Below are 57,671 nucleotides of genomic sequence, written 5' to 3'. Positions count from 1 at the left end.
AGACCCGCTTCTCGCCTATTCAAAAGGTCTAATCGCGCGCCGCGAAGCGATCGACCTTTTGGAGTTGAGGGATTACGCAGATCTTCTCGTCGCACTCGGAGATGCCGACCTGCCGATGCCTCCTATGCCTGATGTCGAACAACAGGCTGCGACGTTTGTGCATCTCTGGAACTTGGGATGAGACGCTGCACGCTTATTCTACCGGATGCGGGACCAATCAACAGTCTTTGGGTCGCCGATCGTCTGGATTTGTTCCTAAAGCTCGACATGCGCATCATCATCGTTGACGCCGTTTATGATGAACTGACGAGTGACATGACCTATCTGAAAGATCGGGAGGTAAAGAGCTTCATCGACACCCATAACCCACCCTTCATGATTGAGCCGACGGACATCGATCGTCTCGAACGAGAGAAGCGGCGACGAGGGGAAAAGCTTAAGAAAATTGCTGGCGAGCTCGCCATGATCGACTTCATCTCGTCAGATGATGGTCTCAGCCGCTTTATCAAAACCGCGGAACCTGTCGCGCTTCTCTTTGAAGATGCGGGACTCCGGGACGTCAACAAGCCACCTAATCTACATCTCATTTCCACTGTCGGCATGCTTCGAGGCCTTGAGGCCGTTGGCGTTATTTCCTCTGCAGACGCGGTTATCGATGAAATGCTGCATCCTCGAAAGCCGGGACGCCGGATGAATGACGCAAGGCGCTTTACGGATCTTCCTGAAGGGATAGACGAAACCGCAGCGATTGGAAGCCGATGGACACCCTCCTGAGCGCAGGTAAGGGCGCCTTCAGAGCAGAGTGGTTCCGGATCAGACGGGCTATCATCTCCTGGACCTAAGTCCTCCGTCAGTTCACCGCCTTGGCCCCTGGCGAACGCGTGTCTTGGCTGGCGAGCTTCTTCCAGGCATTGTCCTGGGCCAGCATGGCTCTGAGATAGCGGACATTGTCCTGCGCCTGTGTGGGAGACAGCTCGGCACCGGCGATGCGTTCGGCCTCGTCGAATCGGCCCTGCAAACCGACAGCCAGCGCCAGGTTCTGGCGCACGCCGCTATCGGCGCCTGGCTGGGCCACGGCGCTGCGCAGATAGGTTTCGGCGGTCTTCAGATCCTTGGCAAGCAGATAGGACATGCCGAGATTGGACAGAACGGAGGGCTCGTTCGGCTTGATGTCGAGCGCATCGCGATAGGCCTGACGCGCTTCGGCCGGGCGACCGAGCTGGTCGAGAATAGCCCCTTCCGCCGATTTCAGGCGCCAGTCCGGCCGATCGGGCGTCTGGGCGCGGCCAATGGTGGCGAGCGCTTGCTCCAACTGGCCTGCGGCGGCCTGTGCTTTGCCATAGGCTGCCAGCACCTCCCGGTCGCTCGGGAAGCGGATCGCCATCTGCTGCATCACGGCCAGCGACTGGTCGTTCTTTCCGGTCATGCGCAACAGGTTGGCGTAGTTCAGGCCATTGGCCTTGTCGTTCGGGTTCTTCTCATAGGTCGCACCAAGAGAGCCGGCCGCAGCCTTCAGTTCCGACTCGGTCATGGTCTGGACCGGGCGGGCCGAGGCGCTTGCCGAAGGAATCGAGCCCGTCGTCAGCTCCTTCTTCGGCGTGCCGCAGGCTGTGGCCAGCAGCGCCACGCCGGCGAGAGCCGCATAGGTGCAGAGACGGCGCTGGGCCTCGGCCTTGCGGTCGGCGAGAGACCCGGCGGCCTGCATCAGCACGGAAAGCGGAGAAGGTACGGTCGCCATGGTCTTGGCCCCTGATCGAACGGTGTGCGAAAGGAAGGAGGCGCCGCACGCAGAACGGTCGGAAGACAAAATCGGGGCCTGTTTCGTCGATCATCAATAGTCTGTTAACCCTAACAGAGCGTTAATAGGAGCTGACGGAGAGGCGCGGCAGCGCGAGCGCCTGCCCCGTCAACGCCGGCTGCGTGCCGGAACCCGACACGTCAACGATAGATAGCTTGGACCTTCGACCCCATGGTGCCCTTTTCCCTGATCGACCGCCCTTCCCCCTTCCACGCCGCGGCTGCGCAGAGCCTGCCGGTCTTTGCCGTGACGCCCCAGCAGGTCGAGGCCGGCTCGATCGATCCGGTCGCGCTCGACTGGGCGCGCAAGGCGGGCTTCAAGGCAGAGGCCGGCTCCATGCTTCTGGTGCCGACATCGGATGGCCGGCTCGGAGGCGCGCTGTTCGGGCTTGGCGGAGCCGTTGTCGACGCGCCGTTCCTCATCGGCAAGCTCGCCAAGATGTTGCCGGGCGGCCATTGGCATATCGAAACCGCACCGGTCGATCATGGCCAGCTGGCTTTGGGCTTCGGCCTCGGCGCCTATCGCTTCGAGCGCTATAAGTCGGCAAAGGCGAATGATCCGACGCTGACGCTGCCCCGTGACATCGATGCCAACGAGATCCGCCGCCTCGTCGCCGGCACCTATCTCGTGCGGGACCTGATCAACACGCCCGCCAACGACATGGGACCGGCAGCCCTCGAATCAGCCTTCCGCGCGCTGGCGGCCCATGAGGGGGCAGAGGTGCAGGTGATCGCGGGCGACGCGCTGCTGGAGCGCAATTTCCCGCTGATCCATGCGGTGGGCCGGGCGGCGGCCGAAGCGCCGCGCCTCCTGGAGATGCGTTGGGGCAAGGGCAAGCGGCGGATTACACTGGTGGGCAAGGGCGTGACCTTCGACACCGGCGGGCTCGACATCAAGCCATCGGCCTCCATGGCGCTGATGAAGAAGGATATGGGGGGCGCGGCCCATGTGATGGCACTGGCTGCGATGATCATGAACGCCAAGCTGAAGGTTGAGCTGCGCGTGCTTGTGCCAGTCGTCGAAAACGCGATTTCCGCCTCTGCCTTCCGCCCCGGCGATATTTACCGGAGCCGCAAAGGATTGACCGTCCAGATCGACAATACGGATGCCGAGGGCCGGCTGATTCTGGCCGATGCGCTGGCCTATGCCGACGAGGAACAGGCCGACCTGCTGATCGACATGGCAACGCTGACGGGGGCTGCGCGCGTGGCGCTGGGGCCTGAGATCGCGCCTTTCTATACCGATAGCGAGCCTCTGGCCGAGGCGTTGATGGCCGCCAGCCGGACCACCTTCGATCCCATGTGGCGGATGCCGCTGTTCAAGGGCTATGAAAAAGATGTCAGCGCCCGAATCGCCGATCTGACCAATGCGCCCTCCGGCGGCATGGCAGGCTCGATCACGGCCGCCCTCTTCCTCAAGCGCTTCGTCGACCGGGCAAGCGAATGGGCGCATTTCGATATTTACGGCTGGTCGGCCAAGGACCGGCCGGAAGGGCCGCAAGGCGGAGAGGCGCAGGCCATCCGCGCGCTCTATCATCTGATCGCCAAGGGCAAGGGCTGAAACGCGAAAAGGGCGCCCCGGATCAGGCCGCCCTTGTTTCGAGACGGAGCGCGCGCCGAAGTCGGCGCGCGGGCCAAGCACCTATTCGTTGATCAGGCGCTTCAGCAGCTCGACCTCATGGCTGAGCTTGGAATCGCCTGCGATCAGTTCCTCGATCTTGCGCACGGCATGCAGCACGGTCGTATGGTCGCGCCCGCCAAAGCGGCGGCCGATTTCCGGGAAGGACCGCGGCGTCAGCGCCTTGGCCAGATACATGGCGATCTGGCGCGGCTTGACGATGACGCGGGTGCGGCGGTTGGACACCAGCTCCTGGCGCGAGACATTGTAGTGCTTGGCGACAACACGCTGAATGTCCTCGATGCGCACCCGGCGCGGCTCGCCGGCATTGACGAGATGGCCGAGCAACTCGTCCACGCGTTCGATAGACAGGTTCGGCTCGAAAGAGCGGCGAAACAGCAGCTGGTTGAACGCGCCTTCCAGTTCGCGGCCACTGGCCGTGATGCTGCGCGCGACATGGTTGAGAATTTCGGGCGAAATATCGAGCGACGGATCTTCCTGGCGGGCCGCGTCGAGGCGGCGGGTCAGGATCTCCATGCGCATGTCGAAATCCGGGCCTTCCATCTCGATCGCCACGCCGCCCTGCAGGCGCGAACGCACGCGCGGATCGAGCGATTCGAGTTCCCAAGGCGCGCGGTCGGCCGCGACCACCACCTGCTTGGCGCTGTCGAGAAGCATGTTCAGGAGATGGCAGAACTCATGCTGGATCGACTTGCCCTGCAGGAACTGCATGTCGTCGATGATGAGGAGATCGATATTGCGCAGGGTCTCCTTCAGCGAAAGGGCGTCATTGTCGCGGATGGCGGTGGCAAAGCGCCACATGAAATATTCAGCGGTCAGATAGACCACGCGGGAATGGCGCGAGCCGGCAATCGCCGCATTGGCGATCGCCTGCAGAAGATGCGTCTTGCCCAGGCCGACCGTGGAGTGGATGAAAAGCGGATTGAAGCGCACGGCGCTGGCGCCGGCATCGGCAATCGTACGGGCTGCGGCAAGCGCCACGCGGTTGGACGAGCCTTCGACGAAGCTGTCGAAGGTATAGCGCGTGTCGAGCGGCGAGCCGAAGAGCGGACCCGACGGCGTGCCGGCAGCCATGGACCGGGATGCCGACGACATGGTGGAGGTCAGATGGCTGGCCTGCTGGCCGAGGCTCGCCGGCGCGGAGGCCTGCCGGCGTGATGCCGCAGCACCCGTGGACGGCGCCAGCTCCGGCGCGGCCAAAGGCAGGCCGGGTGCGGATGCGTCGGCATCGAGGCCCGGACGCGTGCCCCGCGTAGCACTGCGCACGAGGATCTCGACCTTGAGAATATCGGAATCGACCTGCTGGAACAGGCTGGTGATCAGATCGAGGTAGCGGTTGTTGATCCAAGACTTCAGGAAGGTGGTCGGAACCGAAAGGCGTACCACGCTCTTGGACATCGAATGCAGCTTCAGGCGGCCGAACCAGCTTGCATAGACCTCAGGTCCGACCTGAGTCTTCAAGAGCGCGCTGACACGGTCGAACAGCGCGCTGTCAATGGTCATGGCTGCTTCGTTCCCCGCTTTGTCGTTCTTATTGGCTCCGGTGTGGAATGCATTCTCTTTGTCGTTGAATGCACTCTGCGAAGTCCGCGAATTACCCAGCATGCTGCCGCCTTCCATGATCATTTCCAGACGCCGCGATGGGTCATGCGGCATCGATGAGTTCAGCGCACGCAGCCTGCCCGTTTAAGACAGGCGCACCCACGCCCCTTTTGTTATCGTTGCTCAGGCCACCACACGCTGCCGGCAAAGCCGGCCGCGCCTGCGGGCCTGTCGGGCGCGCGGTCCAGCCAGCCGAAACGGCCAGGTCCGAACACCCAGGAGCTGGACGGCGGTTCCTCATGCATTCCGCGCCAACCCCTTCATTCTGCGCTGGCGCTCGACCTCAAGGCCGCGCCTGCCGTCCTTCCCGTGGATCGTTCGATCCAAAGCGCCGAGACCGCCGGATCCAGAGGGGTCACCTCCGGGCTCGCAGTGTCGCGACTTCTTAATCAAGCTGCATAAAATTCCCTTAAAGCCACGATCGGCTTTCAAGAATTTTGCAGCTATTTCCGCAGCTTCGGCCCCGCACCAGCTTTGTGTGACATGCCTTGGCAGAAACCCTCGATCTTCCGCCACGCCACGCATTGCCAGGTTCGAGATCTGCCCCCTGCGGGCACCTCTCTTGAAAAGACGACACCGTGCTCAAAGCCCGGAGCCTTTTCCTGCATGTTACAACCCTGGACATGGAAATGCGCCGCGCCGCGCTGGGCGCGCTGCCCCTCCATGCCGATTTTAGTTGAGGCAGCGTATCGCAACGCCGCTCGATGGACAGATGTCGGAGCCTGGCCGAAAAGCCGTTCTCCTTGAACACCCGCTGATCAGCGGCGGATTGCCCCGCTGCTGATGGGTTCATTTAGGCAGGATCGTGACGGGAGATCAATCGGCATTTTTTGGCCGATGGAGAGGACGGACGTTGACTCTACGGCCCCGTTTTGCATGCCGGGACGGGTGCGAAAAAGAATCGCAAGCGAATCAAAGGCTTTGTTTTGTAGCGCATCTCTTAGCTGGCGAAAAACGAAAAAATAAAAAAATCGCTTGACTCACAGCTTATGTGAAAAGGTCGACAGACTCTCGCCACACAAAGCCTAGAAAATGCTTAAATACCTGTTTTTTCTCGCTATTCTCTGTCACTCCCTTGACGTAATCAAAGGGCGCGCTAAGCGCACGAGCTTGACAAAAGGCAGAAAAACAAAAAGCCCGGCACAAGGCCGGGCTTCGAAATTTCGTCGATGATCAGTCGATCAGGCCGACAGGCCCTTTACGCGATGAGCAAGACGCGAAATCTTGCGCGACGCGGTGTTGGCATGCACGACACCCTTGGTGGCAGCACGCATCATCTCGGGCTGAGCGGCGCGCAGCGCTTCCTGCGCGGCAGCCTGGTCGCCCGATGCAATGGCTTCTTCAACCTTGCGGATGAAGGAACGAACGCGCGAACGGCGCGCCTTGTTGATCTCGGTGCGGCGAGCGATCTTGCGGGTCGCCTTCTTCGCCGAAGTTGTATTGGCCATTCTGGTGTCTCTCTTTCAAGAATTCTCGCGAAAGCCTCCCCCTGGCCCAACAAGGCCGACTGCGGTGTCGTCGGTGCAGGATGGAGACAGCAACGGAAAGCCTTGAAGCGACTTTCCCAACCGTGGGCGGGCATATAACGGGAAAGCGCGAGCCAGTCAACGCAGATTCTCCACCGAAATCCGCATGCGGAGGCAAGTGAACGCCGCATTTCGTCCGCTCTGGCGCGCCCGCGCAAGCCCGGCGCCGCCCGCGCTTCAAGCGGAAGGCCTGCTTAAGCCTGCGGCAGGCCTTCAGCGCTGGCACACCGGGCAGAAGAAGGTGGAGCGCCCGCCCTGGACCATGCGCGCCACCGTGCCGCCGCAGCCCGGGCGCGGGCAGTGCTGGCCCTCGCGATCATAGACGGAGAATCGGTGCTGGAAATAGCCGAGCGTGCCGTCGGTGCGGATATGGTCGCGCAGCGAGGAGCCGCCTGCCTCGATGGCCTCGGCAATCACCTGATGGATCGCCGTGTTCAGCGCCACGAGCTTGGCGCCCGGCCGGCCGTCGGCGCGCACGAGCTGGCCCGAGGCCAATGCTGGCTGAATGCCGGCCCGCCAGAGCGCCTCGCAGACATAGATATTGCCGAGCCCTGCGATGACCCGTTGATCGAGCAGCGCGGCCTTTACCGGTTGGGCCTTGCCCTTGAAGCGGGCGGCGAGATAGGCGGGGCTCAGGCCGTTGCCTGTCGGCTCCTCCCCCATGGTGCGAAAGAAGGGATGGCTGTCGAGGCCGGTGAGTTCGGCCAGATCCATGAAGCCGAAGCGGCGGGGGTCATTATAGACCACCTGGGCCATTTGGCCGTCGCGCTCCAGATGCAGCACGACATGATCGTGCCGCGCATCCTTTCCGCGCGGTATGTAGAAGAGCCCCGGCGTCTGCCCCTCTTCCTCGGCCGCGCCCGCAGGCTGCGCCTCTTCCACCCGAAACGAACCGGACATGCCGAGATGGGCGAGGATCGCCTGCCCGTCCTCCAGGGCGATGATGAGATATTTTGCCCGGCGCTTGAGGCTGACGATGCGCCGGCCCTCCACCCTCTCAGCAAAATCGGGCGGCAGGGGAAAGCGCAGATCCGGCCGGCGCAGCTCCGCGCGGCGGATCAGGGCGCCCTCCATCGCAGGCGCCAGCCCGCGCCTCACCGTCTCGACCTCGGGCAATTCCGGCATCACTCGTCCTTCTTCAAAGACCGCGGCCTTGCGTCGCGGCAATCGTCAACTATCTGGCCCGGCAAAAGGCCGCAAACAGGCGCCAAACAGCGGCATTGGCTGGAGAGCGCCGAGACGCCATCTCCGTGGTTGAAGCCTTGTCGGCTTGGGCTGCATCCCAAAAGGGCATGAAGCAGGCTTGAAGAACGCACCGGAAAAGACCTAAGTGCCGCTCATGTGCCTGACATAGCGTGCCCAAGGGGCTTTCGCTATGTTGCGTGCGACCGACAGGCCGCCGGGCCGGCGGCAAGACGATGAACGAGGTGATGCATGACACGTGAGCGCGTTTCGGCCGAAGGCGGCATGGAGACCTCCTATGGCTTTCGCCAGGTGGGCGAGAGCGAGAAGCAGACGCTCGTCAACGACGTGTTCCACCGCGTCGCCAAGCGCTACGACATCATGAACGACGTGATGTCGCTGGGTCTTCACCGCGCCTGGAAGGACGCGATGATCGCCGCGCTCAATCCCGCCAAGCGCGAGGACTATCGCGTGCTGGACGTAGCAGGCGGCACCGGCGATATCGCCATGCGCATCGTCGAAGCCTCCGGCCGCAGGGCCCATGCTACCGTGCTCGACATCAACGGCTCCATGCTGTCAGTGGGTGCGGAACGCGCCCGCAAGGCCGGGCTTGCAGACCATCTCGATTTCGTCGAGGCCAATGCCGAAGAGCTGCCCTTTGAGCCGAACTCCTTCGACGCCTATACGATCGCCTTCGGCATTCGCAACGTGCCGCATATCGATGTCGCGCTCAAGGAAGCCCATCGCGTGCTCAAGCGCGGCGGCCGGCTGATGGTACTGGAATTTTCCGCCGTCGATCAGCCCTTCCTCGAAAAGATCTATGACACCTGGTCGTTCAACGCCATTCCGCGCTTCGGAAAGATGGTGACCGGGGACGCCGAGCCCTACCAATATCTGGTGGAATCGATCCGCAAATTCCCCAACCAGCGCGACTTCGCCACCATGATCGAAAAGGTCGGCTTTTCGCGCGTTGGCTTCACCAATTATACCGGTGGCATTGCCGCGCTGCATTCGGCCTGGAAGATCTGATGGCGATTTTCCGCGCCACAGGCGCTGACCGCATGACGCATACCGACGAGAATCAGGCTGTTATGGCCGGACAGGGATCGCGCCCATGAGCACGCCCGCCACCTATGCCCGCCTGATGCGCATTGGCTGGGTGCTCCTGCGGGAAGGCGTCATCAGCGCCATTCCCAGCGAGAATCTGCCGCCCGCCGCCCGGCTTGCCCAGTCGGCAGCCAAGCTCTTCGAGCGCCGCCATGCGCAGAACGAAGAGCGCAGCCAGCGCCTGTCGCGCGCGGTCGAGCGGCTCGGCCCATCCTATGTCAAGATCGGCCAGTTCCTGGCGACACGGCCGGACGTGGTGGGCGCAGAGCTCGCCGCCGATCTCGCCTTCCTGCAGGACCGCATGGCCACATTTTCGCCGGCGGAAGCCCATCATGCCGTCGAGGCTTCGCTCGGCCGGCCGGTGGCCGAGCTGTTCGCACTCTTCGACGAGCCGATTGCCGCCGCCTCCATGGCCCAGGTGCATCCCGGCCTGGTCAGGCGCGGCGAGGCGCTGAGCAAAGTCGCCATCAAGGTCATCCGTCCCGGCATCCGCCAGCGCTTCTCGCGCGATCTCGAGGCCATGTATCTTGTGGCCCGGATGCAGGAACGCTTCCTGCCGCATATGCGCCGGCTGCGCCCGGTCGAGGTGACCAAGACGCTGGAACAGACCACCAAGGTGGAAATGGACCTGCGCCTGGAAGCGGCAGCACTCTCGGAGATCGCCGAGAACACCAAGAACGATCCCGGCTTCCGTGTCCCGGCCGTGGACTGGGAGCGCACAGGGCGCGATGTCGTCACCATGGAATGGATCGAAGGCACGCGCATGGCCGATGTGCCGGCGCTGAGAGCTGCGGGCCACGACCTCGACCAGCTCGCCAACACGCTGATCCAGTCCTTCCTGCGCCATACGCTGCGCGACGGCTTCTTCCATGCAGACATGCACCAGGGCAATCTCCTGGTGGAGGCGGATGGGACCATCGTCGCCGTCGATTTCGGCATTGTCGGCCGGCTTGGCAAGAAGGAGCGCCGCTTCCTCGCCGAAATCCTCTACGGCTTCATCACCCGCGACTATATGCGCGTGGCCGACGTGCATTTCGAGGCGGGCTATGTGCCCGCCCATCACGACATGGCGAGCTTCGCCCAGGCGATCCGGGCGATCGGCGAGCCGATCCATGGCCAACCGGCGGAAACCATTTCGATGGCCAAGCTGCTGACCCTGCTCTTCGAGGTGACCGAACTCTTCGACATGGAGACGAGGCCGGAGCTGGTCATGCTGCAAAAGACCATGGTCGTGGTCGAGGGCGTGGCACGCACGCTCAATCCGCGCTTCAACATGTGGAAAGCGGCCGAACCCGTGGTCGGCGACTGGATCCGCACCAATCTCGGACCGAAGCGGATCGTGGCGGACCTGCGCGAGGGGCTGCATGCGGCGCTGCGCGTGGCCGAGGCCGCGCCCGATATCGCGCTGAAGACCGAGCGTCTTTCCCGCGACATCACATTGATGGCGGAGAAGGGGCTGCGCTTCGATCCGGAAACCGCCGAAGCCATTGGCCGCGCCGAAGCCCGCCATGCCCGCTCCGGCCGCGTGGCGCTCTGGGTCATTGCGCTTACGCTGATCGTGATTGCCTGGGAATTGCTTTAGACGGCAAGACGAAGACGGTGGTCGTCCGCATCACTGCGGATGGGGCCCTCTCTCAATTGACCGGTCTTACCCACTCGAGGAGCGCATCCGGCATTCTCTCTTCACTGTCGGCGCCATCGGTTTCGCGGATCTTGCGAAAGCCCTGCCGCGCGTAAAAGCGCATTGCGCTTTGATTGTTCAGAAACACCCAGAGCTGGAGATGATCCTGGCCGGCGCCGGCCGCATCGAGCAGCCGTGCGCCCAATCCGCGGCCGACATGGGCGGGCAGCAGATAGAGATGCTCGATCCAGCCTGGCTTCACGGCACAAAAGCCCAGGATGTTTCCTTGCGCCTCCGCCACCCAGACCGCGCATTCGGCAAAGACGACATCGCGAAAAAATGCCACGTCCTCGTCAGGACTATGGAGGTCCGGTAGAGAGGGAAGGAAAGCCTCGCGGGACTGGCGAAAGACGGCGGCGACTCTCGGCGCCTCGCAGGACTGCGCCAGGCGGAGGGTGACCGGCATGCATGGGCCCTTTGGTTCTGAAAGCGCACGCTAGGCGCCTCCTGGGGCTGCTTTTTAACAACCTTACGAAGAATTCATCCTATCGCCCTGCCTTCGCCGTTAACAAGAGCCCATATGCGAACAGACTGCGGCCGTCTTGGTCGTTGAAGTCCCAAGAGGATGCGCAAATACATGGCAGAGGCCTATCCCAAGATCGTCGAAAACCGGCCGGAGCCGCCTATGCAAGCGGAGGCAGCCCCTCAGGGTGTTAGGCGCGCGCCCAAGCGGCGTCGGCGCTCGCGGCTGATCGTCGGTCTGGTGGCCCTGGCGCTGATCGGGACAGCCGGCGCCTATGGCGTCACGCATTATCGGGCGGCAGGCGAAACGGAAGCCGTGGTCACCCAGGCCGTCACTCGCGGCGATATCGAAAACAGCGTGACGGCCACCGGCCTTCTGACACCGATCCGCGATGTCGATGTCGGTGCGCAGGTCTCCGGCCAGTTGAAATCGGTCAAGGTCGAAATCGGCGATCAGGTCAAAGAGGGCGACCTCGTCGCCGAGATCGATTCCGCCTCGATCGAGACGCAGATCGAGATCGCCGAAGCCGAGATTGCGAATCTGGAAGCGCAGATGGTCGATAAGCGGGCGCAGGTGGTTCTGGCCAACAGCACGCTGGCCCGGCAGCAGACGCTGGTGGCCGGCAATACGGCGGCGCGTTCGGCACTTGACGAGGCCGTGGCGGCGCTGGCCACGGCTGAGGCCAATGTCGCAGCCCTTGATGCGCAGATCCGCAAGCAGCAGGCCTCGCTGAAGGATGCCCGCATCAGCCTCGGCCATACCAAGATCTTCGCGCCGCTTACCGGCACCGTGGTCGATATCGCCGCCAAGGAAGGCCAGACGCTGAACGCCAACCAGTCAACCCCGACCATCGCCACGGTTGCCGATCTCTCGACCATGACCGTGGAGGCCGAGGTCTCCGAGGCCGATATCGGCAAGCTTTCGCCTGGGATGGATGCCTATTTCACCCTGCTCGGCCAGCCGGGCAAGCGCTTTCCCGGCAAGCTGCGCCAGATCAAGCCGACGCCGCAAACCGAGAACAATGTCATTCTCTATTATGCGCTCTTCGACGTGCCCAATCCCGAGGGCCAACTGATGATGAACATGACGGCGCAGGTCTTCTTCGTTCGCGACCATGTCGAAAACGTCCTGACCGTGCCGATCGCGGCGCTGAAAGGACGGGCGGAGGGTCATGACGCCAAGGTGACCGTGGTCAAGCCCGATGGCGGACGCGAGACCCGCGATGTCACCGTCGGTGTGCGCAATCGCGTGGCTGCCGAAATCAAGAGCGGGCTTCAGGACGGCGAGATCGTGGTGGTCGGCAGCGGTGCCAAGGATGCGGCCAGCGGCGCCAATCGCGGCAACAACAGGCGCAACATGCCGCCACCGCCTTTCTGACGGCGGAGATTTTTGATGACTCCACTCATATCGCTCAAATCCATCCGCAAGACCTTCACTTCGGGTGAGGTGCCTGTCCACGCGCTGAAAGATGTCTCGCTCGATATCGAGGCCGGCGATTTCGTCGCCATTATCGGCCAGTCCGGCTCCGGCAAGTCGACGCTGATGACCATTCTCGGCTGCCTCGACCGGCCGACGTCGGGCCAGTATCTGCTCGATGGCGAGGACGTGTCCGATTTTTCCCCGGACGAGCTGGCAGAGCGGCGCCGGCGGATGTTCGGCTTCGTCTTCCAGTCCTACAATCTCGTGCCGACGGCGAGCGCGGAAGAAAATGTCGAGATCCCTGCCATCTATGCTGGCCTGCCGGCCGAAGCCCGACGCGAACGTGCCGGCGCGCTTCTGGAGCGGCTCGGGCTGGGCGACCGGCTGGATCATCTGCCCAACCAGCTTTCCGGCGGCCAGCAGCAGCGCGTCTCGATTGCCCGCGCGCTGATGAATGGTGGCCAGATCATCCTGGCCGACGAGCCGACCGGCGCGCTGGACTCTCGGAGCGGACGCGATGTTCTGGCCACGCTCCGGCAGATGCATGCCGAAGGCCACACCGTGATCATCATCACCCACGCGCCTGAACTGGCCGAATCGGCCGACCGCGTGATCGAGATCCGCGATGGGCAGATCGTTGCCGACCGGCGGCTGCGTCCCCTGCCCCGCGCCAATCCCAAAGGGCCAGAAGCCATCGGTGCCGAGGCCGCCTCCGCGGTCGTCGCGGATGTGTTCGAAGCCGTGCGCATGTCGATGCGGGCGCTGCGCGCCAATCTCTTCCGCACCGTGTTGACGCTGCTCGGCATCGTCATCGGCGTGTCCTCGGTCGTCGCCATGCTGGCGATCGGCAACGGCGCGCAGCAATCGGTCTTGAGCCGCATTGCCGCCATGGGCTCCGATCTCCTGATCGTCAGGCCGAACATGGCCAATTTCCGTGGCGGCGATGGCGGCAGCATCGTCTCGCTCGTCCCGTCGGATGCCGATGCGATTCTGGAGCTGCCGAACGTCGCCTTCGCGGTCCCGGAAATGTCGAGTACGTTGACCGTGCGCGCCGGCAATCGCGATACGCAGACTACGGTCAACGGCACCGTGCCGCAATTTCCCGCGGCCAAATCCTGGGAAGTCGGCGCCGGCAGCTTCCTCAATACAGAGGATATGACAAGCTATGCGCCAGTGGCGGTCATCGGCCAGACAGTAGCCGACACGCTGTTTCCCGACGGGGGCACGGCACTCGGCCAGTATATCCTGATCAAGAACATCCCCTTTCAGGTCATCGGCGTGATGGCCAAGAAGGGCGCGACAGCCGGCGGGCAGGATCAGGACGACACCGTTCTGGTGCCGCTCTCCACCGGTAATCTGCGCCTGTTCGGAGCGCGCAACGTCCGCTCCATCACCGTGCAGGTGAAGGACGACAGTGCCATCAACGTGACCCAAGACCAGATCCAGGCGCTGCTCGACGACAGGCACAAGCGGCAGGACACGCAGATCACCAATATGGCGGCGATCCGCGAAACCTTCACCGAGACCTCCAATGTGCTGAAGATTTTCCTCGGCTCGATTGCGGCCATCTCGCTTGTGGTCGGTGGCATCGGGGTGATGAACATCATGCTGGTCAGCGTGACGGAGCGCACCCGCGAAATCGGCATCCGCATGGCCACCGGCGCCCGCGCGCGCGATATCCTCACCCAGTTCATCGTCGAGGCCCTGGTGGTCTCGGCGCTCGGCGGTCTGATCGGCATCGCGCTCGGCCTGTCGATCGGCGGCGTGGCCCAGCTCTTCGGCGTGCCCGTCAGCTTTGCGCCTGGACCGGTAATTCTGGCTTTTGGCAGTGCTTTCCTGACCGGCCTGGTGTTCGGCTATCTGCCGGCCCGCAATGCCTCTCGCCTGCAGCCGGCCGTCGCGCTTGCCTCGGTGTAAGAATCACCAAGCCGGCCTGACGCGTGGATCGACGACAACGAGATGCGCCCGGTCGTCGCGCCGGCTCTTTCCATGTCTGCCATCCACACGCCTAAGGTGGAAAGATTTTGCGTGGGAAGGGGATTTCGATCCGCAGCGTTTTGCAGTAGAGACGCGCGGGACAATCGATGCCCGCAGCGCAAGCATCGGAAGAGATCTGTCGTCTTACGCTCCGTCATTCCAAAACATGTCGCGATCCTTCCGTGTCGTGTTCATGGGCAAGATCTTTGTTTTGACATTGGAGGTCATTGCAAGGTCTTTGAACGACAGAACCCGGCCGAACAGGCCCTGTGACGTCTTCATGATCCGGGGGCATTCTCGTGCCGTTGCCTGTCTTAACAACGCATAAGGCGAGGCTACAGGGCCTTGGATCAGCAAGAGGATAGAGGGGCCGGAGTTCGGACTATAAAATGCAGCGGCTCGGGAACAAAAACGCGGCCGCCGCATTAGAAAATGTTTGGCAGCGCTTTGGAACATGACTGACCTGTGTCTTCTCTTTCGACCGAAGCCGGCCAAAGCCGGCGCTTCCTCCTGCGCGCCCGCACGGCCGAAGCACACGACGCACTCGACCGGATGATCGGCCCCTTCGACAGCCTCGAGTCCTATCGGCGTTATCTTGCGGGCATTGGCGGCTTTCGCCTGCCGCTGGAAGCAAAGCTGCGCCAAGCCGTCTGGCCGTTGGCCTTGGAGGGGCTGCGTCCGCAGGATTTCGGCCTGCTGATCCGGCAGGACCAGGACGATCTTGGCATGACATCGCAGGAAGAGCCCGGCACGGAAGAGACGCAGCACTTCGAGGGTGCGACCTCCGCCGCCGCGCTGTTCGGCACGCTCTATGTTCTCGAGGGCTCCAATCTCGGCGCCCGGCTTCTTTACAAGCGTGCGCAGGCCTTGGGCCTTGGGCCTGATCATGGCGCGCGCCATCTGGCAGCCCAGGCCGAGCGAAACGATCGCTGGTCGCGCTTCCTCCAAGCGCTCGAAGCCGCCGACGCCATTGAAATCGACGAGATCGCTCTGGCCTCGCGCGCGGCTTTCGCCGCCGCGCAGACAGCTTTCAGGCGGGCGTTCCATGGCGCATGATACTGTCGATCTGACCAATTGCGACCGTGAGCCCATCCATCTGCTTGGCAGCGTCCAGCCCCATGGCTGCCTGCTGGCGCTCGATGCCCGTGCCGGCAAGATCCTGCGCCATTCGCTCAATCTTGCCGCCGTGATCGGCATCGAGACGTCCGTCAACGGCATGATGCTTGAAGACGTGCTCGGCTATGATGCGGCGCATACGCTGCGCAATGTCGTGGCTGCCTTGCGCGAAGGCGCACGGCCGGCCCTGCTTCAGGGTTTGCAAACCAGCCGCGGCAGCTTCGACGTCGCCGTTCATCTCTACAAGTCGATCGTCACCATCGAGCTTGAGCCCGAATCGGCCGGCCAGCCGTTGCAGATGGCGCGTATGCTGATCGGCCGCATCAGCGACATCATGGAGACCGACATTCTGATTCGCCAGGCGGCGCGCCTGGTGCGCGGCATGCTCGGCTATGACCGGGTCATGGTCTATCGCTTCGAGGAGGACGGAGCCGGCCGCGTGGCCGCCGAAGCCAGACGTGGCGATCTCGAAAGCTTCCTCGGTCAGTATTTCCCTGCCGGCGATATTCCGCGCCAAGCGCGTGAACTTTACGTCCGAAACACGATCCGTATCATCGGCGATGTCGATGCGATCCGCGTGCCGATCGAGCCCATGATCGACATGTCCGGCGAGCCTCTGGACCTGTCCTATGTGCATCTGCGCAGCGTCTCGCCCGTTCATTGCGAGTATCTGCGCAATATGGGTGTTTCGGCCTCCATGTCGATTTCGATCCTGATCGACGGCAAGCTCTGGGGCCTGATCGCCTGCCATCATTACCAGCCGCGCGTGCTCGGCATGGCGCATCGTGTTGCAGCGGAAATGTTCGGCGAATTCTTTTCGCTGCATCTTCAATCGCTGAAGCAGAAGGAAAAGCTGGAAACCGCCAGCCATGCCCGCGCCTCGCTCGACCGCTTCCTGCGCATTGCCTCGCACCATGGCGACGTCGGCGCGCTGTTGAAGGAAAGTCTGGCGGATTTCGCGACATTGATGCCCTGCGACGGCGTTGGCCTTTGGCTCAACGGCACCTGGACGATCGCCGGTTCCGCGCCGCCGGCCTCCGCCATGCCCAACATCGTCAGGCTGATGGGCACGGTTGCCGAAGGCCGCGTCTGGGCAACCCACTCTCTGGCACAGCGTCTGCCCGAGGCGGAAGCCTACAGCGCCCAGGCCGCCGGTGTGCTGGCCGTTCCGCTGACGCAGATACCGCGCGACTATCTGTTCTTCTTCCGAAAGGAATTTCTCCAGACGCTGGACTGGGCCGGCGATCCGACCAAGACCTATGAGGTCGGACCGCTGGGCGACCGGCTGACCCCGCGCAAGAGCTTTGCCATCTGGAAGGAGACCGTCCACCTGCAGGCGCGCGCCTGGAACGAGGCTGAGCGTGAGATTGCCGAGGTCACGCGCTCGGCCCTCGTCGAGATCGGTCTGCGCCACAGCGAGCTGATGGCCGAGGAGCGCAGCCGCGCCGATGTGCGCCAGCGCATGCTCAACGAAGAGCTGAACCACCGCGTCAAGAACATTCTCGCCTTGATCAAATCGCTGGTCAGCCAGCCCGTGGGCAAGGATCGCGGCATCGAGGACTATGTCCAGTCGCTGAAAGGTCGGATCCAGGCGCTCTCTTTTGCCCATGACCAGGTGGTGCGCGGCGATGGCGGCGGCGTGCTTTCGGATCTGCTGGATGCGGAACTGACGCCCTACCGGCAGAATCCCGAGTCGATCACCATGAGTGGGCCACGCGTCCTTCTCGACTCCAGGGCCTTTTCGGTCATGGCGCTGGTGCTGCATGAACTGTCGACCAATGCCGCCAAATATGGGGCGCTGTCAAAGGCCGGCGGAAAGCTGACGATCACCTGGGAAGAGAGCGTGGAAGGCGACTGCGTGATGCACTGGCGCGAAAGCGGCGGTCCGCTCGTCTCTCCGCCCACGCGTATCGGTTTCGGCACGGCGCTGATCGATCGCAGCCTGCCTTATGATCTCGGCGGCCAGAGCAGCGTGACCTATGCGCGCAGCGGCGTAGAGGCGATGTTCCGTGTTCCCGCGCGCCACGTCGTCATCACGCCGGCCGATCCCGCCGGCAGCCACCTCGACGCCGATCCGTCGCGCATGACCACCCAGCTGGATCCCGGCACGCGCGTGCTTTTGGTGGAAGACCAGATGCTGATTGCCATGGATGTCGAAGCCATGCTGGCCGATGCGGGCGTCGATCACGTGGTGACCGCGGCCTCCGCCCTGGATGCGCTGACCAAACTCGAGACCTTCCGCCCCGATGTCGCAATTCTCGACGTCAATCTCGGCGCGGGTACTTCGATCGAAGTGGCGGAGATGCTGCTCAAGACGGCCACCCCCTTCCTTTTCGCCACGGGATACGGCAATAGCACGATGATCCCTGGCGCCTTTGCGGGCGTTCCGGTCGTACGCAAGCCCTATGACAGCATATCGCTCACCCGGGCGATCGCCGCCGCCATCGGAGCTGCCAAGCCGGAGAATTGATCCCGGATCCGGGCGGAGGACACGGCATGGACGAGCGATCGCAGGCGCAGGATGACACGTCGCTGCGCGGCCTTGCAGGCCGGCGGGTGCTCCTCATCATTGCCGGCGGGATTGCCGCCTATAAGAGCCTCGATCTGATCCGTCGCCTGCGCGCAGCCGGCGCAGCAGTCCGGCCGATCATGACCGAAGGGGCCCAAGCCTTCATCACCCCGCTGGCTGTCGGCGCGCTGGCGGCGGACAAGGTCTTCGTCGATCTCTTCTCCCGAGAGGACGAGCAGGATGTCGGTCATATCCGGCTGGCGCGCGACTGCGACCTCGTTCTCGTCGCGCCTGCCACGGCAGACCTCATGGCCAAGATGGCCCATGGCCTGGCAGACGATCTGGCTTCCACCGTGCTCTTGGCGACCAACCGGCCGGTGCTGATTGCTCCGGCCATGAACCCGGTCATGTGGGCAAAGGCGCCGACCCGACGTAATCTTGCCCTTCTTCGCGACGACGGCGTGCATGTGGTGGGCCCCGCCATTGGCGAGATGGCCGAGAGCGGCGAGCGTGGCGAAGGGCGGATGAGCGAGCCGGCCGATATCGCCCTCGCCGCCGCGCGCCTGATCGAGCCGCCACTGGCCGCGGGGCCGGCAGAAAAGGCGTCCACGCAGGTGGATAAGCCGCTTGCCGGCCGGCGCGCGGTCGTGACTTCCGGGCCGACGCATGAGCCGATCGACCCCGTGCGCTATATCGCCAACCGCTCGTCCGGCCGCCAGGGCCACGCGATCGCCGCAGCTCTTGCCGGCCTCGGCGCCGAGGTGACCCTCGTCAGCGGGCCGGTGGCAATCCCAGACCCGGCCAATGTGCGGGTTCGTCATGTCGAAACCGCGCGGGAGATGCTCGATGCCGTCATGACCAGCCTGCCGGCCGATATCGCCGTGATGGTGGCGGCCGTGGCGGACTGGCGGGTGGAGAGCCTGTCGGATCAGAAAATCAAGAAGGCGCCGGGTGACGCCGCGCCCGCGCTGATCCTGACCGAAAATCCGGATATTCTGAAAACCATCGGCCACCATGCAGAGAGGCCAGCCGTCGTCGTCGGCTTTGCCGCCGAAACCCAGTCCGTGCTCGCCAACGGCCGGGACAAGCTCGAGCGCAAGGGTGCCGATCTGATCGTCGCCAATGATGTGAGCCCGCGGACCGGCATCATGGGCGGGGAGCACAATCAGGTGACGCTGATTTCCCGCGATGGCGTCGAGCACTGGCCCGACATGGACAAGGCCACCGTGGCCGAACGGCTTGCCCGCGTGATTGCCGAGCGTCTGATTTCAAAGAGCTGATCAGAGCGGAATAGCGAAACGGTGCGGCGGCAGGCGTCCGCTCCATCGGCACGCTGACCCGTCAGCGGGTCGGAAAGGCGGGCTGCGCCGGTGGTCGTCCCAGCCGACCGGCGTCGCGCGCCGACAGGGCCTTGTGCAAATGAACCATCAGCCCCGCGGCAAAGAGCGGCGTCAGCAGGTTGAGGATCGGCACGGCGAGAAAGGCCGCGACCAGCATCCCGGCCAGGAAGACGGTGCCGCTATGACGCGCCCGGAAAAGCCGTGCCTCATGGGGCTGCCGATAGCGCATGGCGGCGAATTCGAAATATTCGCGCCCTAGAAGATAGCCGTTGACCAGGAAGAAGGCGACGAGATTCACGCCCGGCAGGAGCAGAAGCAGCAGCGCGATGAGATTGCCGAGCACGACGATACCGAAGAATTTGATCGTCCCCGCGATCGCCTCGCCTAAAGGAAGCGGCTGACCCACCGGATCGTCAGGATAAGCACGCCGCTCGATGTCTTCGGCAATATCGTCCAAGAAGAAGCCCGCGACCAGCGCCGTCGATGGCGCGATCAGGAGCGCAAGCGCCAAGGCCAGCCCAAGTCCAGCCAGAATGGCCGCCACAAACACCACCCAGCCTTCCCAGCCTGCGAGATCAGGAAGCCACTGAGTTAAATAGGGCATTGCGTAAGTCATGAATAACTCGCGCAAGACGAACCATAATGCGGCCAGAATGAGAAGAGTTAGCCCGATAACCTTCCAGAAAACTGACCTCGTTTGCGACGCAAACAAATTGATTAAAGAACGACGTGCCGATTCAATAACCATTCTGCTCTTCCATTGGCCCGAAGACGACACAATACGAAACATACGCCTTTAAAATTAAATCGCAGTGTGCGACAGACAAGGCCAGATCAGGCGAAAACTTCAACACTTCGAGTCTTTCCTTATTTAGGGAAATCAAACTATACCGGTGCCAGGAGACGAAATCGTGACGAAATACTCGGCCCTGAGCTCCAAGTTGAGCCTGGTCAAGCGCGGGCATCATGGCGGTGCGGCCCTCTCCTACGAAGGAGAGGCCGGAGACATTCCCGCAGAAGAGGTCATGGGACATTCCCTCTGCGGCCTTGCGGTGCTTTTGCAGTCCGGGCTGCTCTGCCCCGTCAATCTTACCGAAGCGATCTATGCACGTATCGCGCAAAACGATCACACCGGCATCTTCGTCACGCTCAGTCGCGAGCGCGCCTTGAAAGAGGCAGCTGCCGCACGCGCGCGTTTGTCGACCGGCCGCTCCCAAGGCCTCCTCGATGGCATCCCGATCGCCTGGAAGGATCTGTTCGACATGCGCGGCATGGTCACGACCGCCGGCTCGACGATCATGCTCAGCCAGCGCCCGGCCCAGGCCGATGCGGATACCGTTTCCAGCCTTGCGGAAGCCGGCATGATTTCGATCGGCCGAACGAATATGAGCGAGTTTGCTTTTTCCGGCCTCGGCATCAATCCGCATTACGGCACGCCGGTCAATCCCTGCTCCACCGATGTGCCGCGCATTCCCGGCGGCTCCTCTTCAGGTTCGGCGGCGGCGGTGGCTGCGGGTCTGGTGCCGGTGGCCATGGGCAGCGATACGGGCGGATCGATCCGCATTCCCGCCGCGTTCAACGGCCTGGTGGGCTATAAGGCGACGCGCGGACGCTATTCCATGCGCGGGGTGTTTCCGCTGGCCATCAGCCTGGATGCACTGGGGCCCCTGACGCGCAGCGTGCGCGATGCGCTGGTGGTGGATGCAGGCCTGCGGGGCGCCGTGGATGGGATGACATTGCGCGAACCGCCGTCGAAGGTGCGGCTCGTGGTGCCGGTCAATATCGTTTTCGACAATGCGGAACCCGGCGTGGTCGCAGCCTTCGAAGCAGCCATCGCCCGCATCGAGGCTTCTGGCATCGAGGTCGAGCGGCGGGATTTCCCCTGCTTCGCCACAATTTTCGAGCTGATGGGCCGCCATGGCGCCTTGGCCGCCGCCCAGGCCTTCGTGCTGCACCGGGAACGCCTGACTGGGCCGAATGTCGTGGAGATGGACCAGCGAATGGTCTCGCGTGCCCGCCAGGGCGAGCGCATCGGCCTCAGCGACTACATGGCCATGCAGGCTGCACGCGAACAGCTGATCGTGGACTTCAACAACCTGCTCAAGCCGGGAGAGATGCTGGCTCACCCGACCGTCGCGCATGTCGCGCCGCCTATGGCGCCGCTCCTGCTCGATGACGAGCTCTTCCATCACACCAATGCGATGACCCTGCGCAACACGCTGATCGGCAATTTCCTGGAAATGTGCTGCATCTCCATTCCCTGCGGCAAGGGTGCGGGCGGCATGCCCGTCGGCTTCCAGCTGGCCGCACCGCGCAACCAGGACGACCAGCTTCTGTCGGTCGCCATGGCGCTGGAAGAGGATATTCGCGGCGCCGCCTGAAGCGGGCCGCTTGAACGTATCGTCCATGAGATCAAAGACAGCATCGTGCGCTTTGTAGAACGCACGATGCTGGACGTGTTCAGGCGCGATAGACTTCCTTGCCGCCAACATAGGTGGCGACCATGTCGAGATCGGCGGTCAAAAGCACGAAGTCGGCATCGAGCCCCGGCAGGAGCCGACCCTTGCGCGCCGAAATGCCCATGACATCCGCCGGATAGCTTGAGGCCATCCGCAGCGCTTCCTCCAGCGATATGCCAACTGTTTCATAAAGGAACAGGACGGAGGAGAGCATATCGATATCCGCGCCGGCCAGCGTGCCGTTCTCAAGCGTTAGCCGGCCATCCTTGCGGAAGATCTCCCGTCCGTTGAGCAGGAAGCCGGACAGTTCGGAGCCGATGGTCGACATGGCGTCGGTGACGAGAAAGATGCGCCCCGGCCCCATCTTCGCCCTGAGCGCAATGCCGATGGAGGCGGCATCGACATGGAAGCCATCGGCAATCACGCTGGCCGAGAGCTGGCCGTTCGACAGCGCCGCGCCGACCATGCCGGGCTGGCGATGGCCAAGCGGGCTCATGGCGTTGAAGAGGTGGGTCACGGTGGTGGCGCCGGCTTCGGCATAGCTGAGCGCGGTGGCGTAATCCGCATCCGTATGGCCGAGACTGACGACGATGCCGGCCTCGCGCATACGCCGGACCTGTTCGGGCGTGACGCTTTCAGGCGCGATCGTCACCATCAGATGATCCACCAGATGGGCACAGCCGAGCATGGCGTCGAGATCGGGCTCCTCCATCGGCCGGATCAGGCTGGCATCATGCACGCCCTTGCGCACGACCGACAGATGCGGACCTTCCAGATGCAGGCCGAGGAAACCGGGGACATGGGCAAGCCGGGCCTGATGGCCGGCTTCGATGGCGCGGGCGCGCACCTCCAGGCCATCCGTGATCAGCGTGGCGAGCAGCGCCGTCGTGCCGTAGCGTGCATGTGCGGCGCAGATCCGCTCGATTGCCTCGACGTCGGGCACGTCGTTGAACAGCACGCCCCCGCCGCCATTGACCTGCAGGTCGATAAAGCCGGGCACGAGCAGCTGGCCGCTCGCGTCGATGCGTGTCGCTTCGGCGGGCACTTCCTCGTCCATGACCACGCCCAGGATCTGGCCGCGGTCGACGAGAAGCCTGCCCTCGTCATGCCAGGACTGCCCGTCGAAGATGCGGGCGCCCGTGATCGCATAAAGGTCGCTCATCGTGTTTCCGTCACTTTCTTCAGCGCCACCGGCTGATCGGGGTTGAAGCCGCAGGCTCGGGACCAGGATTCCACGAAGCCATAGAAGGGAACAACCAGCGCCAGCGCATCGGTCAGCGGATGGCCGGTCTCCACGAAAGGCAGCTTCGTCGCCGCTGCCGCTTTATGCGAGGTGGCAAAGGCGCGCGCACCCTTGGCCTGCAGCCCGTCGAGAATTTCGTTGACCGAGCTCTCTGCCGCATCGCGCGCCACCAGGCCGATGACAGGGAAAGCGCGCTCCACCAGCGCCACCGGACCATGCAGCACCTCGGCGGAGGAATAGGCTTCGGCATGCAGGTTCGAGGTCTCCTTGAACTTCAGCGCCGCTTCATTGGCAATGGCAAGCGCCGGGCCGCGCCCAAGCATGTAAAGCGAGCCGGCATCCTTCAGCGGGCCGGCAAGCCGGCTCCAGTCGAGCGTCACGGCATCGGCAAGATGCCCCGGCAATGCGGCAAGCGCCCGCTCCAGGGCCTCGTCCTTGGTCCAGGCGGCCAGAACCGCGAGACCCGCGACAATGGAATTGACATAGGACTTGGTGGCGGCCACGGCCAGTTCCGGTCCGGCGGCAATATTGATGGCGTGATCCATCGCGTCGGCCATGGGAGACGGCAGGGTGTTGGTGAGGGCAATGCCGAGCGCGCCGCCATCGCGCGCCGCCTCGGCCAAGGCGACGATATCGGGGCTCTTGCCCGATTGCGAAATAGCGATCGCCGCACCGCCGGTCAGCTTCAACCGCGCGCCATAGATGGAGGCGAGCGACGGGCCGATCGAGGCCACCGGCCGCCCGGCCGTCAGCTCGATCGCATATTTCAAAAACAGCGCCGCATGATCGGAAGAGCCGCGCGCGACGGTGACGACGAAGGCGGGGTCACGTTCGCGCAGGGCTTCGCCAGCCTTGGCGGCAGCCTGGCCCGACGTGTCGAGAAAGCGCTGAACTGCCTCGGGGATCTCGTTGATTTCGCGGCGCATATGGGTCTGGGTCATGGATCTGTCCTTGTCGGAGCGGGTAAGATGGTCAAGGCGGCAAGCGGGTAGAAAAGCAAAGCGGGCGTGACATGTGGCGCATGCAGGCGCGTCATGGCGCCTCCGGCAGCGTCAGCTCCGCCACGAAATCATAGGCATCGCCGCGATAGATGGAGCGGGTGAACTCCACGACACGGCCGGAGGCGAGATAGGCGACGCGCTCGATCACCAGACTGGCGGAGCCCGGCGCAACCTTCAAAAGCGCGGCATCGGCATCCTTGAGGCCTTGGGCGAACATGCGCTGCACGGCGCGCACCGGCCTGGCGCCGATGCGCGTCAGCTCGGCATAGAGCGAGCCGGAGACCTGCATCGGGTCCGGCAGGATTTCGGCGGCGATGCTCGCCCATTCGACCGCCAGCGGCACCTCATCGGCAATGCGCAGGCGAGCCAGACGGGCCACCAGCACATCCGCCTTCAGGCCCAGAACCATCATCTCATCCGGCGAGGGGTGAAAAAGCCCGCGCTCCAGCCACTCGGCCCGGCTGGGCAGGCCGCGCCGCGCCATATCCTCGGTGAACGAGGTCAGGCGCGAGACCGGCTTGCCGACAGGCGTCTTCAGCTGCGCGACGAAGGTGCCGGAGCCGTGGCGGCGCTCGAACAGGCCTTGGCGCACCAGTTCGTCCAGTGCCTTGCGCAGGGTCACCCGGCTGATGCCGGCGGCCTCGGCAAGATCGCGCTCGGGCGGCAGGGCATCGCCCGGAGACAGAGGGCCTGCTGTCACGGCCTGTTCCAGAACCTGCCGCAGGCGGCGATAGAGCGGCCCTGGCCCGGCCGCAGCCAGTGCCTCGCGCGTCAGGATCGTTTCGAAGCGCGCGCCCATGTCGCCTATGCCTCCCTCTGCCCCGCGGCAGTCAGCCGCGCGGCGCAAAGCGCGACGGCGCCGGTGAGCGCATCGGCCAGCGGCGCGACGAGGCGCGCCCGATGACGCGCGGCGAGATGCGGGGCATAAAGGGAGGAAAGCCCGCCCAGAAGGCAAATCGGCGCAGATCCTTTACCGGCTGCCGCATCCAGCGCCGCATCGATGGCCGTCGCAGCGGCTTTGACGAGATCGGCAGCCACGGCATCACCCTCGGCAAGCGCTTCGAAGACACGGGGCGCGAAGCGGCCGTAATCGCTGGGCTGGGCTGCCCGCGCGAAGGAGACGATGGCGCCGGGATCGCCCGAGAATTCGGCGAGCACGGCGGCGCTCAGCGCGGAGCCGGGCCGCACGCCGTCGAAGGCGAGCAGGCATTGCTGCAGAAGGGCATGGCCGAGCCACGCGCCGCTTCCCTGGTCTCCGACCTGAAAGCCCCATCCGCCCAAGGTTCGCACCCGGCCGCCGTCACGCGTGAAATAGACCGTGCCGGTGCCGAGAATGGCCATGGTGCCATCCGCATCGCCAAGCGCGCCCTGAAGGGCGATCAACCCGTCGGAGACGATGTCGGTGCGGGCGAATGGCAGGGCGGCAGCGATCTGCGCCGCGACATCGCCGACATTGGATCCTGCCAGACCGAGCAAAGCTGGCATGCTTGAAACCATAGCTGGATCGATACCGGCCTCCCGGCAGGCATTTTCCGTGGCGGCAAGAATATGACGGCGTGCCGTGGCAGGATCGCTGAGAATATTGGCGGCCCCGCTCAGACCTCTGCCGACGATCTGCCCGCTGGCCGTGGCCACGGCCGCGCGACAGCTCGTACCGCCGCCATCCACAGCCAGAATCCACTCAGACATCTCGCCTCCAATACAATACCAATAAAAACCATTGGCCACGAAATGCGGGACGAAGCAGGAGTCTCGAGGCCTGAGATTTGCTATAATCCCGAATATGCTGGAGATCTATGCATAAATTGGACTGTTTTTGGTATTGTATTTCTTCTGCCCTGTTGCGTCATTCCACGCTCACGAAATTGTGCGCTGCGGCCCCGTTTCGCGGGCTGCCGGTTTAGACATACAAACCTGTTTGTATATTCAGCGCGCGACGTGGCTTGGCAGGAGCTGCGGCGCCGCTTTGACGCGATGCCAAGGAGCTTTTCATGCCAACGACGCGGTCCCTCCGCCTCACCACCGCCCTCACGCTCGCCGCGCTTGCTTTGGCTGCCTGCCAGCAGGAACAGAAGCAGGAACAGGCCGCGCCCGCCATGCCGCCGGCACAGGTGGCCGTTGTCACCGCCAAGTCGGAAAGCCTGCCGATCATCAACGAGCTGCCCGGCCGGATCGCCGCGACGCGGATCGCCGAGGTGCGCCCGCGCGTCTCCGGCATCCTCATCGAGCGCGTGTTCGAACAGGGCTCGACCGTCAAGCAGGGCGACGTGCTCTACCGCATCGATCCTGCACCGTTCCAGGTGCAGGTGGAAAGCGCGCAGGCAACGCTGGAGCGGGCCCATGCCGCCCAGCTCCAGGCGCGCCAGACCGCCGAGCGTCAGGAACAGCTGCGCCGCTCCAATGTCTCCAGCCAGCAAGCCTTTGACGAAGCGCAGGCTCTCCTTGCCCAGGCGCAGGCGGATGTGCGCGTGGCCGAAGCAGGCCTTGCGACCGCGCGGCTCAACCTCGAATATGCCAGCGTCACCGCGCCGATCAGCGGCCGGATCGGCCGCGCGCTGATCACCGAAGGCGCGCTCGTCAGCGCGTCCGGCTCGGAAAACCTGGCGACGATTCAGCAGCTCGACCCCGTCTATGCCGACTTCACCCAATCGGCAACCGACCTGATCCGCCTGCGCCGCGCCTTGAAGGACGGGCAGATGATGACGGCGGACAATGAGGCCGAAGTGCAGCTCGTGCTGGATGACGGAACGCTCTATCCGCAGAAGGGCAAGCTGCTCTTCACCGAGGCGGCCGTCGACGAAACGACGGGCCAGGTGACGCTGCGCGGCGAATTTCCCAATCCCAATGGCGATCTGCTGCCGGGCATGTATGTGCGCGTGCAGATCCAGCAGGGTGTCGATCGCAATGCAATCGCCATTCCCCAGCAGGCCGTGCAGCGCGATGCCGGCGGCCGCGCCCAGGTCTTCGTCGTCAATGGCGACAAGAAGGTGGAAATGCGCACCATTGGCCTCGGCCGCACGCTCGGTGCGCGCTGGGTGGTCAATGACGGGCTGAAGGCGGGCGACCGCGTCATCGTCGAAGGCGTGCAGAAGATCGGCCCCGGTGCCGCCGTGGAGCCCAGCGAATGGAACCCAAATGCTGCGGCTGAGGGCGGCTCGACCGTGCCCCAGCAGGGCGATGGCGGCAATGCGCAGGGCGACGGTAAAGCGCCCGCCAGCCAGCCGGGCGGCAAGGCTGCCCCGGCCGCACAAGGCGCCCCAACAGAGGGGGGCCCAGCACCGGATCAGCAGACGCCGGCGGGCCAGCCGTCTGCTGCTGCACCCGCCGCCAAGGAGGCGGCGCCCGCGCGCGATGCCGGCAAGGGCCAGGACACGGGCGGCAATGCGGCCGGCCAAACCGGCAACAGCCAGAATTAAGGGATCAGCCCGATGCCCAGCTTCTTTATCGACAGGCCGATCTTCGCCTGGGTCGTGGCCATCTTCATCATGGTCGGCGGCGCCCTCTCCATTCCGCAACTGCCGATCTCGCAATATCCGCAGGTCGCCCCGCCGCAGATCACGATCAGCGCCACCTATCCCGGCGCCTCCTCCTCCGACACCTATCAGAGCGTCACCCGGCTGATCGAGGATGAGCTGAACGGCGTCGAGGGGATGCTCTATTTCGAGTCGACCTCGAACGCCTCTGGCTCGGCGGAGATCACCGTCACCTTCGAGCCCGGCACCGACCCGGGCCAAGCAGCCGTGGACGTGCAGAACCGCGTGCGCCGGGTGGAGGCGCGCCTTCCCGCCACCGTCACCCAGCAGGGCGTGCAGGTGGAAGAAGCGGGCTCCGGCTTCCTGCTCATCATCTCGCTCACCTCGACGGATGGCTCGCTCGACGCCATTGGCCTTGGCGACTATCTCAACCGAAATGTTTTGAGCGAGATCCAGCGCGTACCAGGCGTCGGCCGTGCCCAGCTGTTTGCCAGCCAACGTGCCATGCGCGTCTGGCTCGATCCGGACAAGATGGTCGGCTTGAAGCTGACTTCCGACGACGTCAACGCCGCCATTAGGGCGCAGAACGCCCAGGTTGCCGCCGGCTCGATCGGCGCCCAGCCCAATCCGATTACCCAGCAGATTGCAGCGCCTGTCCTGGTCAAGGGCCAGCTGACCACGCCGGAGGAATTTGCCGCCATCGTGCTGCGCGCCAATTCGGATGGCTCGCTGGTCAGGCTGCGCGATGTCGCGCGTGTCGAGGTCGGCGCGGAAAGCTATGGCTTCTCCACCCGGCTGAACGGCCAGCCCTCGGCCGCCATCGGCGTCCAGCTGTCGCCGACGGGCAATGCGCTGGCGACCTCGGAAGCGATCAAGGCGCGCATGGACGAGCTCGCCACCTTCTTCCCCGCAGGCGTCGAATATTCGATCCCCTACGACACCTCGCCCTTCGTGCAGGTGTCGATCGAGAAGGTGCTGCATACGCTTCTGGAAGCGGTGGGTCTCGTCTTCCTCGTGATGTTCCTGTTCCTGCAGAACATCCGCTGCACGCTGATCCCGACCATCGTCGTGCCCGTTGCCTTGCTCGGCACCTGCGCGGTGATGTTGGCCATGGGCTTTTCCATCAATGTGCTGACCATGTTCGGCATGGTGCTCGCCATCGGCATTCTCGTCGACGACGCGATCATCGTCGTGGAAAATGTCGAGCGCATCATGTCGGAGGAAGGGCTGACGCCGAAGGAGGCGACGCGCAAGGCCATGCGCCAGATCACCGGTGCGGTCATCGGCATCACGCTGGTGCTGGCCTCGGTCTTCATTCCCATGGCCTTCTTCCCCGGCGCCGTCGGCGTCATCTACCGGCAGTTCTCGCTGACCATGGTGGTGTCGATCCTGTTTTCGGCGCTGCTTGCCTTGTCGCTGACGCCGGCGCTCTGCGCCAGCTTCCTCAAGCAGGTGCAGAAGGGCCATCACCACGAAAAGCGCGGCTTCTTCGGCTGGTTCAACCGCAGCTTCGACCGCGCCTCCCATGGCTATTCCGGCTGGGTCGCCTGGCTGATCCGCCGCACCGGGCGCTTCATGGCGATCTATCTCGTCGTGCTGATCGCGCTCGGCTATATGTTCATCCGCCTGCCCTCCTCCTTCCTGCCGGACGAGGACCAGGGCTTCGTCATCGTGCTGATGCAGCTGCCCTCCGAAGCGACGGGGCACCGCACCGACGAGGTGATAGAACAGGCGGAGGGCATTTTCGGCAAGGAAGAAGGTGTCAGCCGAATCGTCGCGATCAATGGCTTCTCCTTCTTCGGCGCCGGCCAGAATGCCGGCCTCGCCTTCGTGACCCTGAAGGACTGGAGCGAAAGAGGGCCGGAATCGGCCGCCCAGGCCATTGCCGGACGCGCGACCATGGCCATGTCGCAAATCAAGGATGCGATCAGCTTTGCTTTGTCGCCGCCGCCGATCCAGGGGCTCGGCACCACAGGCGGCTTCTCCTTCCGCCTGCAGGACCGCGCCGGTCTCGGCACGACTGCGCTCGCCCAGGCACGCGACCAGCTGCTCGGCCTTGCCGCCCAGAGCCCAATTCTCGCGGGCGTTCGCGTGGAAGGCATGCCCGACGCCGCCCAGGCGGTCATCACCATCGACCGGGAGAAGGCCAATACCTTCGGCGTGACCTTCGCCGACATCAATGCGACGATCTCGACCAATCTCGGCTCGACCTATGTCAACGACTTCCCGAATGCCGGACGCATGCAGCGCGTGACCGTGCAGGCGGATCAGAACCAGCGCATGCAGACGGCGGATCTCCTGAACCTCAACGTCCGCAATTCCAATGGCGGCATGGTGCCGATCTCCTCCTTCGCCAGCGTCGACTGGACCAAGGCGCCGACCCAGACGGTGGGTTACAACGGCTATCCCTCCGTGCGCATCAGCGGCGATACGAAGCCGGGCTATTCCTCCGGCGACGCGATTGCCGAGATGCAGCGGCTGATGGGGCAGTTGCCGCGCGGCTTCGGCTATGAATGGACCGGCCAGTCGCTGCAGGAAATCCAGTCCGGCAGCCAGGCGCCTCTGCTGATCGCGCTCTCCTGCCTGCTGGTCTTCCTCTGCCTCGCAGCACTCTATGAAAGCTGGTCTATCCCCGTCTCGGTCATGCTGGTGGTGCCGCTCGGCGTCATCGGCGCCGTGCTCGCCGTGACCCTGCGCGACATGGCGAACGACGTCTACTTCAAGGTAGGCCTGATCACGATCATCGGTCTCTCGGCCAAGAATGCGATCCTGATCATCGAATTCGCCAAGGAGCAGATGGAGGCCGGCAAGTCGCTGGCGGATGCCACGATCGAAGCCGCGCATCTGCGCTTCCGGCCGATCCTGATGACCTCGCTTGCCTTCACGCTGGGCGTGCTGCCGCTGGTGATCGCCTCGGGCGCAAGTTCCGGCAGCCAGCGCGCCATCGGCACCGGGGTCATGGGCGGCATGATCTCGGCCACGATCCTGGCGATCTTCTTCGTGCCGGTGTTCTTCGTCTTCGTCATGAAGATCTTCGGCCGGCGGCGCAAGGAAAGCACGGCCACTCCGCCCGCCTCGACGCCGGCGGCGGCCGAGTAAGCGCCATGCGCCGCACCAAGGCCGAAGCCGAAGAGACCCGGTCGCGGATCATCGCGGCGGCTGAGAGGGTCTTTTACGAAAAGGGCGTGTCCACCTCCTCGCTGGAGGAGGTGGCGAGGGCGGCCGGCGTCACCCGTGGCGCTATCTATTGGCACTTCGCCAGCAAGAGCGATCTGTTCCTGGCCTTGTCCGATGCCGTGCCCATGCCCCAGGAGGACATGGTGCGCGAGGATTGCGACTGTTCGGGCCGCGATGTCTTGGGCGGGCTCGAAGAGATCGTCGGCACATGGATCGGCCTCATGGCGAAGGACGAACAACGCCAGCGCGTCCTGACCATCCTCTTGCGCTGCGACTATTCCGGCGAACTGGCGCCCGTCCTGGAGAAGCAGCGCGAAATCACCGAGGACCATGATGCGCTGTTCGCAGGCTTCTTTCGCCGGGCGGAAACGCAGGGCACGCTTTCGGCCTCATGGACGCCGGAATCGGCGACCCGCACCTTGCACTGGATGGTGCAGGGGCTGGTCACCGATTGGCTGCTCTTCGGCCGGCATTTCGATCTCGAAACGGAAGGCCGTGCCGCCCTTGCACGGCTGTTCGACAGCTTTCGCAAACCCGCCGCCGCTCTGGTCGGCAGCTGAAGCCAAGGCCTCGATGCCTCAGCGAAACACCACGGTCTTGTGGCCGTTCAGCATGACGCGCGCCTCCAGATGCAGCTTGACCGCGCGGGCCAGCACGCGTGACTCGATATCGCGGCCGGTGGCAACGAAATCCTCCGCGTTCAGATCATGGGTGACGCGCTCGGTCTCCTGCTCGATGATCGGCCCCTCGTCGAGATCGCCGGTCACGTAATGCGCCGTGGCGCCGATCAGCTTTACCCCGCGCTCATGCGCCTGGTGATAGGGCTTGGCGCCCTTGAAACTCGGCAGGAAGGAATGGTGGATGTTGATCGCCCGCCCGTAAAGGCGCTTCGACAGACCATCGGAAAAGACCTGCATATAGCGCGCGAGGATCACCAGCTCCGCCCCGGTTTCCTGGATCAGCGCCAGAAGCCGCGCCTCCTGCTCCGCCTTGGTCTCCTTCGTCACCGGCCAATGATGATAGGGAATGCCTTCGAGTTCGGCCGTGCGGGCGCTGTCGGCATGGTTGGAGACGATGGCCACCACGTCGGCCTGCAGCCAGCCGGCGCGGATCTGATAGAGCAGATGCAGCAGCGCATGGTCGAAGCGCGAAACCAGGATGAGGATCCGCGGTTTGCGATCGCCATCCGTCAGGCTCACCTTCAGGCCGAAGCGTTCGACCGGTGCCTTCAGACAGCGCTCCAGATCCTCACGGCCAATGCCGGACGGAAGCTGAACGGCGATCCGCATGAAGAAGCGGTTGGTCTGGCGGTCCCAGAACTGCGCGCTCTCGGCGATGTTGGCGCCGATGGCCGCAAGCTCGGTGGTCACCGCCGCGACGATGCCTGGCCGATCTTCGCAGGACAAAGTGAGGATCGCACGATGCTGGGGCTGCGCCGCAGCGTCAAGCGCCCTTGTTCCAGCCGCCAGATGACCGGCTTGATCCTCTTGCCTCAGCATCCCATCCTCCTGCGATCCCTCGCGCATGTCGCGCTCTCCGCGGCTGGGGCCTCCTCCGGCCCGCACGCTGCCGCCTGTCGCACAAGGGCTAGCAGCGGGCTGCCGGCGCAGGCAAGCAGCGGCGCGCGTCCGGCGCCTGCATTCTCTCAGGCTGACAGAGAGAGGGCAAAAGGGGCAGGTTAGGGCCGGCCTCTTGCAAGAATTCTCGCGAGAGATTGCAAGATCCATGCAAGATCTGAGCGATGCCCAATCAGGCCGCCGTCGAGGTAAACTTGCCCATCAGATAGGGACCGGAGAGAACGGGGGGATATTTTGCCGTCTCACCCTCCGCAAGGCAGGCGTCGAGAACGGTGATCTCGGCCATCCAGTTCGGCTGGTGGAAGAAGGCCAGCGATTGGCGCCGGTCGAGACCGCCTTCCTGCGCCGGGGGATTGACGACACGGTGCAGGGTCGAGACCCAGCGATCGTTGGTCCAGCGCGCCATGAGGTCGCCGATATTGATGACGAAGGCGCCTGGAACCGGCGGCACCGGGGTCCATTGACCATCGGGCGTGATGATTTCGAGCCCGCGCGATCCTTCCTGCGGCAAGAGGATGGTCAGGCTGCCATAATCGGTATGGGCGCCGGCGCGCAGCTGCCCGGGTTTCGGCGGAACATGCTGCTCGGGATAGTTCAGCGCCCGGAGCGCCGAGATCGGCGCGTCGATAAATGCATCGAAATAGTTCTCCGGCAGATGCAGCGCCACGGCAAAGAGCCGCATGATCCGCGCCGCGAGATCTTCCATCGCTCGATAATAGGTCTGCCAGGCCTCGACGAACCCATGCGGCGCATCTGGCCAGATCGTTGCGGCATAACAGAAGGACAAGGCGGTCTCGTCATGCATGCCGTCCGGCACGCGCAAGGGGCCGCCATTGAAACTTTCTTTCAGGTCTGGCGGGCTGTCGATATCGCGCGAGCGGGCAAGTGCCTCGAGCTCCGGCCCGAGATAGCCATAGGGATAGCCCTTATAAGGAGCCCGCGCCTTCTGCTTCTCCTCAGCCGGCAGATCGAAAAAGCGCCGCGCCGCCTGCCACACCGCATCGATCACCGTCTGGTCGACCCCGTGATTGCGGATCGCCAGAAAACCGGTTTCCCGGCAGATGCGGTCGACCTCGGCGCCGAGCGCCTTGCGCGCCTCGCCATCCGACTGTTCGAACCGGCCGAGATCGAAAACGGGAAAGGTAAAGGCTGCCATCACGGTATCTCCAGTTGTCGCGCATGCCATTCCGTGAGCCGGCCATGGGCCACTCGATGCATTGCGTCTGTTGTTACCCGACCCCTTTAACGCCATGCCTTGGGCGGCATGGTCATGGGGCCTTATTCTTGAAGCGTATCGGACGAGGCGGCTCAGTGCGCCTCGTCCCAGTTCTGGGCGGCCCGGGCCTCCACCTTGAGCGGAACGCGGAGGTTCAGGGCCGGCAAGGCCGCATCCTCCATGATCGAGGTGATCACCGGAATGGCGCGCGTGACATCCTCGTCCTCGACTTCGAAGATCAGCTCGTCATGCACCTGCAGCAGCATGCGCACGCGCGCCTCCAGCCCCGCCTCGACCAAGGCCGGCTCCATGCGCACCATCGCCCGGCGGATGATGTCGGCGGCCGAACCCTGGATCGGCGCATTGATCGCCGCGCGCTCGTTGAAGGCGCGCATCGACGGATTGGACGAGCGGATCTCGGGATAATGCGCCCGGCGGCCGAAGATGGTTTCGACATAGCCGTTCTCGCGGGCAAAGGCCTTGGTCGCCTCCATATAATCTCGAATGCCGGGGAAGCGCTCGAAATAGCGCTTGATGTAATCGCCTGCTTCGCTTCGCTCGATCGACAGCTGGTTGGCGAGGCCGAAGGCGGAGATGCCGTAGATGATGCCGAAATTGATCGCCTTGGCGCGGCGGCGGATCTCGCTCGGCATGCCGTCCACCGGCACGCCGAACATTTCCGACGCGGTCATCGCGTGAATGTCGATCCCGTCGGCGAAGGCCTGGCGCAGCTGCGGGATCTCGGCGACATGGGCGAGCACGCGCAGCTCGATCTGGCTGTAATCGGCCGAGATCAGCTTGTGGCCCGGCGTGGCGATGAAGGCCGTGCGGATCTTGCGGCCTTCGGCCGTGCGGATCGGAATGTTCTGCAGGTTCGGCTCGGAGGAGGAGAGCCGGCCCGTGGTGGTGGCAGCCATCGCGAAGGAGGTGTGTACCCGATGGGTCTCAGGATGCACGAAGCTTGGCAGCGCATCCGTATAGGTTGATTTCAGCTTGGTCAGCTGGCGCCAGTCGACGATCTTGCGCGGCAGCTCATGACCGGCCGCCGCCAGATCTTCCAGCACCTGGGCCGAGGTCGACCATTGGCCGGTGCGCGTCTTCGAGGCGCCGGGAAGCCCCATGCGGCCGAAGAGAATATCGCCGAGCTGCTTGGGGCTTCCGATATTGAAGCTTTCGCCGGCCAGCGCATAGATCTCGTGCTCGAAAGCGGCGGCCTTCTGCGCCAGCTCGCCTGACAGCCGCGACAGGATCTGGCGGTCGATCGAGATGCCGCGCGCCTCCATATCGGCCAGCACCGGCACCAGCGGCCGCTCCAGCCGCTCATAGACCGTGTTCAGCCGCTTGGCCGCCAGGCGTGCCTTCAGCACGAACCAGAGCCTGAGCGTGACGTCGGCATCCTCGGCCGCGTAGGCCGTGGCACGGTCAATCGGCACATGGTCGAAGGTGACCATGGATTTGCCGCTGCCGGCGACATCCTTATAGGCAATCGGCTGGTGATTGAGCCAGCGCTCGGACAGCACATCCATGCCATGATTGCCGGCGCCGGCATCGGTGACATAGGACATCAGCATAGTGTCATCGAAGCCGCGCAGGGTCACACCATGGCGCTTCATGACGAGATAGTCGTATTTCAGGTTCTGAGCGACCTTCAGCACCGTCTCGTCTTCGAGCAGGGTCTTCAGCGCTCCCAGCGCCTGACCCACCGGGATCTGGCCCTCGACCATGCCGCCGCCCAGAAGATCGCCCAGACCCTGCTTATGCAAGAGCGGCACATAGGCGGCGCGGATCGCCAGGCCTGAAGGGTCGGCGGCGAGATCGGCATAGGCCAGCGAGAAGCCGACGAGATCGGCGCGCATGGCGTCGAGCGAATTGGTCTCGGTGTCGAAGGCGACCACGCCGCTGTCGCGCGCAGCCGCGATGAAGGCTTCGAGCGCGGGCAGATCGCGCAGTGTCAGATAGGCCTCGCAGTCGATCTTGGCGGCGCCGAAAGCATTGGCGCGCTCGTCTGCCAGCCGCTCCGGCGTCAGCGCCGTTTCGACAGGCGAAGGCGGCTTGGCCGCGAAGACGGCGGCGGCATCCTCGGCGCTTTCGCCCGAAGCTGCGTTGGCCGGCGTGCCGCCTGCCCCGCCTTGCCCGGAGAGCTCGCCCTTGTCGAGGTCGGGCCCATGAGCGGCCGCGCCCCATTCCACCGGCACGCTCGCGGCCTCAACGGCCTCGGCATCGGTGTCCGTGGCGGCGGCGACGCGGCGCGTCAGCGTGGTGAATTCCATCGCCTTGAGGAAGGCGATCAGCTTCGGCCCGTCCTGCGGCTCGAGATGCAGCTCCTCCAGTGCCATCGGCACCGGCACGTCGTTCTTCAGCCGCACCAGCTCGCGCGAAAGGCGGGCAAGCTCCGCATTGCCGACGATGTTCTCGCGGCGCTTGGCCTGCTTGATCTCGCCGGCGCGCGACAGCAGCGTGTCGAGATCGCCGTAATCGGCGAGCAGCTGCGCCGCCGTTTTCGGCCCGATGCCAGGAATGCCCGGCACATTGTCGGTCGAATCGCCCGTCAGCGCCTGGAGATCCACCATCTTTTCCGGCGGCACGCCCCATTTCTCGATGACTTCGGCAATGCCGATCTGCTTGTCCTTCATGCTGTCATACATCGACACGCAAGATGTCACGAGCTGCATCAGGTCCTTGTCGGAGGAAACGATGGTGACATCGCCGCCGGCCTCTTCGGCCAGCCTGGCATAGGTGGCGATCAGGTCGTCCGCCTCGAAGCCTTCCATCTCGATGCAGGGCAGGTTGAAGGCGCGGGTCGCATGGCGGATCAGCCCGAATTGCGGCACCAGCTCTTCGGGCGGCGCGGTGCGATTGGCCTTGTACTGGTCATAAAGCGCATTGCGGAAGGTCTTGGAGGAATAGTCGAAGATCACCGCGAAATGCGTCGGCGTCACGCCAACGGAGGTATCGCGGGCATCGGTCAAAAGCTTCCACAGCATGTTGCAGAAGCCGGAGACCGCATTGACCGGCAGGCCATCGGATTTCCGGGTCAAGGGCGGGATGGCGTGGAAGGCGCGGAAGATGAAGCCCGAACCGTCGACGAGGAAGAGGTGATCGCCTTTTTTCATAGGCGCAAGGGATAGCGCGATGGCGGCCAAAGGTCCATTGCGAGGCTCTCTCCGCCCCCTTATAATTGCGCTGAACGGAGGCCCATGCCAGCCCGAGGCGCCATGCCGCGCCTGGGATTTGCAAGCCTGTCCGCATCTCCAGACGCTTGGTGTAAACGGCCCGCATGACCAAAATCGACATTCTCGGCAGGTATCTTGTCGCTGCCGGCCTCGCCTGCCTCGTCGGCCTCGTCTCGATTTGGCTGGGCGATCCGCCAAGCCTGGTCTTTCACAAGATGCTGTTTACGCCCGTCTTCCTCTTGGCGAGCCACGGCTTGCGAAGCCTTTTTCCAGAGGCCAATGACGGCAAACGCGGCTTGATCGCCACGATCGAGCTTCAGCTGCTCACGGCCGGGCTGCTGGCAGCCTTCGTGCTGTTCATCGGGCCTTTCGAGCGCACGGACGCCAGCAAGCTGTTTGAGCTTTTCGCGCTGTTCACGCTGGTTCTGGCCAGTGTCAATCTGGTGCTTGGCCATATCAAGCGAGACGACAAGCCCTAGCGGCCTTGGGAGGCTCGGGCCTTGTCTTTTCCAGCCCGGCCAAGCGGCCGGTGCAAGCCGGCAGGGCGGCCTGCGCACATCACGGAAAGCTTACGAATTTGTAATCGAGTTCCGGCCGCCAAATCCTTGAATTGCCACAATTCCACGCGCAAATCCTCCTCGTGGACGGCAGCCGAAACGCCGTCCCGATCCTGATCAGCGGCTCCGTCCCCCGCCGCGATCCGGGTCCGAGGCGCCCTTTAGGCCTATCCCCTCTCCGGGCCCCGGCCGCCTCATCCTAAAACCGCCATGGCGCCGCCTCTGCCATGGCGGTTTCCGTTTGTCCGGATATCGCCTCATCCGGCGGCGCGAGTATTTTCCAGATCGCGAAAATTCCAGGCTTTTGATCCACGAGCATTTAACACATAATCGATAGCCTGTTTTTCAGGGCGGCGATGACGTGCGGCGCTCGAATGATCGCCTGCCGTCGATCGGGATCTGGCTGGCCTTTGCGGCCTTGGGCTTGAACCTTCTCGACATCAAACGCCATGCGGATGGAGGGCAAAGCCATGGCTGGATGTCCAGCGTTTCGCCTCCGCCGAAAGCCCGAGGGCACTGCCCCATGCCGCTGATGCCATGACCTTCAAGCGCTCACATTCCGCAACCTATCTGGCCGGTCTCCTGGCGCGCAATCTTGCCCGCGCGCTGCAGGAGCGCGCCCGGGCTCTCGGCTTCGCGCCCGGACAGTTTCCGGTGCTGCTGGAACTTTGGAGCGAGGAAGGGCTGACGCAGAAGCAGCTCGTCGATCGTCTCGATGTCGAGCAGGCGACGCTGGCCAACACGCTCTCGCGCATGGAGCGCGACGGGCTGGTGGAGCGCCGGCCTCATCCCAGCGACCGCCGCGCCCAGCTGATCTATCTGACCGAACGCGCACGGGCGATGGAGGACCAGGCCAAGCAGGCGGCCGAGGAGGCCGACGCCGCCGAACTCGCCGGCCTGCGCCGCTTCGAGCGCGAGCTGATGATCGAATACATGCGCCAAGCCATCGAACGCGCCCCGCAGAAATAGTAGACCCGTAGAAATAGACGGGCATGGCGGGAAAGCGGTTTCCTCGCCGGGCCGAGATGTGTACTCCAAGGGCATGGCTGCCTTCCGACAACGCCAGAGGCTTGGGACAGGCGGCCGGCGCCATTTGCCGCCCTGCCGGCCGCATGCCAGCGGCCCCTGCGGTGGCCGCTGAAGGAGACACGCATGGCAGACCTGACCCCCGCCCTGAAACTGGCCGATGACGGACTGGCAAATAGCCTGGACCGGCTTTTCGAGCTTTTGCGCATCCCCTCCATTTCCACCGATCCCGCCTACAAGGCCGACTGCCGCCGCGCCGGAGATTGGCTGGTGGCAGAGCTGACCTCCCTTGGCTTTGATGCGCGGCTCGATGACACGCCCGGCCACCCAATGGTGCTGGCCAAGGATCATTCGGCCGGCGCGTCCACCCCGCATGTGCTGTTTTATGGCCATTACGATGTCCAGCCGGTCGATCCGCTGGAACTGTGGGAGGCGCCGCCTTTCGAACCGGCGCTGAAGGAAATCGCACCGGGCAAGACGGTGATCACCGGCCGTGGTACCTCTGACGACAAGGGCCAGCTGATGACCTTCGTGGAGGCCTGCCGCGCCTTGAAGGCGGCCCATGGCCAGCTGCCCTGCCGCGTCACGATCCTCTTCGAAGGCGAAGAGGAATCCGGCTCGCCCTCGCTCAAGCCCTATCTCGAAGCCCATGCGGGAGACCTCAAAGCAGACTATGCACTGGTCTGTGACACCAGCATGTGGAACCCCGAGACGCCGGCGATCGCAGCCGCGTTGCGCGGCTTGGTGGGCGAGGAAGTGATGATCGAAGCGGCAGACCGGGATCTTCATTCCGGCATGTTCGGCGGCGCGGCTGCCAACCCCATCCGCGTGCTGTCGACGATTCTGGCCGGCCTGCATGACGAAACCGGCCGCGTTACCCTGCCCGGTTTCTATGACGGCGTCGAAGAAACGCCGAGCCAGATCAAGGCCTCCTGGGAAACGCTTGGCGAAACCTCGGAGAAATTTCTGGGCGAGGTCGGCCTTTCCGTTCCCTCGGGCGAAAAGGGCCGCTCGGTTCTGGAGCTGGTCTGGGCCCGCCCCACGGCCGAAATCAATGGAATCACTGGCGGCTATACGGGTGATGGCTTCAAGACCGTCATCGCGGCCAAGGCCAGTGCCAAGGTTTCCTTCCGCCTGGTCGGAAGCCAGGATCCGCAGGCGATCCGCAAGGCCTTCCGTGCCTATGTGGAGGCCAGCCTGCCGGCCGATTGCAAGGCGCATTTCCATGAACACGGCGCCTCGCCGGCGATCCAGCTGCCCTATGATTCGGCACTTCTGCAATCCGCCAAGGCGGCGCTTTCGGACGAATGGCCGAAGCCAGCCGTGATCATCGGCATGGGCGGGTCGATCCCGATCGTCGGCGACTTCCAGCGCATGCTCGGCATGGACTCGCTGCTCGTCGGTTTCGGCCTGTCGGACGATCGCATCCACTCGCCCAACGAGAAGTATGCGCTGACCTCGTTCCACAAGGGCATCCGCTCCTGGATCCGCATTCTCGACGCGATCGGCCAGCAGTCCTGACGTTTGATCCCTGCGTTTGCCGGCCAACCCGCAAGCGCTCTCGTTGAACGCGAGATATCGCCGACCGTCGCGCCATGCCGGTCGGCTGTTTCCTCTGGCCACTGAAGCGGGCGCATCGAGCCCGCCCGCTCACCGTCTTTCGCATCGTGACAGCGTCTTCACGGCTGTTTTGATGCGCGCGGCCTTGACCCGATGTCTTGCACAGGGCCATCATCGCGCCATGAGCTTGATCCCGCGCAGAGATTCCCTGCGGACCGCCGCTGTCCGCCTCAAGCCCGCCCCCCATGCTGCCTGTGTCAGCGGCAGGCCGCTGACGCCTCCTCCGGTCAGCCTCAAGCGGAGGTGGAGGGTGTCACGCCCCTGCCAGACGGACCGGGAAAGCTGGGCCAGCGCCGGCGCGTTGCTGCCAGCCTCTGATGCGCGCAAGCCCGCATGAAAACGCTCCAGTCCTTCTTCTGGCCTGCCATCGGCCTCCTGGCGATCGGCTTTTCGCTTTACGGACTGGTCCATGAGCTGCGCGATCTCTCGGCGGCGGAGTTCATGGCCAGCATCGAGGCGGTGACGCTGCGCAGCTGGATCCTGGCCGGCGCTTCAACGCTGGTGGCCTATGCGGCGCTCGCAGCCTACGATCATCTGGCGCTGGAGCATCTGGGTCGGCGCATCGCGCTTTCCTTCATCACCATCTGCTCCTTTACGGCCTATGCGCTGTCGCACACCATCGGCGCGTCGGTCTTCTCCGGCGCGGTGGTGCGTTATCGCGCTTATGGCTCCAAGGGCTTGAGCGCGGGCGAGACAGGCATTCTCGTCGCCTTCTGCTCGATGACCTTCGCGCTCGGCACGCTGATGCTCTCGGCCATTGTGCTTCTGATCGAGCCGGAGATCACGCTGCGCTTCGCCAGCTTCCTGCCCGAGGGCCTGTCGATCACCACCGCCTTCCTGATCCTGGGCGGCATCGCGCTCTATCTCGCCGGCAGCTTGATCGGCTTTCGGCCGATCCAGACGCGCTGGCTGAAGCTACAATACCCAAAGCCCTCGCTTGCGCTGCGCCAGCTGCTCATCGCCCCAGTAGAGCTGATCGGCGCAGCGGCGATCATCTATTTCGCCCTGCCGGTGGACAACAATCCAGGCTATCTGGTGATTCTCGGCGTCTTCCTCGCCTCGTTTTCAGCAGCCTTGCTCTCGCATGCGCCCGGCGGGATCGGCGTTCTCGAGCTTCTGTTCATCAGCGCGCTGCCGGAGCTGAACCCAGCCGATGTTCTGGCCGCACTGGCGATCTTCCGGCTTTTCTATCTCATCATTCCCTTCCTGCTCGCGCTCGTCGTCGTCGTCATTTTCGAACGCCAGCAATTTCTCGCGCGCCGCCGCCAAGGCCTCTGACCGAAGCACGAAGCGTTCGTTCCAGTGTTAAAATTTTCTGACGGAAGAGGTGGAACGAAGAGCCTCGCCGGCCATTCTTTTTCCTGCCAGGGCCGATCAACGGCTGCGTCACACAAGGAGAACGACAATGGCAAATCAGGGTGGAAGCCACGAACAGCACGTCAATGCCGGCAAGCAGAGCCACAAGAATTCGGGCAGCAAGCAGGCCGCGGCCATGGACGACATGTCCTCGTCCAAGTCCGCTTCTTCCAAGTCCGAGTCTGGCAAATCGGCTGCCGCCAAGTCGTCTTCCGGCAAGCAGGGCGGCTCGCATGAGCAGCACGTCAACGCCGGCAAGCAGAGCCACAAGAATTCGCACTAAAGGCCTGTTGCGCAGACCTGCATAGCGGCGCTGCGAGCACGACGGCATAACGGCGAATGCTGAAGCGAAAGAGCGAATTCGACAGGATCGCAGTACGCTTCGGTCATAACCGATACCACCCCAGAACCTTCCTCGGCGGCCAAACCGTCAGGGAAAGTTTCGGGGCGGAGCAAGGGCGCATCCGGTCCGTCGCTGGTCCGGATGCGCTCTTTTTCATGGTAGAGACCCTTCATCGCTCCACGCCTAGATCGGCTGCGCCGAATTGCGGCCTTGCCTTCACCCGTCCCGGCTTTTACATCTCGCGGGCTTCTTTTGACGGACAGGCGAAAGGCTTTCTCGATGGCGAAAATCACCCGCGTCGCAGTGCAGATGGATCATGTCTCGACGATCAACATCGCGGGCGACTCGACCTTCGCCATGAGCCTGGAGGCGCAGGCACGCGGCTACCAGCTATTCCATTACACGCCGGACAAGCTGTCGCTGCGCGATGGCAAAGTTTATGCGACCGTCCAGCCGATGGTGCTGCGCGATGTCAAGGGCGATCACTTCACCCTCGGCGAGGCCGAGCGGCTGGATCTGTCGACCATGGATGTGGTGCTGCTGCGCCAGGATCCGCCCTTCGACATGGCTTACATCACCTCCACCCACCTGCTGGAGCGCATCCATCCGAAGACGCTGGTGGTTAACGATCCGGCCTGGGTGCGCAATTCGCCGGAAAAGATCTTCGTCACCGAATTTGCCGACCTCATGCCGACGACGCTGATCACCCGTAATCCGGCCGAAATCGCCCGCTTCCGCCAGGAGATGGGCGACATCATCCTCAAGCCGCTCTATGGCAATGGCGGCGCCGGCGTCTTCCATTCCACCCGCGACGACCGCAACATGACCTCGCTGCTTGAAATGTTCTCGCAGATGTTCCGCGAGCCTTTCATTGCCCAGCAATATCTGCCTGATGTGCGCAAGGGCGACAAGCGCATCCTGCTGGTGGATGGCGAGGCTGTGGGCGCGATCAACCGCGTGCCGGCAGAGCATGACAGCCGCTCCAACATGCATGTCGGCGGCCGGGCGGAGGCGACCGAACTGACCGCCCGCGAGCGCGAGATCTGCGCCCGCATCGGCCCGTCGCTGCGCGAGCGTGGCTTCCTGCTCGTCGGCATCGATGTCATCGGCGACTATATGACCGAGATCAACGTGACCTCGCCCACCGGCATTCGCGAGGTCAAGAAATTCGGTGGCGCCGATATCGCCAGCCTGCTCTGGGACGCGATCGAGCGCCGCCGGGTCTAGAGCATCGGACCGAAAAGTGGGAATCGGTTTTCGGAAAATCTGATGCGAAAACAAAAAAACTAGAGCGTCGGACTGCGTATGATTTTCAGTCCGATGCTCTGGCGCATCGGCCCCATCAGGTCGACAACACCGAGACGATGCTTGCGGGCACATGTCAAACTCGCGCATGCCGGATGACGTGCCATCATAGCCTGCCCGGCGTGATGCGAAATCCTTGAACCGCTTCTGTTCTCCCCACCACAACCCGTCACAACCAAGGAGAAGACCCAAGGCTGCGTCTGTTCGATTTCCGTTCTTGTTTCAAGACCGTCTTTATGAAAGACTTCTGTTATATCCCCGGTGATCCGATCACGGCCATGGCTTCATGCGGCGTGTTCGACGTGGCTTGGGATGAGAAGCAGGGTCGAGATCCTGACGGAGCGGATCATGGTAGCACGCGTGCGGACATTGGCCTTTCAGGGCATCGAGGGCCTGCCTGTCGATGTGCAGGTGATGGTGGCGCCTGGGCGCGTCGGCATGCAGATCGTTGGCCTTCCGGATAAGGCGGTGGCCGAAAGTCGGGAGCGCGTGCAATCCGCGCTGCATGCTTCAGGCCTCGCCCTGCCGGCCAAGAAGATCACGGTCAACCTTGCCCCCGCCGACCTGCCGAAGGAAGGCAGCCATTTCGACCTGGCGATTGCGCTCGGCCTGATGGCGGCGCTGGGTGCCATTCCGGGCGATGCGCTGGAGCCCTATATCGTGATCGGCGAGCTCAATCTCGATGGCACGATTGCCGATGTATCCGGCGCGCTGCCGGCTGCGATTGCGGCCAATGCCATGGACAAGGGCCTGATTTGCCCGGCGGGGTCCGGCCCTGAAGCGGCCTGGGCGGGAGAAGGCATCGACATTCTGGCGCCGCGCAGCCTGATCGCCCTCGCCAACCATTTTCGCGGTACGCAGACGATGGCACGCCCTGCCCCGGCTGTGCGTAAGTCGGCGGGCCCCCTGCCGGATCTTGCCGAGATCAGAGGGCAGGAAAGTGCCAAGCGGGCGCTGGAGGTCGCGGCGGCTGGCGGGCACAATCTGCTCATGGTCGGGCCGCCCGGCTCCGGCAAGTCGATGCTGGCCGCCCGCCTGCCCTCGATCCTGCCGCCGCTCACCCCTGCCGAGCTTTTGGATGTGTCGATGATCCATTCGGTGGCCGGGCAATTGGCCGAAGGCAAGCTGACCGACCGCCGCCCCTTCCGCGCGCCTCATCATTCCGCCACCATGGCTGCGCTTGTCGGCGGGGGCCTGCGCGCCAAGCCGGGCGAGGCGTCGCTTGCCCATCACGGCATTCTCTTTCTCGATGAACTGCCGGAATTCTCGCCGACCGTGCTCGATGCCCTGCGACAGCCGCTGGAAACGGCCGAATGCGTGATCGCGCGCGCCAATCACCGCGTCACCTATCCCGCCGCCATCCAGCTGATCGCCGCTATGAACCCTTGCCGCTGCGGCATGGCCGGCGAGCCGGGGCATCAATGCGCACGCGGGCCCCGCTGCGCGGCCGATTATCAGGCCCGGCTTTCCGGCCCTTTCCTTGACCGGATCGATATGCGCATCGATGTGCCGGCGGTCTCCGCCGCCGATCTGATCCGCCCCGCCGCGGCCGAATCAAGCGCCACGGTCGCCGCCCGCGTGGCGGCAGCCCGCGCGCGACAGGCCGAGCGCGCCGCCCATTTCGGCTTTTCCCCTGCGCTCAGCAATGCCCGGCTTTCCACCACCCTGGTCGAGACCATCGCCGAGCCCGATGCGCCGGGGCTGGCGCTCCTGCGCGATGCCGCAGAGAGGATGAAATTCTCCGCACGCGGCTATCACCGGATCCTGAAGCTCGCGCGCACGCTTGCCGATCTCGATGGCCGCGCCACCGTCGGCCGCCTGCATCTGGCCGAAGCGATTTCCTACCGTCTGCCGGGCGAGCGGATGACGGCGGCGGCCTGATGATGGGCCTGCTTCAAGGGAAAGGCTGCGCAACCGGAGCGGTTTGCCACGCGTGACATCAGCGTCCGAGACGCGTCATCGCGTTTTGCAGACCGCTTCGAGCCTGTAACCATCAGGGTCGATCACGAAAGCAGCATAATAGCTGGGACCATAATGCGGGCGCAGTCCCGGCGCGCCATTGTCCTGACCGCCGGCAGCCAGCGCCGATGCATGAAAGGCGTCGACAGCCTTGCGGTCCGGCGCGGCGAAGGCCAGATGAAAGCCGGCACCTGGCGGATGCGCATCGTCGCTCTGCTTCAGTGCGAGCCGGTCACCCCCACCGGCCAAACCATAACCGACAGCCTGCCCTTCCTCACCCGGACGCAGATCCGACCAGACCCGCACATAGCCCAGCGGCACCAGCACAGCATCGTAGAAGGCGCTCGCGCGAGACACGTCGCGAACGCCAAGCGAGACATGATGCAGCATCGTCAGCTTCCTTGCTCAGGCTATCTCGATAAGCCGGCCCAGATGGATCAAAGCACGAGGCTCGAAAAAGGATGGCTTAGCCGCCCAGTCCATCGAACAGCGCCGTCGACAGATAACGCTCGGCGAAGGAGGGAATGATCACGACGATGGTCTTGCCGGCATTCTCCGGCCGCTGACCCACCTTGATGGCGGCGGACAACGCCGCGCCGGAGGAGATGCCGACAGGCACGCCTTCGAGCCGCGCCACGTGGCGGGCCGTCTCGATGGCATCCTGGCTCGCGATGGTGAGGACCTCGTCATAGATGCCGGTATCGAGAATGGCCGGCGCAAAGCCAGCGCCGATGCCCTGGATCTTGTGCGGGCCGGGCGTGCCGCCCGATAGGACAGGCGATTCGGCAGGCTCGACGGCGACGACGCGGATAGACGGCTTGCGGGCTTTCAACACCTGACCGCTGCCGGTGATCGTGCCGCCGGTGCCGATGCCCGAGACCAGAATATCGACCGCGCCCTCCGTGTCGTTCCAGATCTCCTCGGCCGTGGTGCGCCGGTGGATCTCGGGATTGGCGGGGTTTTCGAACTGCTGCGGGATGATCGCATCGGGAATGCTCGCCACCAGCTCCTCGGCCTTGGCAATCGCCCCCTTCATGCCCTTGGGCCCTTCGGTCAGCACCAGCTCGGCGCCAAGCAGCGCCAGCATCTTGCGCCGCTCGACCGACATGGTCTCGGGCATGGTGAGGATCAGGCGATAGCCCTTGGCGGCGGCGACGAAGGCAAGCGCAATGCCGGTATTGCCCGAGGTCGGCTCGATCAGCGTGGTGCGATCCGGCGCGATGCGCCCATCCGCTTCCAAGGCCTCGATCATGGCAACGCCAATCCGGTCCTTGACCGAAGCGATCGGATTGAAGAATTCGAGCTTGGCGAGCAGCGTCGCCCCGACATCATGCGCCTTCGCCAGCTTGTCGAGCCGCACCAAGGGCGTGTCGCCGATCGTCTCGGTGATCGAATTGTAGATGCGCCCGCGACCGGGTTTACGGTCCTGGGCCTGCTGGCGGGTGATGTCGGACATGATCGTCTTCCTGTGATGTATCTGATCGTAACCCTACGCCCTGGCTCCGATCCAGGCCAGTCGACAGCTGCCCATGCGTTGGCCGTCAGGAGAAAAATCGATCGATTGCAGGAGTTTGCGCGCAAGCGCATTTCTCGGTTCAGACGGCCGCTGCTCACCGCGCCGCGATGTAAGCGGCCGTTCCGGCAAGGATCCCGGCGGCGGAGCGGTTCAGCCGCTGCAGGGCGCGCGGCTTTTTCAGAAGCAGCCGGGCGCGCGAGGCGAGCAGGATATAAGGCAAGAGGACCACGAGCAGAACGGCGGCGGTGATCGCGACCAGGGTCAGATAATCGCTCAAGGTCACGTCGCGCAGCGAAATCAGGGTCGGCGCCAGCGCGACATAGAACAGCATGGTCTTGGGATTGCCGAGCGTCACCAGCAGGCCGGAGAGGAAGGACAGGCCCACATGCGGCACGCGCTCGGCTTCGATCGTCTGGCTGATCAGACCGACGGTCCAGAGCTTCCAGGCGATATAGAGCAGATAGAGCACGCCGAGGAATTTGATGATCAGGAAGGGCGTGGCGAAGTCCTGCGCGACATAAGCAAGGCCGAGCACGACGGCCGTCAGATAGGTGAGATCGCCGAGGATCAGGCCGAGACCCATGAAGAAGGTTGGGCGGAAGCCGGAACCGAGCGCGCGCGCCACGATGGCGGTGATGCCGGGGCCGGGAATAACGGCGGCGATGAACAGCGCGCCGGCATAGGCAATCAGACTGGTCAGGCTCATCGGATCATCCCCCCTTGCCCTTCATCAGGGGCCTTTCATTAGACCTCGATGGCATTGGCTTCAAGCGCGGCTTGCGCCTCAGACCCCGGTCGAGCCGAAGCCGCCCTTGCCGCGCGCGGTCTCGCCGGCCTGCGCCCGCTCTTCCAGCTGCGCCTGCGGCGACGGTGCGATCACCATCTGGGCGATGCGCATGCCGCGCTCGATGGTGAAGGGCTCCGCTCCGAGATTGATCAGGATCACCTTGACCTCGCCGCGATAATCGCTGTCGACCGTGCCGGGCGTATTGAGGCAGGTGATGCCATGGCGCGCGGCCAGGCCCGAGCGCGGTCGCACCTGGCCCTCGAAGCCTAAGGGGATCTCGAAGACAAAGCCGGTCGGCACCAAAGCGCGGGCCATGGGCTCAAGCACAAGAGGCGCATCCGCTTCCACCGCCGCGCGCAGGTCGAAACCGGCGGCACCCGCCGTCTCATAGGCCGGAAGGGGAAGCCCAGCCGCATGCGGCAGCCGCACAAGCCCGATCGTCTGCACCTCGCCCATGCCGTCACCATCCTTCTCACGCGTCTCAATCAGCCTCGTCAATTGCATATCGGCCGCCAAATCGCTAGATACGCGCCAACTCAAAGGATTTTCACATCATGGCTGAAACGCTTGCCGAGGCGGTTTCCCGCCGCCGCACCTTCGCGATCATCGCGCACCCGGACGCCGGGAAGACCACGCTCACCGAAAAGCTGCTGCTCTTCGGTGGTGCCATCCAGCTCGCCGGCGAGGTGAAAGCGAAGAAGGACCGGATCCAGACCCGTTCCGACTGGATGAAGATCGAGCGCGAGCGCGGCATCTCCGTCGTCACCTCGGTGATGACCTTCGAATATGACGGCAATGTCTTCAACATTCTCGACACGCCCGGCCACGAGGACTTTGCCGACGACACCTATCGCACGCTGACGGCGGTGGATGCGGCCGTCATGGTGATCGACGCCGCCAAGGGCATCGAGCCGCGCACGCTGAAGCTGTTCGAGGTCTGCCGCATGCGCGACATTCCGATCATCACCTTCATCAACAAGATGGACCGCGAAAGCCGCGATCCCTTCGAGATCCTCGACGAGGTGGAAGAGAAGCTGGCGCTGGACACGGCCCCGGTCACTTGGCCGATCGGCCGCTCAAAGACCTTTTGCGGCTCCTACAATCTGGCTGACAACACGGTGCGCGGCTCGGACACCGAGATCGTCGGCACCAAGGTCAATGGCCCCCAGGCAGTGGCCAGCCGCCTGCCGGAAAACGAGCGCGACGACTTCGTCAACGAGGTGGAGCTGGCGCGCGAGGCCTGCCGACCCTTCGACCGCCAGAGCTTCCTCGAAGGGCATATGACGCCGGTGTTCTTCGGCTCGGCACTCAGGAATTTCGGCGTGCGCGACCTGATCAATGCGCTCGGCGATTTCGCCCCGCCGCCGCGCGACCAGGTGGCCGATGTGCGCACCGTGCATGCGGCCGAGGAGAAGATGACGGCCTTTGTCTTCAAGATCCAGGCCAATATGGACCCCAACCACCGCGACCGCATTGCCTTTGCCCGCATTTGCTCCGGCAAGCTGGAACGCGGCATGAAGGCCCGTCTTGCCCGCACCGGCAAGCAGCTGGGCCTCACCGCGCCGCAATTCTTCTTCGCCTCGCAACGGCAACTGGCCGATACGGCTTTTGCTGGCGACGTGGTCGGCATTCCCAACCATGGAACGCTCAGGATCGGCGACACGCTGACCGAAGGCGAAGCGCTGGTGTTCCAGGGCGTGCCGAACTTCTCGCCCGAGATCCTGCGCCGCGTGCGGTTGGAGGATGCGATGAAGGCGAAGAAGCTGAAGGAAGCGCTGCAGCAGATGGCCGAGGAAGGCGTGGTCCAGCTCTTCTCGCCCGAAGACGGCTCGCCGGCGATCGTCGGCGTGGTCGGTGCGCTGCAGCTCGACGTCTTGAAGGAGCGGCTCTCGGCCGAATATGGCCTGCCGGTCTCCTTCGAAATCTCGCGCTTCTCCGTCTGCCGCTGGATTTCGGCCGACAAGCCTGAGGATCTCGACAAATTCGTCACCGCCCGCCGCGGCGACATCGCCCGCGATCTCGACGGCGACCCGGTCTTCCTGGCGCAGGACAGCTTCTCGCTGCGCTATGAGTCCGAACGCTATCCGGCGATCAAAATGGCCGCCATCAAGGAATATCACGTCGCCAAGGCGGCGTGATATCGCGCTTGCCGTACGCCTTTCAGGCTTGAGAAGCCGGCACCAGATCCTTGAGGAAATCGTCGCACCAGCGCGTCACATCGTGCTCCAGTAGGAAGTCCATCATGCCGCGCCAACGGGCACGGCGTTCTTCCCTGGGCATGGCAAGGCCGCGGGCGATCGCATTGGCCGTGCCTTCGATGTCGTAGGGATTGACGAGCAGCGCGCCGGAAAGCTCGCGCGCGGCGCCAGCAAAGCGTGAGAGCACCAGCACGCCGGGATCCTCCGGATCCTGCGCGGCCACATATTCCTTGGCCACCAAGTTCATGCCATCGCGCAAGGGCGTGACCAGGCCGATCTTGGCCATGCGATAGAGGCCGGCAAGAATCGGGCGTGAGATCGAGCGATTGATATAGCGGATCGGCACCCAGTCGACCTGGCCGAGCGCGCCATTGACGCGGCCGGCCTGCTCGGCCACCGTGCGCTGCATCGCCTCATATTCCGGCACTTCCGAGCGCGATTTCGGGGTGATCTGCAGATAGGTGACCTTGCCCTGCTGCTCGGGATTGTCTTGGACGAAGCGCTCGAAGGCATCGATGCGCTGGGTGATGCCCTTGGAATAATCCAGCCGATCGACGCCGATGATCAGGTCGCGCCCCTCGATGCTCTCACGTGCCTTCTTCACCATGGAATGGCTGGCCGATTTCTGCGCGAATTTGGCGAAGGCCGCAGTCTCGATGCCGATGCCATAGGCCGCGCCCTTGAAGCGGCGGCCATGGGAAGAAAAGACGCCATCGCCCAGGGCCTCGCCGATGCCTTCGCGCTTCAGCCCGCCGGCGAAATTCTCCAGGTCATGATCGGTCTGGAAGCCGATCACATCATAATGGGAGAGGCCGCGCATGATCTCCTCATGCACCGGCATGGCGAAGAGCACGTCGGCCGGCGGCCAGGGGATGTGCAGGAAGAAGCCGATACGGTTCCTGAACCCCATCTGGCGCAGTTCGGCGGCCAGCGGGATGAGGTGATAATCATGCACCCAAATGATGTCGTCCTCTTCCAGCATCGGCGCCAGGCGCTGGGCGAAGAAGCGGTTGACGCGGAAATAGCCGGCCATTTCCTTGCGGCCATATTCCGCGAGATCGAGCCGATAATGGCAGATCGGCCAGAGCACGCGGTTGGCAAAGCCGTGATAATATTCCTCGACATCGGTCTTGGTCAGGTCGGTCAGCGCATAGGTGATCTTGCCGCGCTCTTTCAGGTCCAGCGGGCCCGGCTCCTCCTCGCCGCTCGAATTGCCAGACCAGCCCATCCAGATGCCACCGCGCTCTTCCAGCGCGGCCTGGAGCGCCACGGCAAGCCCGCCGGCAGGGGCCGCACCCGAGCGCTCGGGAATGGAAACACGATTGGAAACGATGACGAGACGGCTCATACGGGATGATCCTTTCTTCGGGAGCGCCTTGCGCAAGCAAACCCGGGCAAAGGGCACTCCAGTCTGTTCTCAAGACCCTGCCGGGGGCGGCAGGATCAGGCGATGATCGTCGGGGCTTGAGAACCAAAACCGTCCGATGGTCTCAAGCCAGCCTGGCCGAACCGCCAATCACGCATCGGCCAGCGTGCGCAGGGCGTTGCGCAGAAGCGTAACGGAGGCGATGCAGCTATCCGCCGTGGTGTCGGCAACCGGCTGACCCACACGAATGGCCCTGCCGCCAAGCGACTTGGCCACACGAAACATTGCCTCGTCGGTGATGTCGTCGCCGATCGCCAGCGGCTTGCGCCCGGAAAAAGGCGGCGTTTTCAGGAAGGTGGAGACGGCATGGCCCTTGCTGGCGCTGGCAGGACGCAGCTCCACCACCATCTTGCCGCGCTGAAGCGTCCAGTCACCGCCGATTGTGCGGGCGGCCTCGTCCATCAGCCTTTCCACGGCCTGATGATGTTCCGGCGCCTGGCGATAGTGGGCGGCCACGGCGGCGCCCTTGTCCTCGATCAGCACGCCTCGCAGCCCGGACGCCTCGGTCTTCAGCCGACCCTTCAGTGCCTCCAGCGCCGGCGTGGTTTCGGCGCGCTGCAGGCGGCCATCCGCCAAGCGCAGCTCGGCGCCATGCAGGCCGGCTATGGGCAGAGTGAGGCCGGGAAAGAGCGCGCTGGCAAAATCGAGCGAGCGGCCGGTGACAAGCGCCAGTGCCCCGCCAAGCCGGCGAGAGGCCTTGGCAAGAAGATCGGGCAGATCCGGCGGCACGACGATCGCCTCCGGCGTCTCAGCCAGGTCGAGCAGCGTGCCGTCAATATCGAGAAACAGCGCCCAGGCCTCAGGCCGGGCGATCAGGTCGGCGAAAAGCGGCGGGTCCTTGACCATGTCGGACCCGGTCGTATCGCGGAAGGGAATGTCGTCATCGGGCAGCATGCGCCCTTATCTAGGCCGCAGCCGCCCGAAGAAAACCCCTTGATGACACGCCTAGCACATCCTGCGCGGCGCTCTCAGGGCCAATGCGTCAGTCGGCCGGCTGACCGACGATGCGCAAGCCGTCCGCGCCGACCTCGACCGAGAGGCCGACATAGCCTGGAATGGCCGGATGGCTGGTCTCGAAAGGATGGTCATGCGTTGCGGTGATGACGACGACATCGCTGCCGGCACGCTCGCCCGCCAGAACCCCGGCCGGAACATCTTCGAAGACGAGGCAGTCGGCGGGAGCGACACCCAGCCGTTCTGCCCCGAGCCTGTAGCAATCCGGGGCCGGCTTGCCTTGGGTGACATCCTCGGCCGTCACCAGCGTGAGGGGCGGCGTGACACCGGCAGCCTTGAGACGGGCAAAGGCCAGCGCGCGCGGCGAGGAGGTGACGATTGCCCAGCGGTCGGCAGGCAGGCCCTTGAGAAAATCGATGGCGCCGGGGATCGGCACCACACCTTGCGTATCCTCGATCTCTTCCTGCGTGATCCGTGCAGCCTCAGCGGCGGGATCGACGCCAGGCAGGTTCAGCTCGGAGATCGTGTCGATGCCGCGCTTGCCGTGCATGGTCGGCAGGAACGCCTGGACATCCAGCCCATTGCGCTCGGCAAAGCGGCTCCAGACACGCTCGGCGGCGGCAATGGAATTGATCAGCGTACCATCCATGTCGAACAGAAAGGCGCGATAGCTGCGCGCGGCGAGCGGGCGCGAGGGGGCATCGGTCACGGGGATCAGACTCCTGGGGCTTGTTGGGCGGGGTCGAAAGAGGCGGGCGACGGCGCATTGCCTTGATTCGCGAAAGGCAATGCGCCGCTTACAGCATCATGCGCCTTTAAACGCGCGATAATGCTGCGACATAGTCAATCTGCTGCACGATGACCTTCGATCGTTTCCAACCTTACGCTTCCTGCGGCAGTACGGACGGCGCCGTCGGTCAGGCACAGTCGTGCCGTCCTCCTCTACTGCATATTGGATGAATTCGAAATCGGTTCGATGCCGAAAACCGCGAGCCCGGCTTCACCGTGTCGCGAATGCGAGACGCACGCCCATCAGCGCGAAGGCAACCGCAAAGCTACGCCTCAGCCAGATGAGAAAGCCCGGTCGGCGTGTGAGAAGATCGCGCGCCGTGGCCGCGAAGGTGCCATAGGCGGCGAAGACAATAAAGGTCAGGCCCATGAAGGCGCCGCCGAGCAAAAGCAGATGCAACAGGGGCCTTGCTTCCGCCGAGTCGACGAATTGCGGCAGGAAGGCAAGAAAGAACAACGAGAGTTTGGGATTGAAGAGATTGAGGCCAATGGCCGTGAGGACAATGCGCACCGGGCCAAGGCCGGTTTCCGCCGACTGCACGCTCAGCGCCTCTTTGTCATGCCATGTCCGCCAGGCCATGACCAAGAGATAAATCACCCCGGCGATCTGCACGGCATGAAACAGGAGCGCGCTTGCCGCCAGCAAGGCTGCCAGACCAAGGCTGCCGGCAGCCATATGCGGCAGGATGCCGAGCATGCAACCGAAGGCAGCAGTCAGCCCAGCACGCAGACCGCCCTGAAGCCCGAGCGCCAGCGTATAGACGACGCCCGGTCCTGGCAGAAGCACAATCACGAGCGCGGTCAGAAAAAATTGTAAAGTCATGGATGGGTTCTCCTCAAGCACAATGCTGCGCAGACAAGCGCCTGAGAAGACAAGCGCTGCAGGCGCCGTCAGGTCTTGAAGGAAATTGCAGGGGCGCGGGCGGCCTGCTTTATCGTGACGCCGCGAAACGGCCAGGCGTCAAGCCGTAGGCACGGCTGAAGCTGCGCGTCATATGCGCCTGGTCGGCAAAGCCCGAGGCCAGTGCGGCTTCTGCCGCAGACTGGCCAGCCATCAGAAGCCGGCGCGCCTTTTGGAGCCGTCGCTGGATGAGATAGGCATGCGGCGTCAAGCCGGTCTCGGCGCTGAAAGCGCGCAGAAACTGAAAACGGCTGAGCCCGCTGGACGCAGCCAGCGCCGCAAGGCTATGGGCGATCTCCGGCGAATCGTCGATCGCCATTCGCGCCTGAGACAGCCTTGCTCCATGGCGCGACGGCGTCCGCAGGGCCCAGTTGCCCAGTTGCCCCAGCAGGAGCAAAAGCTGCTCCTCTGCTGCCATCGCCTCGCAATCGGGAGCAACAAAGTGGCGATAGAGTGCGGCGAAACGGGCTGCCGTCTCCACGCAGCTCAGCACCGGTGCCTCGAAACGATAATCGCAGCCGCTTCGGCCGGCAATCTCACGCGCGGCAGTGTCAAGCAAAGCCGGATCGAAATAGAGCATGCACCAATGCCGTCCGCTGCCGATCGGCGCGCCATCATGCACCTCGCCGGGATTGACTGTGATGACATCGCCGGCCACCGCCTCCACCGGCCCGCGCCCACTGGCGGATCGCTGCGCACCGGCAAGAATCAGCCCGATGCCATAATGTTCATGCATATGCCGGCCGAATACATGCGCGCTCTCCGCCTCAACCGCTTCGACGCCCTGAAGGCAGAGACTTTGCCGGCGAAATTCCTGATGGCGAAGCCGCCCCATGCCGGACCTCAATCGCGCGCACGGGCCGGCAGCCCGGCGATCCGGTCGAGCCATCCCACCGCATAGGCGCACCAGATCTGGTGGTTCGGGTTCAGGCTTTTGCGTTGGGCAATCCCGCCCCAGCGAATGCCGATGACATCGGCCTCTTCATCGACACCGGTCGTATAGATCGGCGACCCGCACTCCGCGCAGAACGCCTGGATGCGCGGCCGGCCATTGTCGCCGTGCTTGCGGTAGAGCCTGGGCTCCCCCGGTGATGCGGAAATCATCTGCCCTGGCCGTCACCGTCACTCGGAAAGCGGAGCCGGTCAGGCTTTGGCAATCGATGCAATGGCAGATCCCGACGCCATCAGGATCGACCTCCGCCTCATAGGCAATCGCACCGCAATGGCATCCACCGTCGATATGCATGAAGCCCTCCCTCGTGTCGAAGACGGGGAAGGCTAGACCAGATCGGCCGGGTGAACCAGCCTTGCCGGCCTGCTGCGCCAGAGCCCCGAAGGCGCCATGCTTCCCGTCCGGCTCAGGCCTTGTTCAATGCCTCGGCCACCAACGCCTTCAGCTTGAGATCCGCCACCTCGGAAAAAGCGAGGTCTTCCCGGCCGAAATAGCTCTTGCGGTTGATGGCCGACCAGTCGTTGCAGGCAATGACGTAGCTCTGCTTTTCCGCCACCGGTGTCGGCGCGCTATAGAGGAAATCGCCGGTGCGGGTGGCCAGAGGAATGTCGCCGTCCTGGTTGCAACGTGCGAGAATGGCCGCCAGCGTGGCCGCGTCTACCTCTGCCTTCATGATCTTGCCATCGAAGCGCAGGTTGGCATTATAGTCATAGCGGCTGATCTCGCCCTTGGGCAGGCCCGTGCCAAAGGATGTATGGCCGATGAAGCCCAGATCCGCGCCGGCCTTGGCGGCGATGGCGGCGGCGGTGAAGCGGGCGGTCTCGCCCAGCGTGCGCGCGTGTTCGCACTGGGCAATGATGCTGCGGTCCTCCGGCGTCAGATGCCGGGCGAGAAGCGTCGTGATCACGCTCTTCAGGTCTGGTACGGCCGGGCCATCGCGGTCGACAGGCCGCTGTTCCAGCCGGGCGGCCTCTCCGGGCGCGGAGATCGTCGCTACCGTATAGAGTGAGGCCCAGGAGCCGGTATGGACATAGCGTGTCTTGCCGCTCTCCTGCACCAGGGTCAGATGGTCGTGACCGCCGACCATCAGCGTGCCGTCGGGCACAATCGGCAGGATGTCGCGGTCAGGCACCACACCTGCATGGCTGAGCACGATATTGACATCGCCCGCCTGCAGGAGCTTCGGCAGGTTTTGCCGCGCCCAGTCCACCGGCTGCGGCGCATCGATGAGCTCGCGCGTCGGCTTGGGATAGGTGCCCATGGCATTGGTGCCGAGCGCGGCGATGCGCAGCCGCAGGCCGCCGACTGACAGCGTCGCGGACGCGTCGGTATAGAGCTGACCCGTCCGCTTGTCCGTGATGTTGCTGAGCACGGTCACCCCGAGCGACCGGGCCTTCTCGACGAAATGCGCGAGGTCATTGTCGAGATCCGGCTCATGATTGCCGATGTTGAAGACCGTGGGCGCGAGTTTTGCGAGTGCGCCGAGAAACGCCCAATCCGCCTCGCCGCCGGAGCGTGCGGCCACCACATTGCCGATTTCGAAGAGGTCGCCGTTGAAGAGGATGACCTGCGGGCGGCTAGCCGCCGCGACATGCGTCTGCACGGCCTGCAGCAGTTCGGCCATGCGCTCATAGGCGGAATGCAGATCCGAGAGGATGATCAAATCGACGCCGGAGCCGGCGGCGTTCGATGCGCGCGCAAGGATCGGCAGAAGCGCAACGGACGACATCAGGCCCAGAAAGGCGCGGCGGTGAAGGAACATAGCAGGCATCCTCGGGCAATCATTGCTGTTTGACCGGCCCCGCCTATCAAGGCTTTGCTAAAACGATGTGACGCGAGGCGACAGCTAGGCCTCAGCCTCGCATGATCAGACGCCGGTGAACAGCCAGGCGTGTTCCTTGGCGTTGTTGAACTTCCAGATGCGCGAGGGGCCGGCCATCACATTGAGATAATAGAGATCATAGCCGTGAATGGCGGCAACGGGATGATAGCCCTTCGGCACCAGCGTCACGTCGCCATCTTCCACCGCCATGGTCTCGTCGAGCGAACGATCATCGGTATAGACGCGCTGCATGGCAAAGCCCTGAGCCGGATTCAGCCGGTGGTAATAGGTCTCCTCCAGGAAGCTTTCCTTAGGCAGATTGTCGGCATCGTGCTTGTGCGGCGGATAGGAGGAGGTATGGCCACCAGGCGTGATCACTTCCACCACCAGCAGCGACTGGGCGGCACCATCGTTCTCCGGCATGATGTTGGTGACGTAGCGCGTATTGGTCGCCTTGCCGCGCGTCATCTGCGGGTGCTGGCCTGGTGCGATCAGGCGAGGCGCGAAGCCTTCGCCGCCCGGCGCGGAGCAGACGGCGAGCTCAAGATCCGTGGTGGCTGTCACGGTCCAGTGGCTGACCTTGGGCGCATAGACGGCGAAAGGCGCGCCCTCGAACGGCGTCATCCGTTCGCCGATCTCGCCGAAAGCCTCCGTCTTGCCCTGATGCTCGACCGAAACCTCTGCCTTGCCGGCAACCAGAACAAGGCAGACCTCGCGGTCCGCCGTGTCGCCCGAGACCGTTTCGCCTGGTTTCAGCTTATGAAGAGCAAAGCCGACATAGGTCCACCCGGCGCTTTCCGGCGTGATCTCTTGGACGAGGCCGCTTTCGGCCTTTGGCTTGACGAGGAGGTTCGGCATAACAGGCTCCTGTTTGTCTGCGGTCGGTCGTCATGGCTCGAGACACGCCCCCTCACCCTGCCCTCTCCCCGCTGGGGAGAGGAGGCTTCTGCCACAAGCCGAAGCGTCATGGCAGGCAGTCGCAGCGTAGTCTCTTCTCCCCCATGGGGGACGATGCGGACAGGCGGACGAGGTACATGCCTGCCTACCGGAAAAGCACGTTTAGCCCCTGTCCAGCCCTGCCTCGCGGGCGAAGGCCTTCAGCGATTTCAGGCCGAGCGACTGGTATTCGAACGGGTTGCGTACCGCCGAATCCTGCTCGGCCTCGATCACCAGCCAACCCTGATAGCCATGCTCTGCGGCAATCTTCAGCACGGGCAGGAAATCGACGCCGCCTTCTTCATCGCCCGGCACGGTGAAGACGCCACGGCGCACGCCTTCGAGGAAGGACAGGCCCTGCTCCTCGACTTCGCGGCGCATGGCGGTGCGCACGTTCTTGGCATGGATATGGCGCACGCGGTCCATGTATTTGCGGGCGAGTTCCGCCGGTTCCGAGCCGCCGAACCAGGCATGGCCGGTGTCGAGCAAGAGCTTGGTCGCCGGGCCGGTCACCGCCATCAGCCGGTCGATCTCTTCGCCCGTCTGC

Annotated in this window: 47 protein-coding genes and 2 pseudogenes (2 of these 49 cut by a window edge); 22 read left to right on the top strand and 27 right to left on the bottom strand. The window is 64.0% G+C overall.

What is annotated here, in order from left to right; all coding sequences use genetic code 11:
• Positions 1–181, top strand: the 3' portion of a protein-coding gene (locus tag BMX61_RS18110; protein ID WP_075625788.1) for a hypothetical protein. The gene continues 146 nt to the left of window position 1, outside the view; 181 of the gene's 327 nt are visible here — the last part of the coding sequence; its start codon lies beyond the left edge, outside the window; the stop codon is at positions 179–181.
• Positions 178–774, top strand: a complete 597-nt coding sequence (locus tag BMX61_RS18105; protein ID WP_075625787.1) for a PIN domain-containing protein — start codon at positions 178–180, stop codon at positions 772–774. The genes BMX61_RS18110 and BMX61_RS18105 overlap by 4 nt, the downstream gene beginning before the upstream one ends.
• A 76-nt stretch (positions 775–850) precedes the next feature.
• Here the strand turns inward: BMX61_RS18105 and BMX61_RS18100 are convergent, their stop codons facing one another.
• Entirely contained in the window at positions 851–1,705 is an 855-nt protein-coding gene (locus BMX61_RS18100; RefSeq protein WP_075625814.1) for a tetratricopeptide repeat protein, read from the bottom strand.
• 264 nt (positions 1,706–1,969) lie between these two features.
• Here BMX61_RS18100 and BMX61_RS18095 point away from each other — a divergent pair, with 264 nt between their 5' ends.
• On the top strand, positions 1,970–3,358 hold the full coding sequence (locus BMX61_RS18095) for a leucyl aminopeptidase family protein (RefSeq protein ID WP_075625786.1): 1,389 nt from the start codon (positions 1,970–1,972) through the stop codon (positions 3,356–3,358).
• 81 nt (positions 3,359–3,439) lie between these two features.
• Here the strand turns inward: BMX61_RS18095 and dnaA are convergent, their stop codons facing one another.
• The 3 genes from dnaA to mutM all read right to left on the bottom strand — a co-directional run bounded on the left by dnaA (position 3,440) and on the right by mutM (position 7,689).
• Positions 3,440–4,939, bottom strand: coding sequence for a chromosomal replication initiator protein DnaA (gene dnaA / locus BMX61_RS18090; protein ID WP_234794730.1), 1,500 nt, complete (start codon positions 4,937–4,939; stop codon positions 3,440–3,442).
• Between the two features lie 1,280 nt (positions 4,940–6,219).
• The gene (rpsT, locus tag BMX61_RS18085) at positions 6,220–6,486 is read right to left on the bottom strand and encodes a 30S ribosomal protein S20 (protein WP_075625784.1); all 267 of its coding nucleotides are present in this window, start codon (positions 6,484–6,486) and stop codon (positions 6,220–6,222) included.
• Between the two features lie 291 nt (positions 6,487–6,777).
• Positions 6,778–7,689 carry a bifunctional DNA-formamidopyrimidine glycosylase/DNA-(apurinic or apyrimidinic site) lyase gene (gene mutM, locus BMX61_RS18080; RefSeq protein ID WP_075625783.1) on the bottom strand — a complete coding sequence of 304 codons (912 nt, stop codon included), beginning with the start codon at positions 7,687–7,689 and terminating at the stop codon, positions 6,778–6,780.
• Between the two features lie 309 nt (positions 7,690–7,998).
• On the opposite strand from mutM, the gene ubiE reads away from it, so the two are divergent.
• Together ubiE and ubiB are read left to right on the top strand one after the other, a co-directional pair.
• A complete protein-coding gene (gene ubiE, locus BMX61_RS18075) occupies positions 7,999–8,775 on the top strand; it encodes a bifunctional demethylmenaquinone methyltransferase/2-methoxy-6-polyprenyl-1,4-benzoquinol methylase UbiE (protein WP_075625782.1) in 777 nt (258 codons plus the stop codon).
• 85 nt (positions 8,776–8,860) lie between these two features.
• The gene (gene ubiB / locus BMX61_RS18070; protein ID WP_075625781.1) at positions 8,861–10,435 is read left to right on the top strand and encodes a 2-polyprenylphenol 6-hydroxylase; all 1,575 of its coding nucleotides are present in this window, start codon (positions 8,861–8,863) and stop codon (positions 10,433–10,435) included.
• Positions 10,436–10,487: 52 nt separating this feature from the next.
• Here the strand turns inward: ubiB and BMX61_RS18065 are convergent, their stop codons facing one another.
• Positions 10,488–10,940 (bottom strand): GNAT family N-acetyltransferase, encoded by a 453-nt coding sequence (locus BMX61_RS18065; RefSeq protein ID WP_075625780.1) that lies wholly within the window; start codon positions 10,938–10,940, stop codon positions 10,488–10,490.
• A 219-nt stretch (positions 10,941–11,159) separates the two neighbouring features.
• Between BMX61_RS18065 and macA the strand changes: the two genes are divergently transcribed.
• The 5 genes from macA to coaBC all read left to right on the top strand — a co-directional run bounded on the left by macA (position 11,160) and on the right by coaBC (position 19,298).
• A complete protein-coding gene (macA, locus tag BMX61_RS18060; RefSeq protein WP_234794735.1) occupies positions 11,160–12,374 on the top strand; it encodes a macrolide transporter subunit MacA in 1,215 nt (404 codons plus the stop codon).
• A gap of 15 nt (positions 12,375–12,389) precedes the next feature.
• Complete coding sequence (locus BMX61_RS18055) at positions 12,390–14,333, top strand: MacB family efflux pump subunit (protein WP_075625778.1); 1,944 nt, start codon at positions 12,390–12,392, stop codon at positions 14,331–14,333.
• A 525-nt stretch (positions 14,334–14,858) separates the two neighbouring features.
• A complete protein-coding gene (locus BMX61_RS18050) occupies positions 14,859–15,449 on the top strand; it encodes a biliverdin-producing heme oxygenase (protein WP_075625777.1) in 591 nt (196 codons plus the stop codon).
• The gene (locus tag BMX61_RS18045; RefSeq protein ID WP_075625776.1) at positions 15,439–17,979 is read left to right on the top strand and encodes an HWE histidine kinase domain-containing protein; all 2,541 of its coding nucleotides are present in this window, start codon (positions 15,439–15,441) and stop codon (positions 17,977–17,979) included. The genes BMX61_RS18050 and BMX61_RS18045 overlap by 11 nt, the downstream gene beginning before the upstream one ends.
• A 26-nt stretch (positions 17,980–18,005) precedes the next feature.
• Entirely contained in the window at positions 18,006–19,298 is a 1,293-nt protein-coding gene (coaBC, locus tag BMX61_RS18040) for a bifunctional phosphopantothenoylcysteine decarboxylase/phosphopantothenate--cysteine ligase CoaBC (protein ID WP_075625775.1), read from the top strand.
• 61 nt (positions 19,299–19,359) lie between these two features.
• On the opposite strand, the gene BMX61_RS18035 is transcribed toward coaBC, so the two are convergent.
• Entirely contained in the window at positions 19,360–20,106 is a 747-nt protein-coding gene (locus BMX61_RS18035) for a sulfate transporter family protein (RefSeq protein ID WP_075625774.1), read from the bottom strand.
• Between the two features lie 277 nt (positions 20,107–20,383).
• Here BMX61_RS18035 and BMX61_RS18030 point away from each other — a divergent pair, with 277 nt between their 5' ends.
• A complete protein-coding gene (locus BMX61_RS18030) occupies positions 20,384–21,739 on the top strand; it encodes an amidase (protein ID WP_075625813.1) in 1,356 nt (451 codons plus the stop codon).
• 79 nt (positions 21,740–21,818) lie between these two features.
• On the opposite strand, the gene nagA is transcribed toward BMX61_RS18030, so the two are convergent.
• From nagA to BMX61_RS18010, 4 genes are all read right to left on the bottom strand, one after another.
• Positions 21,819–22,979 (bottom strand): N-acetylglucosamine-6-phosphate deacetylase, encoded by a 1,161-nt coding sequence (gene nagA, locus BMX61_RS18025; protein ID WP_075625773.1) that lies wholly within the window; start codon positions 22,977–22,979, stop codon positions 21,819–21,821.
• Complete coding sequence (locus BMX61_RS18020; protein ID WP_075625772.1) at positions 22,976–24,001, bottom strand: SIS domain-containing protein; 1,026 nt, start codon at positions 23,999–24,001, stop codon at positions 22,976–22,978. The genes nagA and BMX61_RS18020 overlap by 4 nt, the downstream gene beginning before the upstream one ends.
• Before the next feature lie 91 nt (positions 24,002–24,092).
• Positions 24,093–24,860, bottom strand: a complete 768-nt coding sequence (locus tag BMX61_RS18015) for a GntR family transcriptional regulator (protein WP_075625771.1) — start codon at positions 24,858–24,860, stop codon at positions 24,093–24,095.
• A gap of 5 nt (positions 24,861–24,865) precedes the next feature.
• Positions 24,866–25,750, bottom strand: a complete 885-nt coding sequence (locus BMX61_RS18010; RefSeq protein WP_075625770.1) for a glucosamine kinase nucleotide-binding domain-containing protein — start codon at positions 25,748–25,750, stop codon at positions 24,866–24,868.
• 302 nt (positions 25,751–26,052) lie between these two features.
• Here BMX61_RS18010 and BMX61_RS18005 point away from each other — a divergent pair.
• The 3 genes and pseudogenes from BMX61_RS18005 to BMX61_RS17995 form a co-directional block, all read left to right on the top strand.
• Positions 26,053–27,240 (top strand): annotated as a pseudogene (locus BMX61_RS18005) (efflux RND transporter periplasmic adaptor subunit); the annotation flags it as partial.
• 249 nt (positions 27,241–27,489) lie between these two features.
• On the top strand, positions 27,490–30,633 hold the full coding sequence (locus tag BMX61_RS18000) for an efflux RND transporter permease subunit (protein WP_075625769.1): 3,144 nt from the start codon (positions 27,490–27,492) through the stop codon (positions 30,631–30,633).
• Positions 30,634–30,638: 5 nt separating this feature from the next.
• Positions 30,639–31,271 carry a TetR family transcriptional regulator gene (locus BMX61_RS17995; RefSeq protein ID WP_075625768.1) on the top strand — a complete coding sequence of 211 codons (633 nt, stop codon included), beginning with the start codon at positions 30,639–30,641 and terminating at the stop codon, positions 31,269–31,271.
• 18 nt (positions 31,272–31,289) lie between these two features.
• Here BMX61_RS17995 and purU read toward each other — a convergent pair whose 3' ends face one another.
• The 3 genes from purU to polA all read right to left on the bottom strand — a co-directional run bounded on the left by purU (position 31,290) and on the right by polA (position 36,617).
• A complete protein-coding gene (purU, locus tag BMX61_RS17990; protein ID WP_083639216.1) occupies positions 31,290–32,210 on the bottom strand; it encodes a formyltetrahydrofolate deformylase in 921 nt (306 codons plus the stop codon).
• 250 nt (positions 32,211–32,460) lie between these two features.
• A complete protein-coding gene (locus tag BMX61_RS17985; RefSeq protein WP_075625767.1) occupies positions 32,461–33,444 on the bottom strand; it encodes an isopenicillin N synthase family dioxygenase in 984 nt (327 codons plus the stop codon).
• 152 nt (positions 33,445–33,596) lie between these two features.
• A complete protein-coding gene (gene polA, locus BMX61_RS17980) occupies positions 33,597–36,617 on the bottom strand; it encodes a DNA polymerase I (protein ID WP_075625766.1) in 3,021 nt (1,006 codons plus the stop codon).
• Between the two features lie 164 nt (positions 36,618–36,781).
• Between polA and BMX61_RS17975 the strand changes: the two genes are divergently transcribed.
• On the top strand, positions 36,782–37,156 hold the full coding sequence (locus BMX61_RS17975) for a hypothetical protein (RefSeq protein ID WP_075625765.1): 375 nt from the start codon (positions 36,782–36,784) through the stop codon (positions 37,154–37,156).
• Between the two features lie 397 nt (positions 37,157–37,553).
• Here BMX61_RS17975 and BMX61_RS24785 read toward each other — a convergent pair whose 3' ends face one another.
• Complete coding sequence (locus tag BMX61_RS24785) at positions 37,554–37,706, bottom strand: hypothetical protein (RefSeq protein WP_170854973.1); 153 nt, start codon at positions 37,704–37,706, stop codon at positions 37,554–37,556.
• Positions 37,707–37,771: 65 nt separating this feature from the next.
• Here BMX61_RS24785 and BMX61_RS17970 point away from each other — a divergent pair, with 65 nt between their 5' ends.
• From BMX61_RS17970 to BMX61_RS17940, 6 genes are all read left to right on the top strand, one after another.
• Entirely contained in the window at positions 37,772–38,203 is a 432-nt protein-coding gene (locus BMX61_RS17970; protein WP_075625764.1) for a MarR family winged helix-turn-helix transcriptional regulator, read from the top strand.
• 183 nt (positions 38,204–38,386) lie between these two features.
• Positions 38,387–39,781 (top strand): M20/M25/M40 family metallo-hydrolase, encoded by a 1,395-nt coding sequence (locus tag BMX61_RS17965; RefSeq protein ID WP_075625763.1) that lies wholly within the window; start codon positions 38,387–38,389, stop codon positions 39,779–39,781.
• A gap of 432 nt (positions 39,782–40,213) precedes the next feature.
• Positions 40,214–41,158 (top strand): lysylphosphatidylglycerol synthase domain-containing protein, encoded by a 945-nt coding sequence (locus BMX61_RS17955; protein WP_075625761.1) that lies wholly within the window; start codon positions 40,214–40,216, stop codon positions 41,156–41,158.
• A gap of 127 nt (positions 41,159–41,285) precedes the next feature.
• Positions 41,286–41,519 (top strand): hypothetical protein, encoded by a 234-nt coding sequence (locus BMX61_RS17950; RefSeq protein ID WP_075625760.1) that lies wholly within the window; start codon positions 41,286–41,288, stop codon positions 41,517–41,519.
• Positions 41,520–41,858: 339 nt separating this feature from the next.
• Positions 41,859–42,806: a glutathione synthase gene (gshB, locus tag BMX61_RS17945; protein WP_075625759.1), complete on the top strand. Its 948-nt coding sequence runs from the start codon at positions 41,859–41,861 to the stop codon at positions 42,804–42,806.
• Positions 42,807–43,232: 426 nt separating this feature from the next.
• On the top strand, positions 43,233–44,765 hold the full coding sequence (locus tag BMX61_RS17940; protein ID WP_075625758.1) for a YifB family Mg chelatase-like AAA ATPase: 1,533 nt from the start codon (positions 43,233–43,235) through the stop codon (positions 44,763–44,765).
• A 75-nt stretch (positions 44,766–44,840) separates the two neighbouring features.
• Here BMX61_RS17940 and BMX61_RS17935 read toward each other — a convergent pair whose 3' ends face one another.
• The 4 genes from BMX61_RS17935 to dut form a co-directional block, all read right to left on the bottom strand.
• Positions 44,841–45,233 carry a VOC family protein gene (locus tag BMX61_RS17935; protein WP_075625757.1) on the bottom strand — a complete coding sequence of 131 codons (393 nt, stop codon included), beginning with the start codon at positions 45,231–45,233 and terminating at the stop codon, positions 44,841–44,843.
• A gap of 76 nt (positions 45,234–45,309) precedes the next feature.
• Positions 45,310–46,299 carry a cysteine synthase A gene (gene cysK / locus BMX61_RS17930; protein ID WP_075625756.1) on the bottom strand — a complete coding sequence of 330 codons (990 nt, stop codon included), beginning with the start codon at positions 46,297–46,299 and terminating at the stop codon, positions 45,310–45,312.
• Between the two features lie 154 nt (positions 46,300–46,453).
• On the bottom strand, positions 46,454–47,065 hold the full coding sequence (locus tag BMX61_RS17925) for a LysE family translocator (protein ID WP_075625755.1): 612 nt from the start codon (positions 47,063–47,065) through the stop codon (positions 46,454–46,456).
• A 78-nt stretch (positions 47,066–47,143) separates the two neighbouring features.
• Positions 47,144–47,602, bottom strand: coding sequence for a dUTP diphosphatase (dut, locus tag BMX61_RS17920; RefSeq protein WP_075625754.1), 459 nt, complete (start codon positions 47,600–47,602; stop codon positions 47,144–47,146).
• Between the two features lie 98 nt (positions 47,603–47,700).
• On the opposite strand from dut, the gene BMX61_RS17915 reads away from it, so the two are divergent.
• Positions 47,701–49,284, top strand: a complete 1,584-nt coding sequence (locus BMX61_RS17915) for a peptide chain release factor 3 (RefSeq protein ID WP_075625753.1) — start codon at positions 47,701–47,703, stop codon at positions 49,282–49,284.
• Between the two features lie 22 nt (positions 49,285–49,306).
• Here the strand turns inward: BMX61_RS17915 and otsA are convergent, their stop codons facing one another.
• The 9 genes and pseudogenes from otsA to iolE all read right to left on the bottom strand — a co-directional run.
• Complete coding sequence (otsA, locus tag BMX61_RS17910) at positions 49,307–50,692, bottom strand: alpha,alpha-trehalose-phosphate synthase (UDP-forming) (protein ID WP_075625752.1); 1,386 nt, start codon at positions 50,690–50,692, stop codon at positions 49,307–49,309.
• A 168-nt stretch (positions 50,693–50,860) separates the two neighbouring features.
• Positions 50,861–51,664, bottom strand: a complete 804-nt coding sequence (otsB, locus tag BMX61_RS17905; protein ID WP_407703794.1) for a trehalose-phosphatase — start codon at positions 51,662–51,664, stop codon at positions 50,861–50,863.
• An 88-nt stretch (positions 51,665–51,752) separates the two neighbouring features.
• A complete protein-coding gene (locus BMX61_RS17900) occupies positions 51,753–52,433 on the bottom strand; it encodes an HAD family hydrolase (protein ID WP_092742894.1) in 681 nt (226 codons plus the stop codon).
• Positions 52,434–52,724: 291 nt separating this feature from the next.
• Positions 52,725–53,336, bottom strand: coding sequence for a LysE family translocator (locus BMX61_RS17895; RefSeq protein ID WP_075625750.1), 612 nt, complete (start codon positions 53,334–53,336; stop codon positions 52,725–52,727).
• Between the two features lie 109 nt (positions 53,337–53,445).
• Positions 53,446–54,249, bottom strand: coding sequence for an AraC family transcriptional regulator (locus BMX61_RS17890; protein WP_075625749.1), 804 nt, complete (start codon positions 54,247–54,249; stop codon positions 53,446–53,448).
• A gap of 8 nt (positions 54,250–54,257) precedes the next feature.
• Positions 54,258–54,660, bottom strand: a pseudogene (locus BMX61_RS17885) (GFA family protein).
• Positions 54,661–54,772: 112 nt separating this feature from the next.
• Complete coding sequence (locus BMX61_RS17880; protein ID WP_083639215.1) at positions 54,773–56,128, bottom strand: metallophosphoesterase; 1,356 nt, start codon at positions 56,126–56,128, stop codon at positions 54,773–54,775.
• A gap of 105 nt (positions 56,129–56,233) precedes the next feature.
• On the bottom strand, positions 56,234–57,046 hold the full coding sequence (gene iolB / locus BMX61_RS17875; RefSeq protein WP_075625747.1) for a 5-deoxy-glucuronate isomerase: 813 nt from the start codon (positions 57,044–57,046) through the stop codon (positions 56,234–56,236).
• 201 nt (positions 57,047–57,247) lie between these two features.
• Positions 57,248–57,671, bottom strand: partial view of a myo-inosose-2 dehydratase gene (gene iolE / locus BMX61_RS17870; RefSeq protein WP_075625746.1) — the end only. Its footprint extends 476 nt past the window's final position; only the last 424 of its 900 coding nucleotides appear in the window; its start codon lies beyond the right edge, outside the window — the gene reads right to left on this strand; its stop codon occupies positions 57,248–57,250.

Origin of the sequence: Xaviernesmea oryzae (assembly GCF_900109605.1) — a bacterium.
GTDB classification, from domain to species: Bacteria; Pseudomonadota; Alphaproteobacteria; order Rhizobiales; family Rhizobiaceae; genus Xaviernesmea; species Xaviernesmea oryzae.
The sequence above is the reverse complement of the archived record's forward strand: the minus strand, read 5'-3'. Positions and strand labels throughout refer to the sequence as shown.

Coding starts and splice junctions, on each gene's coding strand:
- BMX61_RS18105 (WP_075625787.1), top strand. CDS start 178: ATGAGACGCTGCACGCTTATTCTACCGGATGCGGGACCAATCAACAGT.
- BMX61_RS18100 (WP_075625814.1), bottom strand. CDS start 1,705: ATGCAGGCCGCCGGGTCTCTCGCCGACCGCAAGGCCGAGGCCCAGCGC.
- BMX61_RS18095 (WP_075625786.1), top strand. CDS start 1,970: ATGGTGCCCTTTTCCCTGATCGACCGCCCTTCCCCCTTCCACGCCGCG.
- dnaA (WP_234794730.1), bottom strand. CDS start 4,939: ATGACCATTGACAGCGCGCTGTTCGACCGTGTCAGCGCGCTCTTGAAG.
- rpsT (WP_075625784.1), bottom strand. CDS start 6,486: ATGGCCAATACAACTTCGGCGAAGAAGGCGACCCGCAAGATCGCTCGC.
- mutM (WP_075625783.1), bottom strand. CDS start 7,689: ATGCCGGAATTGCCCGAGGTCGAGACGGTGAGGCGCGGGCTGGCGCCT.
- ubiE (WP_075625782.1), top strand. CDS start 7,999: ATGACACGTGAGCGCGTTTCGGCCGAAGGCGGCATGGAGACCTCCTAT.
- ubiB (WP_075625781.1), top strand. CDS start 8,861: ATGAGCACGCCCGCCACCTATGCCCGCCTGATGCGCATTGGCTGGGTG.
- BMX61_RS18065 (WP_075625780.1), bottom strand. CDS start 10,940: ATGCCGGTCACCCTCCGCCTGGCGCAGTCCTGCGAGGCGCCGAGAGTC.
- macA (WP_234794735.1), top strand. CDS start 11,160: ATGCAAGCGGAGGCAGCCCCTCAGGGTGTTAGGCGCGCGCCCAAGCGG.
- BMX61_RS18055 (WP_075625778.1), top strand. CDS start 12,390: ATGACTCCACTCATATCGCTCAAATCCATCCGCAAGACCTTCACTTCG.
- BMX61_RS18045 (WP_075625776.1), top strand. CDS start 15,439: ATGGCGCATGATACTGTCGATCTGACCAATTGCGACCGTGAGCCCATC.
- coaBC (WP_075625775.1), top strand. CDS start 18,006: ATGGACGAGCGATCGCAGGCGCAGGATGACACGTCGCTGCGCGGCCTT.
- BMX61_RS18035 (WP_075625774.1), bottom strand. CDS start 20,106: ATGGTTATTGAATCGGCACGTCGTTCTTTAATCAATTTGTTTGCGTCG.
- BMX61_RS18030 (WP_075625813.1), top strand. CDS start 20,384: ATGGGACATTCCCTCTGCGGCCTTGCGGTGCTTTTGCAGTCCGGGCTG.
- nagA (WP_075625773.1), bottom strand. CDS start 22,979: ATGAGCGACCTTTATGCGATCACGGGCGCCCGCATCTTCGACGGGCAG.
- BMX61_RS18020 (WP_075625772.1), bottom strand. CDS start 24,001: ATGACCCAGACCCATATGCGCCGCGAAATCAACGAGATCCCCGAGGCA.
- BMX61_RS18015 (WP_075625771.1), bottom strand. CDS start 24,860: ATGGGCGCGCGCTTCGAAACGATCCTGACGCGCGAGGCACTGGCTGCG.
- BMX61_RS18010 (WP_075625770.1), bottom strand. CDS start 25,750: ATGTCTGAGTGGATTCTGGCTGTGGATGGCGGCGGTACGAGCTGTCGC.
- BMX61_RS18000 (WP_075625769.1), top strand. CDS start 27,490: ATGCCCAGCTTCTTTATCGACAGGCCGATCTTCGCCTGGGTCGTGGCC.
- BMX61_RS17995 (WP_075625768.1), top strand. CDS start 30,639: ATGCGCCGCACCAAGGCCGAAGCCGAAGAGACCCGGTCGCGGATCATC.
- purU (WP_083639216.1), bottom strand. CDS start 32,210: ATGCTGAGGCAAGAGGATCAAGCCGGTCATCTGGCGGCTGGAACAAGG.
- BMX61_RS17985 (WP_075625767.1), bottom strand. CDS start 33,444: ATGGCAGCCTTTACCTTTCCCGTTTTCGATCTCGGCCGGTTCGAACAG.
- polA (WP_075625766.1), bottom strand. CDS start 36,617: ATGAAAAAAGGCGATCACCTCTTCCTCGTCGACGGTTCGGGCTTCATC.
- BMX61_RS17975 (WP_075625765.1), top strand. CDS start 36,782: ATGACCAAAATCGACATTCTCGGCAGGTATCTTGTCGCTGCCGGCCTC.
- BMX61_RS24785 (WP_170854973.1), bottom strand. CDS start 37,706: ATGGCTTTGCCCTCCATCCGCATGGCGTTTGATGTCGAGAAGGTTCAA.
- BMX61_RS17970 (WP_075625764.1), top strand. CDS start 37,772: ATGACCTTCAAGCGCTCACATTCCGCAACCTATCTGGCCGGTCTCCTG.
- BMX61_RS17965 (WP_075625763.1), top strand. CDS start 38,387: ATGGCAGACCTGACCCCCGCCCTGAAACTGGCCGATGACGGACTGGCA.
- BMX61_RS17955 (WP_075625761.1), top strand. CDS start 40,214: ATGAAAACGCTCCAGTCCTTCTTCTGGCCTGCCATCGGCCTCCTGGCG.
- BMX61_RS17950 (WP_075625760.1), top strand. CDS start 41,286: ATGGCAAATCAGGGTGGAAGCCACGAACAGCACGTCAATGCCGGCAAG.
- gshB (WP_075625759.1), top strand. CDS start 41,859: ATGGCGAAAATCACCCGCGTCGCAGTGCAGATGGATCATGTCTCGACG.
- BMX61_RS17940 (WP_075625758.1), top strand. CDS start 43,233: ATGGTAGCACGCGTGCGGACATTGGCCTTTCAGGGCATCGAGGGCCTG.
- BMX61_RS17935 (WP_075625757.1), bottom strand. CDS start 45,233: ATGCTGCATCATGTCTCGCTTGGCGTTCGCGACGTGTCTCGCGCGAGC.
- cysK (WP_075625756.1), bottom strand. CDS start 46,299: ATGTCCGACATCACCCGCCAGCAGGCCCAGGACCGTAAACCCGGTCGC.
- BMX61_RS17925 (WP_075625755.1), bottom strand. CDS start 47,065: ATGAGCCTGACCAGTCTGATTGCCTATGCCGGCGCGCTGTTCATCGCC.
- dut (WP_075625754.1), bottom strand. CDS start 47,602: ATGGGCGAGGTGCAGACGATCGGGCTTGTGCGGCTGCCGCATGCGGCT.
- BMX61_RS17915 (WP_075625753.1), top strand. CDS start 47,701: ATGGCTGAAACGCTTGCCGAGGCGGTTTCCCGCCGCCGCACCTTCGCG.
- otsA (WP_075625752.1), bottom strand. CDS start 50,692: ATGAGCCGTCTCGTCATCGTTTCCAATCGTGTTTCCATTCCCGAGCGC.
- otsB (WP_407703794.1), bottom strand. CDS start 51,664: ATGCTGCCCGATGACGACATTCCCTTCCGCGATACGACCGGGTCCGAC.
- BMX61_RS17895 (WP_075625750.1), bottom strand. CDS start 53,336: ATGACTTTACAATTTTTTCTGACCGCGCTCGTGATTGTGCTTCTGCCA.
- BMX61_RS17890 (WP_075625749.1), bottom strand. CDS start 54,249: ATGGGGCGGCTTCGCCATCAGGAATTTCGCCGGCAAAGTCTCTGCCTT.
- BMX61_RS17880 (WP_083639215.1), bottom strand. CDS start 56,128: ATGTTCCTTCACCGCCGCGCCTTTCTGGGCCTGATGTCGTCCGTTGCG.
- iolB (WP_075625747.1), bottom strand. CDS start 57,046: ATGCCGAACCTCCTCGTCAAGCCAAAGGCCGAAAGCGGCCTCGTCCAA.